General features: G+C 43.3%; 53 protein-coding genes and 2 pseudogenes. 32 read left to right on the top strand and 23 right to left on the bottom strand.

Annotation, left to right across the window (positions count from 1 at the left end; translation table 11 throughout):
- Positions 1–130: 130 nt before the first annotated feature.
- Positions 131–1,312, top strand: a complete 1,182-nt coding sequence (locus tag FTU82_RS01330; RefSeq protein WP_180000827.1) for a trypsin-like peptidase domain-containing protein — start codon at positions 131–133, stop codon at positions 1,310–1,312.
- Positions 1,313–1,449: 137 nt separating this feature from the next.
- Positions 1,450–1,707, top strand: a complete 258-nt coding sequence (locus FTU82_RS01325) for a hypothetical protein (RefSeq protein WP_005096427.1) — start codon at positions 1,450–1,452, stop codon at positions 1,705–1,707.
- 339 nt (positions 1,708–2,046) lie between these two features.
- On the opposite strand, the gene FTU82_RS01320 is transcribed toward FTU82_RS01325, so the two are convergent.
- The 3 genes from FTU82_RS01320 to lipA all read right to left on the bottom strand — a co-directional run bounded on the left by FTU82_RS01320 (position 2,047) and on the right by lipA (position 6,841).
- Entirely contained in the window at positions 2,047–2,436 is a 390-nt protein-coding gene (locus FTU82_RS01320; protein ID WP_005096428.1) for a carboxymuconolactone decarboxylase family protein, read from the bottom strand.
- 169 nt (positions 2,437–2,605) lie between these two features.
- On the bottom strand, positions 2,606–5,110 hold the full coding sequence (locus FTU82_RS01315; protein ID WP_180085221.1) for an acyl-CoA dehydrogenase: 2,505 nt from the start codon (positions 5,108–5,110) through the stop codon (positions 2,606–2,608).
- Between the two features lie 717 nt (positions 5,111–5,827).
- Positions 5,828–6,841 (bottom strand): lipoyl synthase, encoded by a 1,014-nt coding sequence (gene lipA, locus FTU82_RS01310; protein WP_005096430.1) that lies wholly within the window; start codon positions 6,839–6,841, stop codon positions 5,828–5,830.
- A 213-nt stretch (positions 6,842–7,054) separates the two neighbouring features.
- Between lipA and sthA the strand changes: the two genes are divergently transcribed.
- The gene (gene sthA, locus FTU82_RS01305; RefSeq protein ID WP_005096431.1) at positions 7,055–8,470 is read left to right on the top strand and encodes a Si-specific NAD(P)(+) transhydrogenase; all 1,416 of its coding nucleotides are present in this window, start codon (positions 7,055–7,057) and stop codon (positions 8,468–8,470) included.
- A gap of 138 nt (positions 8,471–8,608) precedes the next feature.
- Here the strand turns inward: sthA and FTU82_RS01300 are convergent, their stop codons facing one another.
- The 5 genes and pseudogenes from FTU82_RS01300 to FTU82_RS01290 all read right to left on the bottom strand — a co-directional run bounded on the left by FTU82_RS01300 (position 8,609) and on the right by FTU82_RS01290 (position 12,064).
- Positions 8,609–8,938, bottom strand: a complete 330-nt coding sequence (locus FTU82_RS01300; RefSeq protein WP_100534368.1) for a four-helix bundle copper-binding protein — start codon at positions 8,936–8,938, stop codon at positions 8,609–8,611.
- 300 nt (positions 8,939–9,238) lie between these two features.
- Positions 9,239–9,334: pseudogene (locus tag FTU82_RS16085) on the bottom strand (TauD/TfdA family dioxygenase); the annotation flags it as partial.
- A gap of 163 nt (positions 9,335–9,497) precedes the next feature.
- Positions 9,498–9,632, bottom strand: coding sequence for a hypothetical protein (locus FTU82_RS16080; protein WP_005096435.1), 135 nt, complete (start codon positions 9,630–9,632; stop codon positions 9,498–9,500).
- On the bottom strand, positions 9,625–10,839 hold the full coding sequence (locus FTU82_RS01295) for an MFS transporter (RefSeq protein ID WP_180085223.1): 1,215 nt from the start codon (positions 10,837–10,839) through the stop codon (positions 9,625–9,627). Before FTU82_RS01295 ends, FTU82_RS16080 begins: the two co-directional genes overlap by 8 nt.
- 154 nt (positions 10,840–10,993) lie before the next feature.
- Positions 10,994–12,064 carry an OmpW family protein gene (locus FTU82_RS01290; RefSeq protein WP_074383021.1) on the bottom strand — a complete coding sequence of 357 codons (1,071 nt, stop codon included), beginning with the start codon at positions 12,062–12,064 and terminating at the stop codon, positions 10,994–10,996.
- 451 nt (positions 12,065–12,515) lie between these two features.
- Between FTU82_RS01290 and FTU82_RS01285 the strand changes: the two genes are divergently transcribed.
- On the top strand, positions 12,516–12,695 hold the full coding sequence (locus FTU82_RS01285) for a hypothetical protein (RefSeq protein ID WP_004646507.1): 180 nt from the start codon (positions 12,516–12,518) through the stop codon (positions 12,693–12,695).
- A 295-nt stretch (positions 12,696–12,990) separates the two neighbouring features.
- Here FTU82_RS01285 and FTU82_RS01280 read toward each other — a convergent pair whose 3' ends face one another.
- Positions 12,991–13,779: a hypothetical protein gene (locus FTU82_RS01280; protein ID WP_180100958.1), complete on the bottom strand. Its 789-nt coding sequence runs from the start codon at positions 13,777–13,779 to the stop codon at positions 12,991–12,993.
- Between the two features lie 233 nt (positions 13,780–14,012).
- On the opposite strand from FTU82_RS01280, the gene uvrB reads away from it, so the two are divergent.
- The 6 genes from uvrB (at position 14,013) to FTU82_RS16075 (ending at position 20,757) form a co-directional block, all read left to right on the top strand.
- Entirely contained in the window at positions 14,013–16,034 is a 2,022-nt protein-coding gene (gene uvrB / locus FTU82_RS01275; protein WP_005096439.1) for an excinuclease ABC subunit UvrB, read from the top strand.
- A gap of 145 nt (positions 16,035–16,179) precedes the next feature.
- Positions 16,180–16,767 (top strand): lipocalin family protein, encoded by a 588-nt coding sequence (locus FTU82_RS01270; protein ID WP_100328754.1) that lies wholly within the window; start codon positions 16,180–16,182, stop codon positions 16,765–16,767.
- A gap of 163 nt (positions 16,768–16,930) precedes the next feature.
- The gene (gene rarD, locus FTU82_RS01265; RefSeq protein ID WP_074383018.1) at positions 16,931–17,863 is read left to right on the top strand and encodes an EamA family transporter RarD; all 933 of its coding nucleotides are present in this window, start codon (positions 16,931–16,933) and stop codon (positions 17,861–17,863) included.
- 251 nt (positions 17,864–18,114) lie between these two features.
- Complete coding sequence (locus FTU82_RS01260; RefSeq protein WP_180100957.1) at positions 18,115–19,572, top strand: glyceraldehyde-3-phosphate dehydrogenase; 1,458 nt, start codon at positions 18,115–18,117, stop codon at positions 19,570–19,572.
- Between the two features lie 187 nt (positions 19,573–19,759).
- A complete protein-coding gene (locus tag FTU82_RS01255) occupies positions 19,760–20,134 on the top strand; it encodes a helix-turn-helix domain-containing protein (protein ID WP_180100956.1) in 375 nt (124 codons plus the stop codon).
- Between the two features lie 29 nt (positions 20,135–20,163).
- On the top strand, positions 20,164–20,757 hold the full coding sequence (locus FTU82_RS16075; RefSeq protein WP_005096445.1) for a hypothetical protein: 594 nt from the start codon (positions 20,164–20,166) through the stop codon (positions 20,755–20,757).
- 25 nt (positions 20,758–20,782) lie between these two features.
- Here the strand turns inward: FTU82_RS16075 and FTU82_RS01245 are convergent, their stop codons facing one another.
- A complete protein-coding gene (locus FTU82_RS01245; RefSeq protein ID WP_074383014.1) occupies positions 20,783–21,976 on the bottom strand; it encodes an MFS transporter in 1,194 nt (397 codons plus the stop codon).
- Between the two features lie 265 nt (positions 21,977–22,241).
- On the opposite strand from FTU82_RS01245, the gene cgtA reads away from it, so the two are divergent.
- Both cgtA and proB read left to right on the top strand, forming a co-directional pair.
- Positions 22,242–23,459, top strand: a complete 1,218-nt coding sequence (gene cgtA, locus FTU82_RS01240) for an Obg family GTPase CgtA (RefSeq protein WP_005096448.1) — start codon at positions 22,242–22,244, stop codon at positions 23,457–23,459.
- Positions 23,460–23,486: 27 nt separating this feature from the next.
- Positions 23,487–24,620 carry a glutamate 5-kinase gene (proB, locus tag FTU82_RS01235; RefSeq protein ID WP_005096449.1) on the top strand — a complete coding sequence of 378 codons (1,134 nt, stop codon included), beginning with the start codon at positions 23,487–23,489 and terminating at the stop codon, positions 24,618–24,620.
- A 74-nt stretch (positions 24,621–24,694) separates the two neighbouring features.
- Here proB and FTU82_RS01230 read toward each other — a convergent pair whose 3' ends face one another.
- Both FTU82_RS01230 and FTU82_RS01225 read right to left on the bottom strand, forming a co-directional pair.
- Positions 24,695–25,291, bottom strand: a complete 597-nt coding sequence (locus FTU82_RS01230; RefSeq protein WP_005096450.1) for a phosphatase PAP2 family protein — start codon at positions 25,289–25,291, stop codon at positions 24,695–24,697.
- A 164-nt stretch (positions 25,292–25,455) separates the two neighbouring features.
- Entirely contained in the window at positions 25,456–26,160 is a 705-nt protein-coding gene (locus tag FTU82_RS01225) for an SIMPL domain-containing protein (protein ID WP_180039422.1), read from the bottom strand.
- A gap of 476 nt (positions 26,161–26,636) precedes the next feature.
- Here FTU82_RS01225 and FTU82_RS01220 point away from each other — a divergent pair, with 476 nt between their 5' ends.
- The 10 genes from FTU82_RS01220 (at position 26,637) to FTU82_RS01175 (ending at position 37,418) form a co-directional block, all read left to right on the top strand.
- On the top strand, positions 26,637–28,010 hold the full coding sequence (locus FTU82_RS01220) for a diaminobutyrate--2-oxoglutarate transaminase (RefSeq protein WP_005096454.1): 1,374 nt from the start codon (positions 26,637–26,639) through the stop codon (positions 28,008–28,010).
- A gap of 3 nt (positions 28,011–28,013) precedes the next feature.
- A complete protein-coding gene (locus FTU82_RS01215) occupies positions 28,014–29,546 on the top strand; it encodes an aspartate aminotransferase family protein (protein WP_005096455.1) in 1,533 nt (510 codons plus the stop codon).
- Between the two features lie 431 nt (positions 29,547–29,977).
- Positions 29,978–31,009, top strand: a complete 1,032-nt coding sequence (locus tag FTU82_RS01210) for a substrate-binding domain-containing protein (protein WP_005171700.1) — start codon at positions 29,978–29,980, stop codon at positions 31,007–31,009.
- A gap of 104 nt (positions 31,010–31,113) precedes the next feature.
- Positions 31,114–32,493, top strand: a complete 1,380-nt coding sequence (gene pstC, locus FTU82_RS01205; RefSeq protein WP_074383000.1) for a phosphate ABC transporter permease subunit PstC — start codon at positions 31,114–31,116, stop codon at positions 32,491–32,493.
- On the top strand, positions 32,493–33,884 hold the full coding sequence (pstA, locus tag FTU82_RS01200) for a phosphate ABC transporter permease PstA (RefSeq protein WP_180086356.1): 1,392 nt from the start codon (positions 32,493–32,495) through the stop codon (positions 33,882–33,884). Before pstC ends, pstA begins: the two co-directional genes overlap by 1 nt.
- 13 nt (positions 33,885–33,897) lie before the next feature.
- Positions 33,898–34,812 carry a phosphate ABC transporter ATP-binding protein PstB gene (gene pstB, locus FTU82_RS01195; RefSeq protein ID WP_218947714.1) on the top strand — a complete coding sequence of 305 codons (915 nt, stop codon included), beginning with the start codon at positions 33,898–33,900 and terminating at the stop codon, positions 34,810–34,812.
- A gap of 89 nt (positions 34,813–34,901) precedes the next feature.
- On the top strand, positions 34,902–35,549 hold the full coding sequence (locus FTU82_RS01190) for a hypothetical protein (RefSeq protein ID WP_180000865.1): 648 nt from the start codon (positions 34,902–34,904) through the stop codon (positions 35,547–35,549).
- Positions 35,550–35,620: 71 nt separating this feature from the next.
- Positions 35,621–36,583, top strand: coding sequence for a protease SohB (gene sohB, locus FTU82_RS01185; RefSeq protein ID WP_180086358.1), 963 nt, complete (start codon positions 35,621–35,623; stop codon positions 36,581–36,583).
- Positions 36,584–36,689: 106 nt separating this feature from the next.
- Positions 36,690–37,121 carry a hypothetical protein gene (locus tag FTU82_RS01180; protein ID WP_180086360.1) on the top strand — a complete coding sequence of 144 codons (432 nt, stop codon included), beginning with the start codon at positions 36,690–36,692 and terminating at the stop codon, positions 37,119–37,121.
- 57 nt (positions 37,122–37,178) lie between these two features.
- Entirely contained in the window at positions 37,179–37,418 is a 240-nt protein-coding gene (locus FTU82_RS01175; RefSeq protein WP_180086362.1) for a hypothetical protein, read from the top strand.
- Between the two features lie 73 nt (positions 37,419–37,491).
- On the opposite strand, the gene FTU82_RS01170 is transcribed toward FTU82_RS01175, so the two are convergent.
- The 5 genes from FTU82_RS01170 to FTU82_RS01150 all read right to left on the bottom strand — a co-directional run bounded on the left by FTU82_RS01170 (position 37,492) and on the right by FTU82_RS01150 (position 42,034).
- On the bottom strand, positions 37,492–38,133 hold the full coding sequence (locus tag FTU82_RS01170; RefSeq protein ID WP_180086364.1) for a DUF2238 domain-containing protein: 642 nt from the start codon (positions 38,131–38,133) through the stop codon (positions 37,492–37,494).
- A gap of 89 nt (positions 38,134–38,222) precedes the next feature.
- Positions 38,223–39,611: an adenylosuccinate lyase gene (purB, locus tag FTU82_RS01165; RefSeq protein WP_004730090.1), complete on the bottom strand. Its 1,389-nt coding sequence runs from the start codon at positions 39,609–39,611 to the stop codon at positions 38,223–38,225.
- Between the two features lie 54 nt (positions 39,612–39,665).
- A complete protein-coding gene (gene hflD / locus FTU82_RS01160; RefSeq protein ID WP_100328735.1) occupies positions 39,666–40,397 on the bottom strand; it encodes a high frequency lysogenization protein HflD in 732 nt (243 codons plus the stop codon).
- 7 nt (positions 40,398–40,404) lie between these two features.
- Positions 40,405–41,544, bottom strand: coding sequence for a tRNA 2-thiouridine(34) synthase MnmA (mnmA, locus tag FTU82_RS01155; RefSeq protein ID WP_180077301.1), 1,140 nt, complete (start codon positions 41,542–41,544; stop codon positions 40,405–40,407).
- Positions 41,545–41,548: 4 nt separating this feature from the next.
- Positions 41,549–42,034, bottom strand: coding sequence for an NUDIX hydrolase (locus tag FTU82_RS01150; protein ID WP_180086366.1), 486 nt, complete (start codon positions 42,032–42,034; stop codon positions 41,549–41,551).
- A gap of 690 nt (positions 42,035–42,724) precedes the next feature.
- Here FTU82_RS01150 and FTU82_RS01145 point away from each other — a divergent pair.
- Positions 42,725–42,910: a hypothetical protein gene (locus FTU82_RS01145; RefSeq protein WP_180100955.1), complete on the top strand. Its 186-nt coding sequence runs from the start codon at positions 42,725–42,727 to the stop codon at positions 42,908–42,910.
- A gap of 91 nt (positions 42,911–43,001) precedes the next feature.
- Here the strand turns inward: FTU82_RS01145 and FTU82_RS01140 are convergent, their stop codons facing one another.
- The 4 genes from FTU82_RS01140 to FTU82_RS01125 all read right to left on the bottom strand — a co-directional run bounded on the left by FTU82_RS01140 (position 43,002) and on the right by FTU82_RS01125 (position 45,766).
- A complete protein-coding gene (locus FTU82_RS01140) occupies positions 43,002–43,532 on the bottom strand; it encodes a gamma carbonic anhydrase family protein (RefSeq protein WP_005096476.1) in 531 nt (176 codons plus the stop codon).
- Positions 43,533–43,643: 111 nt separating this feature from the next.
- Positions 43,644–44,792: a D-alanyl-D-alanine carboxypeptidase PBP5/6 gene (gene dacC, locus FTU82_RS01135; RefSeq protein WP_005096478.1), complete on the bottom strand. Its 1,149-nt coding sequence runs from the start codon at positions 44,790–44,792 to the stop codon at positions 43,644–43,646.
- A 128-nt stretch (positions 44,793–44,920) separates the two neighbouring features.
- Entirely contained in the window at positions 44,921–45,301 is a 381-nt protein-coding gene (locus FTU82_RS01130) for an MCR_0457 family protein (RefSeq protein ID WP_005096480.1), read from the bottom strand.
- Positions 45,302–45,463: 162 nt separating this feature from the next.
- The gene (locus tag FTU82_RS01125; protein ID WP_257221875.1) at positions 45,464–45,766 is read right to left on the bottom strand and encodes an MCR_0457 family protein; all 303 of its coding nucleotides are present in this window, start codon (positions 45,764–45,766) and stop codon (positions 45,464–45,466) included.
- A gap of 179 nt (positions 45,767–45,945) precedes the next feature.
- On the opposite strand from FTU82_RS01125, the gene surE reads away from it, so the two are divergent.
- The 3 genes from surE (at position 45,946) to FTU82_RS01110 (ending at position 48,681) form a co-directional block, all read left to right on the top strand.
- Positions 45,946–46,734 carry a 5'/3'-nucleotidase SurE gene (gene surE / locus FTU82_RS01120; RefSeq protein ID WP_180086368.1) on the top strand — a complete coding sequence of 263 codons (789 nt, stop codon included), beginning with the start codon at positions 45,946–45,948 and terminating at the stop codon, positions 46,732–46,734.
- A 95-nt stretch (positions 46,735–46,829) separates the two neighbouring features.
- Positions 46,830–47,660, top strand: a complete 831-nt coding sequence (locus FTU82_RS01115) for a peptidoglycan DD-metalloendopeptidase family protein (protein WP_005096485.1) — start codon at positions 46,830–46,832, stop codon at positions 47,658–47,660.
- A gap of 91 nt (positions 47,661–47,751) precedes the next feature.
- Complete coding sequence (locus tag FTU82_RS01110; RefSeq protein WP_005096486.1) at positions 47,752–48,681, top strand: LysR family transcriptional regulator; 930 nt, start codon at positions 47,752–47,754, stop codon at positions 48,679–48,681.
- Between the two features lie 57 nt (positions 48,682–48,738).
- Here FTU82_RS01110 and FTU82_RS01105 read toward each other — a convergent pair whose 3' ends face one another.
- On the bottom strand, positions 48,739–49,950 hold the full coding sequence (locus FTU82_RS01105; protein ID WP_180086370.1) for an aspartate aminotransferase family protein: 1,212 nt from the start codon (positions 49,948–49,950) through the stop codon (positions 48,739–48,741).
- A 160-nt stretch (positions 49,951–50,110) separates the two neighbouring features.
- Here FTU82_RS01105 and grxD point away from each other — a divergent pair, with 160 nt between their 5' ends.
- Positions 50,111–50,452, top strand: a complete 342-nt coding sequence (grxD, locus tag FTU82_RS01100; protein WP_004279738.1) for a Grx4 family monothiol glutaredoxin — start codon at positions 50,111–50,113, stop codon at positions 50,450–50,452.
- Between the two features lie 94 nt (positions 50,453–50,546).
- On the opposite strand, the gene FTU82_RS01095 is transcribed toward grxD, so the two are convergent.
- The gene (locus tag FTU82_RS01095) at positions 50,547–53,174 is read right to left on the bottom strand and encodes an ATP-binding protein (protein ID WP_180100954.1); all 2,628 of its coding nucleotides are present in this window, start codon (positions 53,172–53,174) and stop codon (positions 50,547–50,549) included.
- 197 nt (positions 53,175–53,371) lie between these two features.
- Here FTU82_RS01095 and FTU82_RS01090 point away from each other — a divergent pair, with 197 nt between their 5' ends.
- The 5 genes and pseudogenes from FTU82_RS01090 to FTU82_RS16015 form a co-directional block, all read left to right on the top strand.
- Positions 53,372–55,537 carry an MFS transporter gene (locus FTU82_RS01090; RefSeq protein ID WP_180086374.1) on the top strand — a complete coding sequence of 722 codons (2,166 nt, stop codon included), beginning with the start codon at positions 53,372–53,374 and terminating at the stop codon, positions 55,535–55,537.
- A gap of 1 nt (position 55,538) precedes the next feature.
- The gene (gene gloA, locus FTU82_RS01085; RefSeq protein ID WP_005096493.1) at positions 55,539–55,940 is read left to right on the top strand and encodes a lactoylglutathione lyase; all 402 of its coding nucleotides are present in this window, start codon (positions 55,539–55,541) and stop codon (positions 55,938–55,940) included.
- A 145-nt stretch (positions 55,941–56,085) separates the two neighbouring features.
- Positions 56,086–57,066, top strand: coding sequence for a bile acid:sodium symporter family protein (locus FTU82_RS01080; RefSeq protein WP_180086376.1), 981 nt, complete (start codon positions 56,086–56,088; stop codon positions 57,064–57,066).
- Between the two features lie 195 nt (positions 57,067–57,261).
- Complete coding sequence (gene rpmE / locus FTU82_RS01075) at positions 57,262–57,486, top strand: 50S ribosomal protein L31 (RefSeq protein WP_005096496.1); 225 nt, start codon at positions 57,262–57,264, stop codon at positions 57,484–57,486.
- Between the two features lie 95 nt (positions 57,487–57,581).
- Positions 57,582–57,671 (top strand): annotated as a pseudogene (locus tag FTU82_RS16015) (transposase); the annotation flags it as partial.

Genomic DNA, 57,671 nt, shown 5'->3' with positions numbered 1-57,671 from the left:
TATATTTAATTGTAACTAAAGCTGCACAAAACTCTGTGGAATTTTTTGTGTTTAGTTATGTATTTCGCATTACAATAGAACACAAATTACTTAGTCATCAACGAATTAAAATATTTTAGAGGATAACAACGTGCGCCGCACCTTTACATGGTTACCCTGGGTGTTACTGATTTTGGTCATTATCGGTTTTTTGGGGTGGCAACAACTACAAAAACCAAAAGCACCGGTTGCACCAGATGGTGTCAAGATGCCTGCTGAAAAAGTAGAGCCGTTGATTGATACGTCGCGCTCAGGAGGCGTGGTCTCCTATAGTGCTGCGGTGAGAGTAGCAGCGCCGGCTGTAGTCAATATCTTTACCACTCAAAAAGTCAAACAGCAGGCTCATCCTTTGCTGACCGATCCGGTCTTCCGTGAGTTTTTTGGCGATCAGTTGCCTGACCAGTATGGACAAAGTCCGAATGAGAACAGTTTAGGTTCCGGGGTGATTGTACGTCCTGATGGTTATATCCTGACCAATAACCACGTGATTGCGCAAGCCGATCAGATTGTAGTGGCTTTGCAGGATGGCCGTCGTGCTGAAGCCAAGGTGGTTGGAACTGATCCGGATACCGATCTGGCCGTGATCAAGATTGAACTGACACAATTGCCAGTTCTGCCATTTAAACTCAGTGACAATGAAGTCGGTGACGTCGTTTTGGCCATTGGTAACCCATTTGGTGTGGGTCAAACCGTAACGCAAGGGATTATTTCAGCAACAGGGCGTTCAGATCTGGGCATTAATACCTATGAAGACTTTGTGCAAACCGACGCTGCAATTAACCCGGGAAATTCAGGCGGAGCCTTGATCGATGTCGCAGGTAACCTGATTGGGGTGAATACGGCAATTTTCTCGCAAACTGGTGGTTCACTGGGGATTGGTTTCGCCATTCCAGCCAAAATCTGCCAGCAGGTGATGAATGCTATTCTGAAAGATGGCCGTGTCGTTCGTGGCTGGTTAGGAATCAGTTTATTACCGACAGAACGTGATGATGTACTGCAACCTAAAGAGAAAGGGGTAACTGTCGCAGAAGTGCTGGCAGATGGACCGGCAGCGAAAGCGGGCATTCAGCGTGGCGATAAAATTATGAAAGTGAATGAGGAAGAGATCAGTTCGGCTTCGCATTTGATTAATTTTGTTGCCCTGCAAAAGCCGAATAGTACCATTCAGATTGAAGTGGAGCGTGCTGGCAAAACCATGATGCTGGATGTAGTAGTGACTGAGCGTAAAGCACAAAACAGTTCTTCTCAATATATTCCACTGCCCGGTCAGTAAGTTTTTATTTAAAAAAATCCCTCTGCAGAGGGATTTTTTTGCTTGTTATTTTTTAGTTACCTGATACAAAAATGAAATACGGCTTTTGGTTTAAATCATTTAACTTGATGAAATTACATCAAAAGAGAAAATAAAAAATGACTTTTATGACGGCGGATCAGGCCAAGGTTTTATCAGATGTGGCCAATTTAAATATTGAGGTCTATAAGCCGCGTCTAGCCAAGTTAATTGAAGAAAATGCGAAACAGGGCAATACCGCAGTCATTACTGTATTTCCCAAACATTTGCCTTTGGAAGATATTCGGGCTTTATCAGCCGAGTTGACTGAACTGGGCTATAACGTACGTTTTGAAGTGCTGGAGTTTTATTATAGCTTTAATGTGTACTGGCTCTAGTGTGAATCTTCATTAACTAAGGCTTATTTTGAGCCACTATTTTACTGGATCGGTCTGATTTGATCTTATGAGTGATCGGGCTGTATGTGATCAAAGGCGCGAGTTTTTATAAGTAGGTGCTCAACTCTAAAAAATCCATCAGTTTTATTTTAGAATCATTATTGTAATGTACCGAGAATCTACAATTTCTCGGTACATATTCATTTGACGGATAGGCTGAGATCAGGGTAAGCAACTAAAATCAGCTGAGCTTTATTTAGCCTAAGTAACTTATGAATCATCTGCAAAATTAAATTGTGAGCTCATTTCTAAAACGGCTCAATTTCATCTGCAACCAAATTATTCCTCATTCACCTGATATTCCTGGATCACTTCAAGTGCCGCCCGAAATGCCTCCTGAGTTGCTGGTGCACCGCAATATGGCAGGCTATGGAGTAACACTTCCTGAATTTCCTCAACCGTCGCACCGTTGTTAAGAGCGCCCCGAACATGGCCTTTTAGTTCAGTGGGGCTTTTTTGAGCCGTAAGGAAAGCAATGGTAATTAAAGAACGATATTTACGTGGCAATACACCTTCACGTTGCCAGGTTGAACCCCAGGCATGTTCATTAATCCAGTCTTGTAGAGGCTGGGTAAAAGGCACGGTATTTTCCTGTGCACGTTTGACAAAGCTTTCGCCCATGACATCAGTACGCACTTTCAGGCCATTTTCATAATCTTGTTGTGACATGGTTTACCCTCAATTTTCTTATAGCTCTAGCTTAGTGCTTTTTATGCGAAATACCATCGTGCCATAGTCGTAAAAAAGTGGCTAAAAAGCCACTTGGAAAGGTTCTAAAGTGAAATATTCAACTACGATCCTACTTTGGAATTTATGACACCTTTGGTCAAAGTTTGATTTAAGGCGAAGTTGAGTGTAAAGGATCGGTTTGAACAGAAGTATCGGTTCCTGTCGCATCTGCTTTACGAATATGGGGGTTCTCCAGCTCCAATACTTCCTGTAAATGCAGATCAAAGACATCTGTGAGCATGCTGTCATAACGACGTGCATTATAGTGAAGCAGTTTTTCTGCTTCTCTATCATTAATAAAGCCATGTTGCTGTGCATCTGTCACATGCTCGGCAAAGCTTAAACCTTTAAACTGACCTTTGTTTTCAGCTTTTTTAAAGCGATCCCAAAGCTGTTCAATATCCAGTAGCAAAGCGAAAGTCGATTCCATGCGTCCAGTGACATCAGTTTCATGGGTATTGTAATAGACATGCTTTTTCAATACCTGACGGAATGCGTTATCTTCCATCATGCTATTTGCAACCTGCTGTTTAAGCTGGTCTGAGGGTTTGTGTACAGGACGGCCAAATGGGAAACATAACAGCTTGACCATGCCTGCTGCTGCACCGGCCGGGAAGTTAGCAAATAAATCATAAAATGCTTCCTGCGCTGTATAGAGTGACTTTTCTATTGCAAGCTGTGCATGCAAACGTTCAGCTTCAGTCTTTTTGCTATGCTCAAAATACTTCAGAATAGAGGAGGCAATAAACAGGTGAGCATGAATATCGGCGAGACGTCCGGACAGCATTTCTTTGCGTTTGATATCGCCTGCCAGTAAACCCAGACACATGTCTGCAGTTAAGGCAAAGTTGGCGCTCAGCCGGTTAATGACCTTGTAATAAGGTCGGGTAAACTCAACCGCACTTTGAGGTGCTGTACTTGAACCACCCGTAAATGCGTAGGCAAAGGAACGGGCGGTACGGTTAAAGGTATATCCCAGATGTTTAAACAGTAAATGATCAAAAGGGTTGAGTGCTGCTGCCGGGTCTTCAGCCTGTAAGAGTTGTAATTCTTCATAGAGATAAGGATGGCAACGCATTGAACCCTGACCGAAAATCATCAGGGAACGACTGAGAATATTTGCACCTTCAACGGTAATGGAGACTGGAATCGCTTGATAATAAGGTGCCAGAAAATTACGTGGCCCCATCTGAATGGCGCGGCCACCGACCACATCCATCCCGTGATTCACCACCTTACGCATTCCCTCCGTGGCATAGTATTTGGCAATCGCTGTCATTACAGCAGGCTTGCCGCCCTGATTAAGGCCACAAGTCACCAGATAACGGAAAGCTTCCAGCATATAGGTATCACTGGCAATTTCACTATTGGCTTCCTGAACACCTTCAAACTTGCCGACTGAAATTTTAAATTGTTGACGGATTCGGGAAAAAGCCCCGACATTTAAATAAGTCATTTCTGCCGCAGAAGTGGACAGTGCCGGTAGGGAAATGCCACGACCCACAGCCAGACATTCCATCAGCATGCGCCAGCCCTTACCGGCATTTTTTACACCACCAATAATCCAGTCCAGAGGAATAAATACATCTTTACCTTCAACTGTACCATTCATGAATGGTGGGCCGGGATTATGACGAGGACCTACTTGCACCCCTTCGTGACTGGCAGGTAGCAGGGCACAGGTAATACCATATTCAGTCTGTTCGCCCAAAAGATGATCCGGGTCATACATTTTAAAGGCTAGACCTACCACGGTTGCAATGGGTGCCAGCGTAATCCAGCGTTTGGAAAAATTCATTCGCAAGCCTAGGACTTCCTGACCTTCAAACTGGCCATAGCAGACCACGCCAGTATCGGGAATAGCGCCTGCATCAGAGCCGGCTTCAGGACTGGTCAGGCCGAAACAGGGAATTTCTTCACCTCGCGCCAGGCCCGGCAGGTAACGGTTTTTCTGTTCCTCAGTACCATAATGCAGCAATAGTTCACCCGGGCCGAGAGAGTTCGGTACCATGCAACTCACGGCCGTGGTGAGGGAGCGAGAGGAAATCTTGCTCATCACCCGGCTTTGAGCAAAAGAACTAAATGCGCGACCACCATATTCTTTGGGAATAATCAGGCCCAAAAAACCATGCTTCTTAATATATTGCCAGACATGATCAGGCAGCGCTTTCTGCTCGTGAATTTCCCATTCATCCAGCATGCTGCACAAGGTTTCAACTTCATTGTCCAGAAAGGCCTGTTCTTCTAGCGAGAGTTTTGGATAAGGATAGCTATTAAAGGTTTCCCAGTTCGGTGCACCCATAAACAGTTCTTTTTCCCACCAGCTGGTTCCAGAGTCGAGTGCTTCACGCTCTGTCGGACTGATGCTCGGCATGGCATTGGCCAGTGCTTTATAGGCCGGTCTGGAAATAAACGACATGCGCAAAGGGTCGATTATCACCACGAGGCTGATCAGGATGAGCGGGATACCAAGAATCAGTGACCACGGACTAAGAAAGGCACAGACCACTGACACGACCATCAGCACGATTGCACCTGCACTACGCGAGAGCTGAAAATAGAAAACTGCCCATAAACTCAGTAATAGCAGTAGCACAGCGAAAATAAATGACATTGTTATATTTCTCCAGATTTATACAACACTGGCTTTGTCTGGATTTCTCGGATATTTCACCACCGTTCATTCATTTTTAGTCGTTCGAGAATCAGACAGGTTTAGCATTGGATTTGTGAGAATGATCTTTTTAAGTATGGCAACGATATGTTTAAGTCTTGCATCTATTTTGAGGTTGTTGGAAAAATGATCAATCTTCAAGTGAGAACGCGCAAAGAAATGTGAAGATAAGTAATGACTTAATCTTTATCTAAAATAAAAAATGGGGTTTAACGCTCAGTAAAATTTTAATATGGATATTAAAAAGCCCTCTACTGGAGAGTAAAGCTGATCAGTTAAAGAATTTAGAAATAGACTCTTTAACTGCTTAGTCGTTCAAGGTCGTTCAAGATGGAGTCTTAACTTTTTAAATCAAATATTTGTAAATCATTTGTTACTTTGGTTTCGCCCAAATGAGAAGCGAAACTTCGCAAGGAAGGCATCTTGTGATCCCTCACCGCAAAACTCGTCAGCCACCATCCACTAGTAAATTTGTCATGGAAACCATCATTTTTTTAATCTTGCGGTGCAATACACCTGATGCCTCAAATAGTTGCGGATGACTTTGCTATCTATCAAATATAATACTGAATTTAAAAAAGAAAATGCCAGTCAATTGCTTAACTGACTGGCATTACTCTACTTGAGAGGGCTTTTATTTCATTGGTTTAAACAGGACTAAGCTTCAATGGCCTGAACAGCAATTTTCTTGGCAGGGTCAGTTTTACGACGCACTGCTGGAACCGGTTCGCCGTAGTATTGACGATCGGCAAAGTAGCTTGAACGAACCATGGGTGCTGCCCAGATATTGCGGAAGCCCAGTTTTTGGCCATGTTCGGTATAACGTTCGAATTCTTCAGGGGTCACAAAGCGATCAATCGCTGCATGTTCTTTAGAAGGCTGTAGATACTGACCAATCGTCACATAGTCCACGCCATGTGCATGCAAATCGTCAAGTAAGGCAAGCACTTCTTCTTCAGTCTCACCAATACCGACCATCAGGCCACATTTGGTTGGAATATCCGGGCAATATTCTTTAAACATTTTTAACAGGTTTAAAGAGTGCTGATAATCAGAACCTGGACGCATCGCCTTATATAAACGCGGTACTGTTTCAATATTATGATTAAACACATCGGGTGGACATTCGGTCATGATGCGCAGTGCAATATCCATACGGCCACGGAAGTCCGGTACCAGAATTTCAAGCAAAGTTTTTGGACTTAAAGCACGTGCTTCTTTAATACAATCGACAAAATGCTGCGCACCACCATCGAGTAAGTCATCACGGTCTACAGAGGTAATCACGGCATATTTCAACCCAAGATTAGCAATGGTTTCGGCCATGTGGCGCGGTTCATCTGCATCCAGGGCATTTGGCCGACCATGTGCTACATCGCAAAATGGACAGCGACGGGTACAGATATCACCCATAATCATAAAGGTTGCGGTACCGCCACCAAAACATTCAGGCAGGTTTGGACAGGCTGCTTCTTCACAGACAGTATGTAGTTTTTGCTCGCGAAGCGTTGTTTTAATCCGTTGTACTTCTTCCGGCGCTGCCATCTTTACGCGAATCCAGTCCGGCTTACGTGGTGTTTCAACCGTAGGGATCACTTTTACAGGAATACGAGCGACTTTCTCTGCGCCACGAAGTTTGACACCCTGTTCAGGTTTACGGTTTTCAGACATATTCAACTTTTCCACTGTTTTTGAAGGGGGAGATGATCAAAGATAGCGCGTTTATTATAACGAACTTAGCTATAAATAGGGCAAAAAGGGGTATTCATTTAAAAAATGTTCTCATCAACCAATATATGTGAGTTAAATACACAAAATCAACAGGATTTACGTCATAATAAGCAGGTAGATTAAAGTGAATTTTTTAATTTTGAGGAGCGTTGAATGCCACGTAAAAAAGAGGTCGTTAGTGGGACTTTCGTTAAATATGATGCGGTAGTTCTAGGTTCGGGCCCTGCGGGCGAAGGCGCGGCAATGAAACTTGCCAAATCTGGTAAGCGTGTTGCAATCGTTGAGATGCGTGAACAGCTAGGTGGTAACTGTACCCATGTAGGTACCATTCCAAGTAAAGCATTGCGTCAAACGGTATCCAGTATTATCCGTTATCAACGTGATCCACTGTTTCAGAAAGTTGGGGACTGGAAACAGTTCACCATGAAGCAAGTATTGCGTCATGCGCATAAAGTGATTCAACAACAAGTAGATACACATTCACGGTTCTATGACCGTAACAAGATCGATATCTATCATGGTCGAGCCTATGTTCAGGATCAAAATACTATTTTTGTATTTAGTCCAGATGGCATTAAAGAAACCTTGATGTTTAAGCAACTGGTCATTGCCAGCGGTTCGCGTCCGTATCGCCCAGAAATTCTTGATTTTAATCATCCACGTGTATTTGATTCAGATAAAATTCTGGATCTGGACTTTTCTATCCAGAAAATCATCATTTATGGCGCAGGTGTAATTGGCTGTGAATATGCATCGATTTTCATTGGTCTTGGGCATAAAGTTGATTTAATCAATACCCAGCACAAACTGTTAAGCTATCTGGATGATGAAATTTCCGATGCGCTGTCTTATCACTTGCGTGAGCAAGGTGTGCTGATTCGTCACAATGAACAGATCGACTTTTTAGAAACATTTGATGATCATGTGGTGATGCACACGCAAAGCGGCAAAAAAATTAAAGCCGATGCAATTTTGTGGTGTAACGGCCGTTCAGGTAATACCGATGGTTTAGGGCTGGAAAATGTTGGCCTGAAACCAAACAGCCGTGGTCAGTTGACGGTAAATGATCAATACCAGACTGAAGTTGAAAATATTTATGCTGCCGGTGATGTAATCGGTTGGCCGTCGCTTGCATCTGCTGCTTATGACCAAGGTCGTTGCGCGGGTGCCAATATGAGCGGTGAGCCAGACGTTGCCCCCGTTACTGATATTCCAACCGGAATTTATACCATTCCCGAGATTTCTTCGATTGGTAAAACTGAGCAGCAGTTGACTGAAGAAAAAATTCCGTATGAAGTCGGTCAGGCCTCGTTCCGTCATTTGGCGCGTGCGCAAATTACCGGTGACACTATGGGCGAATTAAAGATTTTGTTCCATCGTGAAACGCTGGAAGTTTTGGGTGTACATTGCTTCGGTAATAATGCATCTGAAATTATCCACATTGGTCAGGCGGTGATGAACAGTCCAAACAATACGATCAAGTATTTTGTGGAAACCACGTTTAACTATCCGACCATGGCGGAAGCCTACCGTGTAGCGACACTCAATGGTATGAATCGTTTATTCTAAGCGAGATGTTTGCCTTGGATTTAAAAAACCCGTAAGTGAAGGCTTGCGGGTTTTTTGTTTTAAATGCTTTAAATCAGCTAGAAGATAAAGCATTGACCAATTCAATTCGGATGAAGATAAAGTTGATTAACTTGGTTTTTAAGCAGCCATTTTTCGGCATTCTTCTGCACAACGGCGACAGGCTTCTGCACATTGCTGACAATGTTCATGTTGGTGCTGACTGCATTCCTCTGCGCAATAATCACAAGCCTTGGCACACAGCTCGCAGATTTCCTGCATAAAAGGCGATTGCTTCTGCTCCATACGCGCGCAGAGCTGACAAATATCGGCACAATCCAGACAACGCTGGATGCATTCACGCATCATTTCTACATGTTCTTCTTTTAAGCAGGCAGCTGCACAAGCAGTACAGGTGAGGGAGCAGCTCATACAGGTTTGAACACAATCTGACAAATGACTGGTATTCATCTTTTTCTCCTTAAGGCGATAAACATATTCATGACTGAATACGCTAAGCAGAAAAAGGAAAACACACTAGGTTAATTAGGTGAGAAAAAGTAAAGAATAACTTGGTTATGTAAAAGGATATACGAAAGAATCTTATATTCATCAAGCTTGAAAAATAAAATTCACTCGAGCAGAACTGGCAATATCCCAAAAATAAAACACCATTGAGGTGGTTAGTTCCTCAATGGTGAAAGTGTATACCTCGCTGATCTAATTATTCTGGAAGGCTGGATCGTCCTTTTTTTATTATGATGTTTCTCATTAATACAGGCGACTACCGGCAAGACTGATCCGTTTGAGTAAATGGTGCTGATCGGCTGGAAAAGGACGACTGGAATGTAAAGTCTCGGAATTTTCTTGTTCATGAGCATCTAAGAAAATTGCCGATTGAAACAAAATTAAAAAAGTAATGATCGAAAGTTTATAAATAACCTTGTATTTTTATTATTCTATTGATTATTAATCATTTAAGGTATTGTGCTGTGAATTGTGTTTATTTAGCTGAGTAAATTTCAGCAGTTTAATGCGCACAAAAGGCCTGATTAAAGTATTCAAACAGCTGCGGTGTCTGGATCCATAATGCCACCGACAGAGCAAATAAAAGCAAGAGCGCCACAGCAATCGAGATTTTGAGTATGAGCATAGAATCAGTCATGCACAATTTGCTCCTCATTGACCCAGAAATGTACCAATACGCCAAAAATGCTTAAGGCAATCGACAGCATCCAGACAGCATTATAATTACCACTCAAGTCATGATTGACTCCACCAAGATAACCACCGAAAAACGAGCCGACCTGATGGGTAAAAAACACGATACCGCTGAGCATGGTCAGGTATTTCACCCCGAACATATTCGCCACAATGCCGTTGGTGAGCGGAACGGTCGATAGCCAGAGTAATCCCATAATGACACCAAAGGCATAGACTGTCCATGTGCTCAGTGGCAGCATGAGAAAGGCAGTAATTGCGATCCCGCGTAAGCCATAGAGACCCATCAACAAATGCGGTTTGGAATATTTACCCCCGAGCCAGCCTGCAGTATAGGTGCCGACCACATTAAATAGACCCACCAATGCCAGAAAAATAGTCCCTGTGGTGGCATTAAAACCGTGATCAATCAGATAACCCGGCAGGTGAATGCCAATAAATACCACCTGGAAACCGCAGACAAAAAAGCCCATAGACAGAAACCAGAAGGGTTTATGATTTTTCACTACCAGCAGAATCTGTTTAAAACTGAGGGACACTTTATTGGGTGTAGATGCTGCATTTGGATGAATATACATTGGTGCTTTCAGCATCCAGGCCAGTGGTACAATCAGGGCAATCAAAATCGCACTGACCACCAGCGCCGCTGACCAGCCGACATTCTGTAATAGCAGAAGAGTTGAAGGTAGCATGATAAACTGACCAAAAGACCCGGCCGCACTGGCAATACCCATCGCCAAACTGCGCTTTTCTGGTGGGGCAGCACGCCCGACCGCAGACAATAAGACCGGAAATGAGGTGGCAGACAGGGCTAGACCCAGAATCAGACCCACACTCAGATTAAGCAATAATCCGGTCGAGCTAACTGCCATCAAGAGTAGACCGATTGCATATAAGGCTCCGCCTACAGCTACCACAATCTTGCTGCCATATTTATCGGCAAATGCCCCGGTAATCGGTTGAACTGCACCCCAGATCAGGTTTTGCATGGCAATCGCCAAGCTAAAAACATTATGTCCCCAACCAAATTCATCACTCATCGGCACCAGATAAAGACCAAATGCATGACGTACGCCCAATGACAATGCCAGAATGATAGCGGAGCCAATCAGCATAAAAATAAGCGCTTTGGAAAATGGAGTATCGGACATAGGGTGAGCATGCAGATGAAATAAGCGCTTATGGTATTCGATTCAAGCTATGGAGGCGATAAAATAAAAATTAATCAAAAGATAAATTTTTTTTATCAATATTTTAAGCTTAAAAAAACGGCCGAAGCCGTTTTCCTAAAACCTGATCTTGAAATTAGAAACGCATCCCGAATCCTGCATAGGCCAGAATAGGATTGATTTCCACATCAGCTTTTGAGCTAATCAGGGTTTGTCCGGTATTTTCATTAATTACTGTAATTTTAGATTCATTTTTCAAATGGGCATAAGATACTGAACCAACTGCAAACCATTTCTCATTGAAATCATAAGTGAAGCCCACAGTCGCTACGGGAGCAAAGGCATCGGTAGCCTCAAGATCCACTTTCATTCTGCCAGTACTGTCCTTCATTTCCAAGGAAGCACCAGCATTCTGATTAATAATATTCTGGATCATATGACCTGCAGCAACGAGATCAGATTCAATGCCTTTATCCATTTCAAGCTCATTGAAATAAGCGTACATTAAGCCTACCCCTACATAAGGTCTGAATTTATTGACCCCGGTTTTACCAAAATGATACTGGAATTCAAAAGCAGGGGTCCAGGCACGTGCTTCTGCTGCTTTGCTAGACTGGGCTAGATCTGTAATTCTAATGTCATTAGCAAGATTCAAATTACCTGCAATCCCGCCTAATGGCGTTGCCACAGCGGCAAATGGCGCATAGATTGTGCCTTTGCCCTTGATATCGACCTTGGGAGGAATGCCGGCTTTCATTTCAAACGAAATATTATCGGTAAAATAGTAGTTGGACATAATGCCTAAGGTAGTGACATCATCGGCTTCCAGACCTGTTCCTGGATTATCCCATTCTGAAAGACCATATACGTAGGAATCTCCAGAAAGGCCACTAGATACTTTACCCCCAAATGCACCAATTAGTCTGACTAATCCTTCAACCACACGGTTTGGTTTGCGGTCGGGGTCAAGGTTGTCTATGACGGTTTGCGCCTGAATATCTCCAACTTTAGATTGATAGCCTTCATTAATCGCAGTATTGACACGAACAGGCTGTGCTTTACCTTGCGGCATGACATGCAAGGCACCGACTGATACAGAAAAGCGCTTAAAGCCATCTCCATCCTGCAGACTAAAATAAGGTGAATCTGCATGTGCAACCATAGGTAAAGTGGCTAGGCCTGCCATACATGCCAGCATTGTTTTCATTGATTTGGAACTCCATGTCCACTGTGTTTATTCGTTTTTCTAGTAAATTTATTATGTGAATTTCATTAAAAAATTCAGTTATAGAACAACAGGTCAAAAGTTAAGCGATGGTTAATATTGGTAACTGCTGTATATTTTTTGTATATATCTCTTGAGTTTTAAGGAATGGATAGGGTGTAAAAATCACTACTTTTACCCTATTAACTTAATTATAAAAATGAAGAAGATTTGCTCTTGAGGGAGTTAAAATTTCAATCCTATGAATTTTTATCATTGAAGATATAAATGAGAGTTTAGGTGAATTTTAGGCTATGTTGCTTTAGGTATTTACCATTATGGGATGATTTTTTTATATTTCCAAAACAAGAGCATATGAATTTATCCAAGATCCTGCTACCCAGTTGACTGAGTTTTTTTGTACAATAGCTGCATATATTATTGAGTGAATCACATGAGCACCCAAACTCCTCCCAAAAAAAAGCCCCTGGTTAATTTACCTTTCCCGATCAAACAGGCAGAGCAAAATGCTGCAGAAGAAGTTCTGGAAGATTTAAGACCAAGACCACAGCGTTATGCTGACCGTACCTGGATGCCACCACGCGGTACGCGTCGTTCAATGGGTAAACGTTAATTGGTCGAACTCAAAAAGCTATGATGAGTCATGGCTTTTTTTGTGTAAATTTTTAGATATTCAGCAATTAATATTTCATCTATTTCCTTATTTCTCGAGCAGATAAAACCCTGGCCAGATTTTTCTCATTTCTCATTTCTCATTTCTCATTTGCATGATCTTGATCGAATACATGCAGCATCTCAAAAAGCTCATCGCTAAGCAGAATAAAATAATTAGTTGATCTATTGACCTTGCACATCTTATACCCATAAAAAAAGCCAATTCAGAAATTGGCTTTTAGAGAGATAAGTTATTAGCGAATGCTTTTACGTGCTTTATTTTCCGGTTTTGGTGGGGCAATTTCTCGCTGTTCTTGCCAGACATCAATAAAGTCTTTTTCATTAATATTGTACAGCTCAAGTAGCGCTAAAATCACACCCCCAAACAGCATGGCACCTTCGGAATGACTCTGAAAATCGACCAGTTTGGTATTTAGATTATGCAGGATATCTTCAATTTCGAAGACCCGTTCCCGCCCATTGCTGTCGGTCGGATAGATCTGGGTATTTAAAATAATCCTCGCCAGACTTTTTTCATTTTCGGTCAATGGCAATTCTTCAATCAGCTCATCAGTCGCAGGATTTAAAATGACTGAATCGCGAAAAATCGTATGTAGGAAGTTTGCGCTTAATTTGGGTAGAGGCTTTTCCACAAAAGGGCGGAAAGATTGCGGGAAAATGACATTGCGTGAAATGCCTTTAAACATCGGTGCAATTTCTTCGACTTTATAACCTGCGATCCCGCATCCTAAAGACGTAATAAAATATTTATTTTTAGAATGGTTTTTGGTGTAAATCTTGAAGTCATCGATATAGTGCTGGATTTGTGACAGCGGCATTTGCTGCAAATGCTCGTTCATGGTTGGAATGGCATAGCTTTGACCCGACCAGCCACGACCGACGCCCATGACTGCACCAAAATGCTCAAGCGCTGTTCTTGCTGCGCCTGCGCTATGCTGACCCGCCAGATTGCTGCCAAAAACAAACACGGTATTTTCCGGAAGGGATTTAACAATATTTTCATCGTAATAGTGGTAAGTCATAATTGTCTATTCGAGGCCATCCTGATCTTCATGTTGCCTTTGATCGGGGTTGGGGTCAAGTAAAAAGCAGGGATGGCCTGAATGTTGAAAGACTGACTAAATATGAGAATTCTCAACATATTTCTCGACTGTCATCATCTGTTGGATTTCGGTATTTTGGCTATGGAATCTGCTCCGGCAAGTCTGAAATCTGCTAAAATTCCTGATCCGCATTCGAGTTGAGACATGTAGCTGTGACTGATAAGCAACCCTTTGAATTAGTAACCAGTTATCAACCCGCAGGTGATCAGCCACAGGCCATTGAAAAGCTGGTCAAGGGTATTGAACAGGGCTTTCATGATCAGCTTTTACTGGGCGTTACCGGGTCGGGTAAGACTTATACCATGGCCAATGTAATTGCACAGACCCAGCGTCCGACCATTGTCATGGCACATAACAAAACGCTGGCTGCACAGCTTTATGGCGAATTTAAAGCATTTTTCCCGAATAACGCCGTCGAGTATTTTGTCAGTTATTATGATTATTATCAGCCGGAAGCTTATGTGCCATCTTCAGATACTTTTATCGAGAAAGATGCCGCAATTAATGACCATATTGACCAGATGCGTCTTTCCGCGACCCGATCATTATTAGAACGTCGTGATGCAATTATTGTCGCATCAGTTTCTGCAATTTATGGTTTGGGTGATCCGAATGCCTACATGAGCATGTTGCTGCATGTGGTGGAAGGCGACCGCATTGGTCGTGATGACATTATCCGCCGTCTGGTCGAAATGCAGTATTCGCGTAATGAACTGGAATTCCTGCGCGGTACTTATCGTATTCGTGGGGAAATTATCGATATTTTTCCGGCAGAATCGGATCAGGATGCCATCCGGATTGAACTGTTTGATGATGAAGTCGACTCCATCCGCTGGTTTGATCCACTGACCGGAAAAATGGTGCGCAAAGTCCCGCGGGTGACGATTTATCCCAAAAGTCACTATGTCACGCCAAAAGACAATTTATCCCGCGCGATTGAAACCATTCGGGAAGAACTCAAAGAACGACTGGTGTTCTTTCGTGAAAATGACAAATTGCTGGAAGCGCAGCGGATTGAACAGCGTACCCGTTATGATCTGGAAATGATGCAGCAGTTGGGCTATACCAATGGCATCGAAAACTACTCGCGTCATTTGTCTGGACGTCCTTCAGGCGAGGCGCCGCCAACCTTGTTCGATTATATTCCCGATGATGCCTTGCTGATTATTGATGAATCGCATGTGACTGTGCCACAAATTGGTGCCATGTATAAAGGCGACCGTTCGCGCAAAGAAAATCTGGTGAATTACGGCTTCCGTTTGCCAAGCGCGCTAGATAACCGCCCGATGAAATTTGAAGAATGGGAACGCATTGTCCCGACCACCGTTTATGTCAGCGCAACGCCAGCACGTTATGAACTGGAAAAATCGCAGCAGATTGTCGAGCAGGTGGTACGTCCGACCGGTCTGATCGATCCTGAAATTGAAATTCGTCCGGTACTGACGCAAGTCGATGATGTACTTTCAGAAATTAATCTGCGCAAAGATATCAATGAGCGGGTACTGGTCACCACCTTGACCAAGCGCATGGCAGAAGACCTGACCTCTTATTTAAAAGAGTACGGGATTAAGGTCGCTTATTTACACTCGGATATCGACACCGTTGAGCGCGTCAAGATTATTCATGAGCTGCGTACTGGCGTACACGATGTGCTGGTCGGGATTAACCTGCTGCGTGAAGGTCTGGATATGCCGGAAGTGTCACTGGTTGCGATTCTGGATGCCGATAAAGAAGGTTTCCTGCGTTCTGAGCGTTCTCTCATTCAGACTATCGGGCGTGCTGCGCGTAACCTGAAAGGGAGGGCGATTTTGTATGCAGATCGAATAACTGACTCAATGCAAAAAGCCATTGATGAGACAGATCGACGTCGTGCCAAGCAGATTCAGTTTAATGAAGAGCATGGTATTACTCCGCGTAGCGCAGTCCGTCAGGTAATCAAGGAAATCGATACCGGTGAAATATTGGATGATGATTCAATTGAATTGAAAGCTTCTGATCAGGCGCGCGCGATCAGTGCAGATGAACGACATATCATGGCAGACCCGAAAATGTTTGCGAAGCATATTAACAAGCTTGAAAAGGAAATGCTGAAAGCCTCTAAAGAGTTACAGTTTGAGCAGGCTGCACGTCTGCGTGATGAAATTTTGCGCTTAAAAGCCCAGATGTTTGATTGATTTTTTTTACATGAAGTTTTATTTCGATGACCTAAAGTCAATCATAAACCAAACATAATGTAACAAATCAAGTGCTTGGATAAGGCTATTGTAAGAACAGAAAATTTTTAAATAAATATTTTGTGAACATATAATAGGTATTTTTATGACAACTCAAAATTCTTCAGGTAATGGATTGAAGCTGGCAAAAATTGCTGTGGGTAGTGCGGTTCTTCTTGGTTTTGGCGCGGCGACGATGGCCTATGCGCAAAATGAGCCATTAGCCACTGTTGAAAAAGTAGAACTGGACCGTTATTTGGGGACTTGGTATGAAGTGGCGCGCAAGCCTTTGTCTTTTCAAAATAAATGCGATCGTGATGTCACTGCAACCTATACCTTAAATGAAAATGGCAATATTGTGGTCGATAACCGCTGTATGAAAAAAGATGGTCAGCCCACCCAATCCTTGGGTGAGGCATTTGTGCAAGATCCACCGCAAAATACCAAATTAAAAGTCAGTTTCCTGCCCGAATTTATTCGCTGGATTCCGGTCGGGCGTGGCGATTATTGGGTCTTAAAACTGGATGAGAATTATCAAACCGTTCTGGTCGGTGAGCCTAAACGTAAATACATGTGGATACTGTCACGTAATCCGCAATTAGATAAAAATGTTGTAAACGAATATTTGCAATATGCACAGTCTGTGGGTTATGACCTGAGTGATGTGATTCATACCAAACAAACGCAAAGATAGAAATATCTTCTTAATCGAAACCATGCTTAGGCATGGTTTTTTATTTTTATGAGCAAAAATATATTTCAAAGTAGGGTAGTGATTTCACTTTAAATAGATGAAGCATCAAGCTTTCTAGTGTACTAATCGTTATAATGCCGGCGAATGAAAGTAGAGTTTGACTATGTATAAAGGCATTGCGTTATCTGTATTGGCCTCGGTGGTTTTCGGGGTGCTCTATGTATTTACGCCTTTCTTGCAGCCTTTAGATAGTGAACAGACCTTTGCCTGGCGCATGCTGGCCACAATTCCGTTTTTAACTGCCTTTATGTGGTGGTCGGGTGATCTGCAACATATCAGCAGTATCTTTAAGCGGGTTTTGCAGCAACCTGCCTTGTTGATCTGGCTGCTGATCAGCTCCCTGTTATGTACCACACAATTATGGCTGTTCTTGTGGGGCCCTATCAATGGTCGTGGCCTAGAAGTCTCACTCGGCTATTTTTTGTTGCCTCTGGTGATGGTGCTGGTCGGCTGTATGCTCTATAAAGAGAAATTATCATCATTCCAGATGGTCGCTGTCGCTTTGGCGGTATTGGGTGTGGGGCATGAGATCTGGCGAATTGGTTCAATTGCATGGGAAACGGTCTATGTGGCTTTGGCCTATCCTTTGTATTTCTTCATGCGGCGTAAATTTGCTACGGATCATCTGGGGGGCTTCTGGTGGGATCTATTTCTGATTTTGCCCGCTGCATTTTATCTGGGTTTTATTTATAGCGACTCGATGCAGCTCATGTTAAATCATTCTCATTTAATCTGGGCAGTATTGGTATTGGGTTTTTTGAGCGCACTGGGACTCGGTAGCTATATTCTCGCCAGCCGATATTTACCCTTTGTGATCTTTGGATTGTTGAGTTATCTGGAACCTGTGCTGTTGGCCTTTGCCTCGATGGCTTTGGGGGAGCGTGTGGAAGCTGGCGAGTGGCTGACTTATATTCCAATTTGGCTTGCCGTATTGGTGCTGGTGATTGAAGGAATTCTGCATCTATTTAAGCAGCGTAAACAGCAATTAGCACTTAAGAAAAATCTGGCAAACTATCAGGATCGACTAGACTCTTAAAATTAAAAAGAGATCGAATGAATAAACAACATTTAACAAATTTCTGCTCCGTACGGGAAAACGCATGCTTTTAAAATTTTTGAATGCAAAATCATTTAGCTAATTGCAACTATTTCCCAGATTTATAGTGAATATACGTTAAAAACCACTCGTCTCGGTGAGCTTTTGATTCAAAGTTGCCTCCAATTCCATTACAATTATGGGGTTTTGAAATTTATGCCTAGATTTACAATTAATTAGAGGACGTATCTGTGAGCAAAGACACTATCGTTGCCCTACATGCAGAGCACCAAGGTCGCTGGAAAAACCGTGAAGAACTTGCGGAACGCATGATTGCCCTTGTTGGTCAGTTATATCGTGAAAAAAATATTGTAGCTACAGTTTATGGTCGCTCTTTAATTAACCGTTCTGTGATTCAGATCTTGAAAGCACACCGCCGTACTCGCGTACTCGATGTTGAACTTTCGGTTGTAAATACATTCCCAATTCTTGAAGCGTTGGCGAAAATTGAGAACATCGGTTCTGCTGAAGTTGATCTAGGTAAACTTGCTGTTGAATTTAAAGAAAAAGGCGGCGACATCGATGCATTTGTTGCAGACGCTGTTAAATCTCTAGAAGGTAATGCTGCTGCTGTAGAACATAAAGACGTAGTTCTTTATGGTTTCGGTCGTATCGGTCGTATCCTGGCACGTTTGATGATTGGTCAATCAGGTCTGGGTCGCGGTCTTAGCCTGAAAGCAATCGTGGTTCGTAAATCATCTGATGGTGATTTGGAAAAACGTGCATCTCTACTGCGTCGTGACTCGATTCATGGCCCATTTGCAGGCACGATTTCTGTAGATGAAGAAAACGAAGCAATTATTGCAAACGGTAACTTCATTAAAGTGATCTATGCGTCTAATCCTTCTGAAGTGGATTACACAGCATATGGTATTAACAATGCACTTGTGATCGACAACACTGGTAAATGGCGTGATGCTGAAGGTCTTGCTCAACACCTCAAATGCCCGGGCGCTGCTCGTGTTATTTTGACTGCACCTGGTAAAGGTGACATGAAGAATGTGGTTTACGGTGTGAACCAGGCGGACATCCTTGCTGAAGATAGCATCATCTCTGCTGCAAGCTGTACGACTAACGCAATTACTCCAACACTGAAAGTATTGCATGATAAATACACCGTGTTAAATGGTCATGTTGAAACAGTTCACTCGTTCACAAACGACCAGAACTTGATCGATAACTACCATAAAGCGGACCGTCGTGGCCGTGCTGCAACATTGAACATGGTTATTACTGAAACTGGCGCAGCGAAAGCAGTTGCTAAAGCGCTGCCAGCACTTCAAGGTAAATTGACAGGTAATTCTGTACGTGTTCCTACGCCAAATGTATCACTTGCAATTCTTAACCTGACTTTAGGTCAAGACGTTGATCGTGATGAAGTAAACGAATATATTCGTCAGATTTCAATCGGTTCGATCCTTCAAGGTCAAATCGGTTATACCAACTCGACTGAAGTGGTCTCTTCTGACTTTATTGGTTCACGCACTGCAGGTGTATTTGACGCGCAAGCAACAATCACTTCAGGCAACCGTTTAACTGCTTATGTTTGGTACGATAACGAAGTGGGTTATAGCTGCCAGGTATTACGTATTGCTGAACAAATGGGCGGCGTAAGCTATCCTAAAGTTCCTGCAGAAACAAATGCATAATTTGTTGATGTAGTTTAAAAAAGAGTCTCTATGGAGGCTCTTTTTTTATACTTATTTTTTATTGAAGTCGGGTGGATTCGATTCAATCACGAAATGTAAATCAGCTTGCTGACGAAATATTAATCTGTTAGCTTACAAAGAGTAAGTATATTAAAATCAGTAAGTAATAAAATCCCGAGATAGATTTATGACAAATTATGCAATTAGTCCGTTACTAGGGCAGGTTTTATCAACTGAATGTCCATCACGTGAAATATTGGAACATCTTGCCAATAAATGGTCGGTCTTGGTGTTGCGTTGCCTGAGTGAAGGTGTGCATCGTTTTAGTGAACTGAAACAACGGATTGAAGGGGTGAGTGAAAAGATGCTCTCCCAGACTTTAAAAGTGCTGGAACAAGATGGTTTTGTGCTCAGAACGGTTTATCCGGTTGTGCCACCAAAAGTGGAATATCAGTTGACCATTATCGGTTCACAAGCTGCAGATAAAGTGATGCAAATGATTCACTGGATTGAACATGGTTTACCAGAAATTTTAGAAAATAAACAACGTGTTGCCAAATAGAAGCTAAATTGCTTTTGGGGTAGCAAGAGATGAAAAAGTCAGAAAATCTGTTGGCTACTTTACTGGCAGTGTATGCAATCATTTTAGTTTTATGCATTGCGATTTATGCAATCTTCAAACTTTTAGATGTTGATATTGCTTTAGCGACCAATCTCTTGCTTTGGTCAGCAACGATCTTTGCACCGCTTGCAATATTAATGACCTATACCAGTTGGCGAGAGCAGAAAGGGGTAGAAGTAATTGCTAATTATTGTAAAGGACTAGTTATTCAACTTGTTGAGCTTGAGCATCTTAGTAATCAAATATGTAATTATTTAATTTATAAACCTGATCGAAATGAAAGTATAAAAATATTGAATAAAAAATTTATATCTATATTTAATGAGCAAGAAGATGCTTTTAAATTTTTAGGTAAAGCAATATCTGATGGAGAATTAAAAGACCAAATTAGGAGATTTCAAAATCAATGTTTGCTTAACTATGTAAGATATAACGCACTGGTTGGTAGTGAAAATTTGGAACATATCGCGAATATTACACCTCAATTAGGTAGTATTCATCGAGAACAAAATTCTAATCTTAGAACAGAGTTAATGAAGTATGTACTTTACCAAAAGGAATAAACTGATCGATTTATTCCTTTGTGAATCAAGCATTTTGCATTTTCTTAAAATCCAAGCGATCAATCAGTAAAATTCCAATCGAGAAAATAAAGCCAAGGATCACGCAACCGATCCATTCAAACTGCTCCCAGGCATAGACTGCACCAAGCGAACCTAAAGCGGCACCACTAAAGTAAATCGTCATATAGACTGCATTAATACGTGAACGCGATTTAAGATCAATCCGATAAACCAGATTCTGATTCAAAACATGGAAGGCTGTCAGACCAAAGTAGGCCATCAGCACACCAATCGCATAGATTACAATATTGTGCTGGGCAAAATATAAGGGCAGTGTAGAGCCGAACATCAGGACAATGCATAGCTTGGCGACCAGATTTTCTCTACCTTGTCCTACGGTTTTGCCTGACCAGCTTGATGAATAAATCCCGATCACGCCCAGTAAGCCAAATAACCCAATTTCGAAATCGGTGAAATAATAAGGTGCATTGCCTAATACAAAAGTCATCGAGGTAAAGATCATCGATAAAATTCCAAAACCCAAGGCACCCGCACAGGCACGCCGGATTAAATGTGGATTCTGACCTGCAAGGCTAAACAAAGAGCGGTAAATGTCACCAATAGTTAAGCCTGCCTGAGCTTGAGTATCGGGTAGTTTTTTCCACATGAGTGCTGCAAAGAGCAAGGTGATCACACCGCTGGATAAATACACACCTTCCCAAGACCAGTAAGTGGAAACAAAGCCGGCAAAGGTACGTGACAGAATAATTCCCATCACCAACCCACTCATCAGCTTACCCACTGTAGCAGCGCTGGATTCAGGTGGGCTAATGGTCGATGCAAAAGGAATTAAGATCTGCGCCGAGATTGCGCCAAAGGTGGCACACAAGGTAAACAGATATAACATTGATAAAGTCGTACTGAATGAAAGCAATATCTGCGAAATGGCTGCAAAGACCATCAGGTTAACGATCAGTTTGCGTTTATTCAGAAAGTCTCCCAAAGGAACCAAAAGCATTAAGCCGAGGACATAACCAATCTGTGCAATCACCACGGCAAAACCGGCCTGACTGGTACTAATGCCCAGACTTTTCTCGATTGAATAGATCAGAGGCTGGTTAAAATAGGCAGAGCCTGCACATAAGCCACATGCCATTGCCATCAATAATACAAATTGTGATGACAATGGACTGACAGATTTCCTTTCTGAATTGCTCATAGGCCCGACTCTTTTAACATTGCCTGCACTATAGGCAGTTGCACGACAAAGCAGAAATAATTAAAAACAATCAAGTGATCATTAAAAAGTATATTAAAACAAAAGCATAGAGCTTAGTTTTGAAACTTATCAAAAATTAATGGCTGTTCAATAACATGACAGGATTAAATAAGCGATCTTCATGGAATAGCATATAAATATAGTCGAGAAATTCTTTAAAATATGGCAGAATATGGGGTTTTAAAGTTTTTAGAGGATTGGCAATATGCGCTTTGTTGATGAAGCAGTCATTACCGTAGAGGCTGGCGACGGTGGCAATGGCGTAGCCAGTTTTCGCCGTGAAAAATTCGTGCCATTTGGTGGTCCAGATGGTGGTGATGGTGGTCGTGGTGGCAGTATTTATATACAGGCTGACGACAACACCAGTACGCTAGTTGATTATCGTTATACACGTAAATTCCGTGCAGAACGAGCAAAAAATGGCCGTGGGGCGAACTGTGCTGGTCGTGGCGGTGAAGACACCGTATTAAAAGTTCCAGTCGGAACAACAATTGTAGATGTTGAGTCTGGCGACATTATTGGCGATTTGATCGAAGATGGTCAACGCGTGAAAGTGGCAGCAGGCGGTGACGGTGGTTTAGGAAATACGCACTTTAAATCATCGACCAACCGTTCACCACGTAAGTGTACGCATGGTCAAAAAGGCGAATTCCGTGAAATCCGTCTGGAGCTTAAAGTTCTGGCAGATGTGGGCTTGCTGGGTATGCCAAATGCGGGTAAATCAACCTTCATTCGTGCAGTATCGGCGGCAAAACCAAAAGTGGCAGATTATCCATTTACCACCATGGTGCCAAACCTGGGTGTGGTCGATGCCGATAGTCACCGTTCATTCGTGATGGCCGATATTCCGGGTCTGATTGAAGGTGCATCTGAAGGTGCAGGTCTGGGGATTCGCTTCCTGAAGCATCTGGCACGTACCCGTATCTTGTTACACATCGTTGATGTACAACCGATTGATGGCTCAGATCCGGCACATAATGCTAAAGCAATTATGAAAGAGTTAGAAAATTTCTCCCCAACACTTTCAAAACTGCCGATCGTATTGGTGCTGAATAAAGTCGACCAATTGGCTGAAGAAACACGTGAAGAATGGTGTACTCATATTCTTGAAGAATTGCAGTGGGAAGGCCCGGTTTTTGAAACTTCTGGCTTAACCGCTGAAGGTACCAAAGACGTGGTTTACTACCTGATGGATCAGATCGAAGAGCAGCGTGAACGCGAAGCTGAAGATCAAGAATATGCAGCAGAAATGAAAGCATTCCGTGATCAGCTTGAAGCTGAAACACGTGAACAAACCATCGCTGCAAAAGAAGCGTATCGTGAGATGCGTCGTCAGCAACGTCTTGCCGGTATTCTGGGCGACGATGAAGATGATGAAGATGGCGATGATGATAGTGATGTGGAAGTGTACTACGTACGCTAATCTCTGAGAGAAGAGTCTGAGGACAAGATGATAGAAGTGGTAGATGGGCAGCGTCAGCTCAAGGGTTGTAAACGAATCGTTGTTAAAATCGGATCATCTTTACTCACAGCAAACGGACAAGGTTTAGATTTAGATGCCATCTCGCACTGGGCGGGACAAATCGCAGATCTACACAATGCAGGACACGAGATTATTCTGGTGTCTTCCGGTGCTGTGGCTGAAGGTATGGTGCGAATGAAACTTGAGAATCGACCCACCGATCTACCCAGTCTTCAGGCTTGTGCTGCCATTGGTCAGATGGGCCTGATTCATACCTGGTCAAGCGTACTGGAGAAACACCAGATTCGAACGGCGCAGGTATTATTGACCCATGATGATCTGGCAGATCGCCGCCGCTATCTCAATTCATGTGATGCTTTGCAGAACCTGATTGACTGGCGCGTGATTCCGGTGATTAATGAAAATGATACCGTTTCTACCGATGAAATCCGCTTTGGTGATAACGACACGCTGGCTGCCATGGTGGCAGGTCAGGTGCATGCCGATCTTCTGATTATCTTAACCGATCAGGAAGGTATGTTTGACTCAGATCCACGCTCGAATCCAGATGCCAAACTGTTCCATACGGTACGTGCGATGGATGAGAGCCTGTTTGAGATGGCCGGTGGTGGTGGTAAATTTGGTCGCGGCGGCATGCTGACCAAAGTTCGTGCTGCACGACTGGCGGCAAAGTCCGGTTGTCCGACCTTAATTGCAAGCGGTGATAGTGATGCTGTGCTATCTCGTCTGATGTCTGGTGAATTGTTAGGAACCTTGTTTGTGACTGACAAAGATCGGATGACCGCGCATCAGCAATGGTTGGCAGCACACCTGCAAACGGCAGGTCGTTTGGTAATTGATGATGGTGCGGTAAAGGCCATTAAAGACAATCATCGTAGCTTGTTGCCTGTCGGCGTCAAAGCGGTTGAAGGACATTTTGAGCGCGGTGATGTGGTGGAATGTGTGGATACACAAGGTCACCGAATTGCAGTCGGTCGTGTTAACTTTAGTTCGCGTTCGGCAGATATTGTACGTGGTCTGGCTTCTGATAAAGTGCATCAGGTTCTAGGTGAAGCACGTTCACTCGAGATGATTCACCGCAATCATATGGCGATTTACTAAGTCATTCAGATTTAAATTTCAATCATAAAAAATCCCGCTTTCGAGCGGGATTTTTTATGACATCTTAATGCGATTTATTTAATCCAGCCCATCCGGATTAATGGCGCAAACAGTGACTGATGAATAGTTAAAATAAACTGCATGAGTTTATCCTGATATTTCCACCACAATGGTAATCCAGCTAAATTTACTGTTATTGCAATCAGGAATGCACCCAGCATATCCATCGGAAAATGCACACCGACATAAACACGTGACCAAGCTACTAGCCAAGCTGTCCAGATTAGAATTCTTCCCAAATCACGTTGTGATGAAAAATAACAAGATAGGGCAATCCCACTAAAAATACTCATATGATTGCTGGGAAAAGAACCTGTAGGTGCATGTTCGATCAGGGTGCGACCAATATCTATTACAAACGGACGTGGGGTATTCAGGATCGCGGACAATACCTCGCTGATCGACAAGGTAATTGCTGTAAAAATAAATGCCTTGATAATGCCAGTTTTTACTTCATAACTGCCACGGAACCAGGCAATAGCAAAAATCAGCAGAAAGAGATAAACCAGATCATGCGCAATCAGGGAGGCATATTGGATCATCCAGATCGAGGCGTGTTCAGGTACATTTAGGATATGAAACAGGTAAAGATTCAGTTGGTCAAGAGACATGAGCAGAGAGGATTGGTACAAATGTCCGTTACTCTAAACCGGTCAAACCTCAATTCCTACCTGAGTTTGTATGAATTTGTAGCCTTGATTATTAAAGAATATTCAAATGATAGAAAACCACCCAAAAGGGTGGTTCTTAAAAATCCGAATAATATGATGAAATCTTATTTAAACTGAATCGCACCATTGGCACTCACCGTCATTTGCGATTCACCCGCAGCAACTTCCTGCTCTGGAACAGCCATATCCGCCGATGCAGCTTTCATCATGGCCATACGCGGTACAGGTTGTGGTGAATAGTTATTGGTATTCAGATTTAAGTTTACCAGTTGATAACTCGGTTTGTTCCAGGCTTGAGTCAGTGCCTGTGCGCGTTGCTGGAAGTTTTTAGAGGCTTCAATCATCAGCTCATTTTCGACTTTTTTGCGCTTTTCGTCTGAAACTTTGAAGTTAATCGACTGGGTCTGGAAGTGCTGTTGTAATTCAGCAATCAGTTGAGACGCTGCTTTAAAATTTTTCGATTCCAGACGAATCTGGGCACGTCCACGCCATTCTTTCAATTTGCGGTTATCATTGTCATAAATAGGGTAAGTGCTTTGTGCGCCCGTCTCGATTTTCACAGTTGGATATTTGCGCGCTGTGGCAATGGCCTGATTCATTAGCTGGTTAATTTGTGTAGCCAATTCAGCTGGCTGTTTGTTGGATTTTTCAATATAAAGCACGGCATGCATTTCATCATTCGAGATTTCACGACTGGCCTCTGCTGAAAGATTCACAACATTGTAATTCAGCGATTCGGCCGGAGCTGCAAATGCGCCTGTGGCCAAGGTAGATGCAAGGATAAAACTGGTAAGTGCTAAGAGACGCATGAAATTGTCCTGTTTTTCTTAAAATTGGCCATCTAAGCCGTTGTTAAAATATTAAATCTCAATTGTGATCTTTTTACGAAATATTTGTGGTAAGAGTGTTAAATTTTCTTTCATTTTACACTCTTACTTGATTTATGTTTATCGTTAATAATTAAGTACTTAATGGTGGATTTTAAGCTTTTTTGCCTGAATGTTAGCTGTGCTACAAAAAAGCATAAAAGAACCCGCTTTTCTTTCTGCTGTCACACTGTAAGATGATCATTCAGGCTATAGGTTGGTGTGATGTTTTTTTTCGATAAAGATTAGGACAAAATGCGACTGAAAGTTGTTTATTTTCCTGAAAAATTCGGTATCATCCGCCTCCTAGTTATTTAAATACAAACTGCTAGCTAGAACCTCTTTATAAAGCGCCGAGTCAAAGGACCAAACGTCACCAGACTTATTTCTTTCACCCATATCAGAGATGGTAATTCGATATGAGCGTTACTTCTGTAAACCCTGCCACCAATTCCACAAACGAATACTACTTGACTCGCCAAAGTCAGATGGAATCGAATGTGCGTAGTTATCCACGTAAATTACCGTTAGCGATAGCAAAAGCACAAGGTTGCTGGGTTACCGATGTTGAAGGTACTGAGTACCTTGATTGTTTAGCTGGGGCAGGGACGTTGGCATTGGGCCATAATCATCCTGCAGTCATTCAAAGTATCCAGGATACAATTGCAAGCGGCTTGCCATTGCATACACTGGATTTAACTACGCCTTTAAAAGATGCTTTTACTGAAGCACTTCTTTCTTATCTTCCAGGTGGTCAAGAAGAATACTGCTTGCAGTTCTGTGGCCCATCCGGTGCAGATGCAACAGAAGCAGCCATCAAACTTGCGAAAACCTTTACCGGTCGTAGCTCGGTGATCAGCTTCTCTGGTGGCTATCACGGTATGACGCATGGTGCATTGGCCATGACCGGTAACCTGTCTGCGAAAAACGCAGTTAACGGTTTGATGCCAGGCGTTCAATTCATGCCGTATCCGCATGAATACCGTTGCCCATTGGGTCTTGGTGGTGAAGCGGGTGTTGACGCTTTAACGTATTTCTTTGAAAACTTCATTGAAGATGTAGAAAGCGGCGTGACTAAACCGGCAGCTGTGATTCTTGAAGCAATTCAAGGGGAAGGCGGTGTGGTAACTGCACCTGTGAAATGGTTGAAGAAAATCCGTGAAGTGACTGAAAAGCACAACATCGTGTTGATTCTTGATGAAGTTCAAGCGGGCTTTGCACGTTCAGGTAAAATGTTTGCCTTTGAACATGCGGGCATCGAACCTGATGTGGTGGTGATGTCTAAAGCTGTTGGTGGTAGCTTGCCGCTCGCAGTACTCGGTATTAAACGTAAGTTTGATGCTTGGCAGCCAGCAGGTCATACCGGTACGTTCCGTGGTAACCAGTTGGCAATGGGTACAGGTCTTGCAACGATCAATACCATTAAAGAACAAAACCTAGCGCAAAATGCCCAAGAACGCGGTGATTTCCTGCAAGCTGAGATTAAAAAATTAGCTGCCGAATTCCCATGTATTGGTAACGTGCGCGGTCGCGGTTTGATGATTGGTGTTGAAATTGTGGACGAGCGCCAAAAGGCAGATCACATGGGTTCTTTACCTGCTGATGGTCAATTGGCAGCAGCGATCCAGACGGCATGTTTCAACAATAAATTATTGCTTGAGAAAGGTGGTCGTAACGGTACGGTAATTCGTTTACTTTGCCCATTGATCATCACGCATGACGAATGTGTTGAAGTGATTGCTCGCTTTAAGAAAGCAGTTGCTGAAGCTCTTGTTGCAGTTCGAGGCGCATAATTCATGGTAGATTTTGCAGAACATCGTAAAGCTTTACTTTGTAATGATGCTGCATCCATCGCTGACTACCAGTCAGCCATGGATCAAGCGACCAAAGCGGTTGCAGCATGGTTGCAAAATGACAAAATGTACACGGGTGGCAGCATTAACGAGCTGCGCAGCGCGATTGCGTTTAATCCTTCTAAACAGGGGTTGGGTGTAGAGAAATCTTTAGAGCGTATGGTTGAACTTTTTCTGAATAAAAGTTTAAAAGTTCATCATCCGCATTCGCTTGCGCATTTGCATTGTCCAACCATGGTGACCAGCCAGATTGCGGAAGTACTGATTAACGCAACCAACCAGTCAATGGACTCATGGGATCAAAGCCCGGCCGGTTCATTGATGGAAGTTCAGTTAATCGATTGGTTACGTCAAAAAGTAGGCTATGGCGCAGGTCAGGCAGGCGTATTCACCTCTGGTGGTACACAGTCTAACCTGATGGGCGTACTGCTGGCACGTGATGCTTGCATCGCGAAAAACTGGAAAGACGAAAACGGTAAGCCGTGGTCGGTTCAACGTGATGGTATTCCTGCGGATGCGATGCGTAATGTCAAAGTCATCTGTTCTGAAAATGCACATTTCTCTGTGCAAAAGAACATGGCGATGATGGGCATGGGTTTCCAGTCAGTGGTGACTGTTCCTGTCGATGAAAATGCGCGCATGGACATGGACGCACTGGAAAAAACCATGGCACACCTTCAAAACGAAGGCAAAATCGTGGCATGTGTGGTGGCAACTGCGGGTACTACCGATGCAGGTGCAATCGATCCACTGAAGAAAGTCCGTGAAATCACCAACCAATATGGCGCGTGGATGCACATCGATGCAGCTTGGGGTGGTGCTTTAATTCTGTCTAACGATCATCGCGATATGTTAGATGGTATCGAGCTGTCTGATTCGATTACGCTCGATTTCCATAAGCATTATTTCCAGACCATTTCGTGTGGCGCGTTCTTGCTGAAAGACGAAGCAAACTATCGTTTCATGCATTATGAAGCGGAGTACTTGAACTCTGCCTATGATGAAGAACATGGTGTGCCGAACCTGGTATCGAAGTCACTACAAACCACGCGTCGTTTTGATGCGTTGAAATTGTGGATGACGGTTGAAGCATTAGGCGAAGAGCTTTATGGTTCAATGATCGATCACGGTGTTGGTTTGACGCGTGATGTGGCAGATTATATTAAAGTGACTGATGGTCTGGAGCTTCTGCTTGAGCCGCAATTTGCCTCGGTACTGTTCCGTGTGGTTCCAGCGGGCTATCCGGTTGAACTTTTAGATACACTGAACCAGAACGTGGCAGATGAGCTGTTTGCACGTGGTGAAGCGAATATTGGTGTGACGAAAGTCGCTCAGGTTCAATCCTTGAAAATGACGACTTTAAGCCCGGTTGCAACGCTGGATAACGTGAAGAACTTGCTGGCACTGGTGCTTGCAGAAGCGGATCGTATCAAAGATTCAATTGCTGATGGTACTTATACGCCACCCATTGCATAAGTGATGGTGGTGTGAAAAAAGGAGATCGAAATGATCTCCTTTTTTTTATTTTTGAGTCATAGAATGATCAATTCTATAGGTAGATTCATCAGAAAAATACCGAATATCTGTACTTATTTTAAGCTGTTATAAAATCGTCATCTAATTATGTAATGCTAGGGAGCAGGATTTATCCTGAGTTCAGGTTTATAAAAATTGTTACATGTCATTGGTCTAAAATTTTTTATTGAAGTGAATGACAAAAAGAACTTAATCATTGAAATCCATAAAAATTTAATCAAGAAAAAACTGCTAGATTAAAAATCACTAAATCGTAATAAAGCTGTAACTTATCTGTCATATTCTAAAATCAAAATGTAGGTATCGAAAGAAGTACAAAACTGAATAAAAAGTGGCGTACTCCAAATTGTATAAATGAGAGAGATACTAGAATGCGCTTTACAAATATAGCTTTAGCATTGGCATTAACAGGGGCAGCTGCTGTAACGACTGCACATGCAGCTCGTGACACGATTCAAATTGCAGGTTCTTCAACTGTACTTCCATATGCCAGTATCGTGGCGGAAGAATTCGGTAATACTTTTCCACAGTTTAAAACACCAGTTGTCGGTTCTGGCGGTTCGTCAGGCGGTTTGAAGCAGTTCTGTAATGGCGTGGGTGATAACACCATTGATATCGCGAATTCTTCGCGTCAAATCAAATCTACCGAGCTGGCTGAATGTAAAAAGAACGGCGTTAACCAAGTATTAGAAATCAAAATCGGTTATGACGGTATCGTATTTGCTTCAAATGCCAATAAAGCGGCTTATAAGTTGCGTCCACAGCATGTCTTTGCTGCACTTGCTGCACAACTTCCATCAAATGGCAAAATGGTCGCCAATCCGTATACACGCTGGAACCAAATTGACAAAGCACTTCCGAATGAGCCGATCACGCTGGTGATTCCTGCTTCGAATCATGGCACGCGCGAAGTGTTCCAGGAGAAAATGGTGGATGCAGGTTGTGAATCGTATGCTGCAATTAAGTCTCTAGACAAAGATGCCAAGAAAAAAGCCTGTACCACATTCCGTAAAGATGGCCGTGTAGTTGAAATTGCAGGCGACTATACCGAAACACTGGCACGTTTGAAAACTTCTCCAAGTGCAGTCGGGGTGTTTGGTCTGGGCTTCTATGACCAGAACCGTGACCGCTTACGTGTTGCAACTGTGAACAATGTAGCACCTTCTGAAAAAACGATTTTGAATGGTGCTTATCCGGTATCACGTCCATTGTTCTTCTACGTGAAAGGCGAACACTTGAAATCGATCAAAGGCTTACCACAGTTCACTGAATACTTCCTGAACAAGAAGGTATCAGGTAAGGGCTCTAAGCTGGAAAAAGCAGGTCTGATTTCAATGTCTGATAAAGAACGCGCAGCAGTCCTTGCAAATTTCAAGGCTGGTAAAGCGGTCATTGTAAAATAATCGATGATTTTGAAATCGCTGGTGGTAGGGTCAACCTACCATCGGCTTTTTGCGATAAACAAGTTTTTTCAAACCATGAAAATTGAGAAAACAGTGGAGAATACATGAATCTGCTACTTATAGGTGTGTTATTGGCGATTATGGCCATAGCCTATCAAATCGGATTAAGTAAAAGCCGTAATTTAGCAGGTAAGGGAAGCAATTCTGCAAACTTACACTCGCGTCCCGGATATTATGGTGCACTGGTTGCACTGTGGTGTGGTATCCCTGCGTTTTTAATTTTGATTGTTTGGAATATGGTTGAGCCAAGTTTTCTGGAGCAAGTGGTACTCAACCATTTGCCGCAGGATATTTCGGCCAATCTGGATCCGGCAAGTCTGGGCGTTGTTGTTGATCGCGTTCAGGCACTTGCCTCAGGTTTCGGTGTCAGTGATACACCTGCAGCCTATGAACTGGCCGCAGCAGAACAGTTAGCTAAATTTTCGACCATTGGGACTTTTGCCAAATTGGCAGTGGTGATTTCGGCTGCACTGGCAGGTCTGGTCTGGGCCAAAAAACGTATTAGCCAGGAATTCCGCGCACGTAACCAAGTCGAGAAAATGATGAATATCGGCTTGGCATTGTGTTCGGGCGTGGCAATTCTGACCACGCTCGGGATTGTCATGTCGATGTTTGGTGAGGCGATGCGCTTCTTCAGCTTCGTCAGTCCACTGGATTTCTTCTTTGGTACCGAATGGAACCCGGGGTTTAGCACTTCTGGCAGTGCCGAGGGCAGTTACGGTTTATTGCCACTGCTGTGGGGTACGCTCATGGTCAGTGCGATCGCACTTTTGGTCGCGGTACCGGTCGGTCTGATGATTGCGATCTATCTGGCAGAATATGCATCACCGCGCTTCCGCTCTTGGGCAAAACCGACCATTGAAGTGTTGGCGGGTATTCCTACGATTGTTTATGGTGTCTTTGCCTTGATGATCATCGGTCCATTTCTTAAAGCCATGGGTGCCATGGTCGGACTCGAAATTAATGCCACCAGTGCGCTGACCGCGGGTCTGGTGATGGGTATCATGATTATTCCATTCGTATCTTCTCTATCCGATGACATTATTACCCAGGTGCCACGTGCCTTACGTGATGGTTCTCTGGGGCTAGGTGCAACCAAATCTGAAACGATCCGTCAGGTGGTTTTACCTGCAGCTTTGCCGGGTATTATTGGTGCTTTCCTGTTGGCAGCATCCCGTGCGATTGGTGAAACCATGATCGTGGTACTTGCAGCGGGGAACAGTCCGCAGCTGCATGCCAATCCACTTGAAGCCGTATCTACGGTCACCATTACCATCGTCAATCAATTAACAGGTGATACCGACTTTGCCAGTCCGCAAGCACTGGTGGCCTTTGCCCTGGGACTGACCTTATTTGTGATTACCCTAGGTTTGAACATTGTTGCACTGATCATCGTGCGTAAATATCGTGAGCAATACGACTAATGAGTACTTCAAATACAACGCCTGTGGATCAGCGTGTTGATCCATCCGTCGCTGCCGAGCTGCGTGAAAAGCGTAAGAAGACCATTCAAAGCTCTTTGGGGCGACGTCATCGTAAAGAAAAAACATTCCGTCTATTTGGTTTCTCTGCGGTATTGGCCGGTCTGTTCTTTGTGGTATTGCTCTTCGGCAGTATTTTATCCAAAGGTTTGCCTGCCTTCTGGCAAAGCAGCATGAGTTTGCCGATTCATTTCGATCCGGCCATTGTAGAGATTGGTCCAAAACCCAAGCCAGCTGCGGGAGAGTCTCCGGCGCAGTTTGAAGAGCGTATGATTGCCTGGCAAATGGATGTCGGCATGGTGGACTGGGATGCACTGATCATCAACGGCATGATCGCCAGAGACAGCAAGCTGGAAAGTCAGCGTGATGAACTGGGTTATTTATATACCAGTTCTGAGGCTTATCGCTTACGTGACATGGTCATGAATGATCCAAGTCTGGTCGGTCAAAGCACAGAGGTTAAAATTCTGGCAGATGCCAATGTCGATGTCTGGCTGGCGGGTAATATTGATCGTTCGTTACCAGCAGAACAGCAACAACTCAGTCCTGAAGTACGCCAGGTGGCGGACGAGATGAAAGCCTCAGGTGTAATCGAAAACAGTTTCAATACGAATATTTTTACCAGCCCTGACTCGCGTAGTTCACCGGCAACGTCAGGTCTGGCAGGCGCTTTCATGGGCTCACTGTTCATGATGATGATCGTGATCTTTATCTCGATTCCAATTGGGGTGGCATCTGCGATCTATCTGGAAGAGTTTGCGCCGAAAAACTGGATTACCGATATTGTCGAAGTCAACATCAACAACCTGGCAGCAGTGCCATCGATTGTGTTTGGTTTGCTGGGTGCCGCGATCTTTATTGGCTGGATGCATATGCCACTATCGGCACCTTTGGTGGGTGGTTTAGTTCTGAGTCTGATGACTTTGCCGACTGTGATCATCACCACACGTGCATCACTTAAAGCGGTTCCACCTTCGATTCGTCAGGCAGCGTTGGGCTTGGGTGCTTCCCGCATCCAGACAGTATTCCATCATGTCTTGCCTTTGGCTTTACCGGGTATTTTGACGGGTGCAATTATCGGGGTTGCACAGGCTTTGGGTGAAACTGCACCATTGTTATTAATCGGGATGAGTGCTTTTGTTGCCAGCGTTCCAGCCACACCATTTGACCAATCAACGGCTTTACCTGTACAGATTTTCTTATGGCAAGGCAATGAATTGCGTAACTTCTTTGAAGGGCGTACCGCAGCAGCAATTATTGTACTTCTGGCCATGATGATCAGCTTGAACAGCTTGGCCATCTGGTTACGTAAGAAATTTGAAGTCCGTTGGTAATAGGGGCAGAATCATGAACACAACTGTTATTCAAAATTCCTTAAAAAAGGATCAAATCGTGAATCCACAACAGACACAATTCACCTCGGATGAGGCGACTCAAAAGCCAGCAACTCCGTTTGTTTCCCAGTTCGATACGCAAAGCAGCAGCAAAAAAGATGCGAAGTCGACGAATGTGAAACTTAGTACTTCTGATGTGCATGTGTACTATGGTGAAGCGGAAGCGATTAAAGGCATTGACCTGAACATTTATGAAAATGAAGTGATTGCTTTTATTGGGCCATCAGGCTGTGGTAAATCGACCTTTTTGCGTACCTTAAACCGCATGAACGATACCATTGATAGCTGCCGTGTGACCGGTAAAGTGATGCTGGACAATCAGGATATTTATGATCCAAACCTGGATGTGGTCTTGCTACGTGCTCAAGTCGGGATGGTGTTCCAGAAGCCGAACCCATTTCCGAAATCAATCTTCGATAATGTCTCCTATGGTCCGAAGCTGCATGGTTTGGCGCGTGACAAGTACGATCTTGAAGAAATTGTCGAAGGTAGCTTGCGCAAAGCCGGTTTGTGGGAAGAAGTGAAAGATCGTTTGAATCAACCAGGAACAGGTTTGTCAGGTGGTCAGCAGCAACGTCTGTGTATCGCGCGTACAATTGCAGTCAGCCCGGAAGTGATCCTAATGGATGAACCGTGTTCAGCCCTTGATCCGATTGCAACTGCCAAAGTGGAAGAGCTGATTTCGGAGCTTTCGACTCAATATACCATTGCGATTGTAACCCACTCCATGCAACAGGCAGCGCGTGTATCTGACCGTACTGCGTATTTCCATCTGGGTGATTTAATTGAGGTGAATGCGACCGAGAAAGTCTTTACCCAACCAGACCATCAATTGACTGAAGCTTATATTACAGGGCGTTTTGGTTAATGCGATTTTAAAAATAAATCTTTTAAAACAGAATCTTAGGGTTCTGTTTTTTGTTATGTTCTATAAGTTTTTTAAGATTTATAATGATAATGCAACAGACACCTGAATTTAAAGAAAAAGCTAAACTGACGCAAATCGCGATGAAAGATATGTTTCGAAGCCTATTCGGCACAGTATATACTCATCAATATTTTGGTTTAGTGATGGTGCTGTTTAGTATCATATTAGCCTTGATTGTCCCTTATGAAGGCTTGTTCATTACTTCACAAAGTCAGGGAATGACCAACTATCATCGTTGGCTCTATGACGTGTTTGTGATCGTGAATACTTTCTTGGGCTTTGTGATTTTTTATATGTTAAAGCATCAAAAATATAATATTGAAGTTAAACAAAAATGGCGTGTTTATATTACAGCACATGCTCAATTTAAATTTCATCGTTATCTAAAAGCACAAGAGAAGGGCAAGAAACCATTAATGCATACGCGTTTTGGTGAATACTTCTTTGTGCTTATTACGATCATTTTTTTTATTGCGGTATATTCATTGATGACCCCTTCGGGGACAAGTCATCGAGGTTTTATTATATTAACCTGGTGGCCAATGAATGCTTCGATTATAGCTGTAATCTATACACTTTTATTTATTTGGTATTTTCGTTTGTTCGCGATCAATGAAATTATGAATCAATATAAATTATTGATTCGTCGTGGACATGCTTGGCAACAAGATCAATAAATGCTGTTGAAAAAATCAGAATTGACCTAATCTAAGGATATAAGCCGAATTAAATAGAGAATAGATTTTTTATGTTATTTCATAGTCCGAAACTGCCCGCTGAAATCCGTGTCAGTCATTTAAATGCGCGTATCAATGAACAACGAAAAAAAATAGCGCAAACTACTGGCTCTAAACTGGAACTTTTACAGTTATCGCAACAACTGTCAAAAGAAGCGCGTGCGCGTAAGAAAACCAATCAAAAAATCTATGTACTCGATTTTAAGGGCGATATGGCGGCTTCTGCAGTAGAAGGCTTGCGTGAAGAAATCACTTTGATTCTGGCTACAGCTAAAGCCGGCCGTGACCGTGTTGTGGTGCGTCTGGAAAGTCCGGGCGGCATGGTTCATGGTTATGGACTTGCCGCAGCTCAACTGGTACGTTTACGTGAGGCGGGTTTTCATCTGACCATTTGTGTCGATAAAGTAGCCGCTAGTGGCGGTTATATGATGGCATGTATCGCCAATGAGATTATTTCTGCACCATTCGCGATTGTCGGTTCAATTGGTGTAGTTGCTCAAGTACCTAATTTTAACCGTCTGCTGAAAGACAATAAAATTGACTTTGAACTCTATACCGCAGGTCAGTACAAACGTACCGTGACCATGTTTGGTGAAAATACTGAAGAGGGTAAGGCTAAGTTTGAAGAAGAATTACAGCAAACCCATGCTTTATTCAAACATTTCGTTGAAAAGTATCGTCCGCAGCTGAATATAGAAAAAGTGGCCACCGGTGAGCATTGGTATGGTCGGGATGCGCTGGATCTAAATCTGGTGGATAAACTGCAAACCTCAGATGAATATCTGCTCAACTTGTTGCCCCAACATGATATCTATTCCATCCAGACCCGCAAGAAACCAACTTTGGGCGAAAAGCTGGGTCTGCAAGCCGCACAAATTGCTGATTCACTGGTACCTACTGTCATGAATAAAGTTATGGAAAGCTTAAGTAAAGCCAATGCAAATTTGGTGCAAATGCGTGATCCAAAACTTTAATTCAGTTGATCTTGAATGAATTTTAAAGCTCACTGCGGTGGGCTTTTTTTTTTGAAATCATACTATTATGATATAAGTGAAGCACTTTGATTGAGTCTAGGCTCATATGCTCACGTTTATTTTGTTGCTTGGGTTTTTTAGTATCGTATTTATTCCGATGTTATGTATGCTTTATTCTGAAGCAAAATTAACTCAGGATGATTCTAAGAAGGTTTTGTTTTGGCTGAGTTTTCTACCCGGCGTTTGTATCTTTCTGCTGTATAGCTTTCTAAAGCCCAATGATCCACCTGTTATTCCATCGAAGGAATGTGGTGTTGTGCAGTTTTATCAGATGCATAAAGTTCGAGGTGGTAACGAATTTGAACGTGTGAGTATTCGCTTTGATGGCGCTCAATATAGTCGGCATTTATTCTTCGATAAGCATCTGGATAAAATTCCTCAAGGCCAAAAGGCCTGCTTTGAATATCTAGATAAATTCAAATATCCACATTTTTCAGAATCTAAGTTTATTCAATGGGTTGAACCGAATGAAATGTAAACCATCACTGAAACTAATCAGATAAAATAAAGCATATTTTATTGTTAGAGCAGAAACATGGCTATAGCTGAAGCATATCTTGCAACGCAAAATTGTTACTTTAATTATGAATTTGAAGAACTTTATTTAGAGGATGATTTTCCTGAAGAGTTATCTGTATCACTACGTGGCATGATGTTCCGTCATGAGATTGAATATCCTGATACAACCTATTTCATTTATTACAGTGAGATGTTGACGGGTAATGAACTGCAAAAAATGAAAGATGATTGGATGCGATATTGCCCGCATTCATAATTGAAAAAAATGAATGTAATTAAATGCGTGATCCAAAACTTTAATTCAGCTATTAGTTTCTGATTTTAAAAGCTCACTTCGGTGAGTTTTTTTGATTTTTCGGTATCAACTGCAGACCGCCTGTTATCGCCGCGCCAATCGTAGCAAGCAAGATGTCTTTGTGCGCATCCCACATATCACCTTGTTGTCCATTATAGTTTTCAGCTTCCTCAGGAGATAAACCAATGGCAATCAGCCATTCCAGCCATTCATAGAGCATGCTACTGGCCACCACAAACTGAATCACCAGCAGGAAAATGACCACAGGTCTTTGCTGCGGCAACCAGACCTGAAACAGGCGATAGAAAATTGGATAAAGTAATAATCCGTAGGCCAGATGGACAAAACGGTCAAACATATTGCGTGACCAGTGCATCGCTTCATTCAGATTAAAGCCAAAAATCTGTTCGATCCATTGGTTATAAGGCACATAAGAATACAGATAATGCGCAGCAATCACATGAACAATCAGGAAAAGGATATATAAATTAAAACTTAAAAAATTCAGCCCAATTTTATACAGACAGACCAGCAGCATGATAAGCATGAAAGCTGTACCTGCCTGATGCAAGAGATACGCTTCCAGTTCTAAAGGACGAATACTGGCAAGCAGAATCGCCAGAATTAAAATACCCAGGCTCGCATAATGCTTGGCGGAAAGTCGCTGCTCAATCATGTCGTTATGATGAAATATCGTTTTTAGAATAAAACACATTATAAATAAAAAGGCGAAGCCTGAGCTTCGCCTTTTGGTCTTATTTTAAATTAGATTTTAGCAATCAGCTCAGCCACTTGTTTGGCCTGTTCAGCAGCATTACCTGTATAAGAAGCAGGTGTCATTTCAGCTAGACGCGCACGATCAGCAGCTGGAACAGCTTCTAACTCGTTACCGTTTACGAAATCAACCATCATGTCGCGAGTCATGGCCTGACCACGAGTCAGAGCTTTTAATTTTTCGTATGGTTTTTCAACGTTGTAACGACGCATTACAGTTTGAATCGGTTCAGCCAACACTTCTTGCGCATTGTCTAAGTCTTCGTTAATGCGCGCAGCATTGAGTTCAAGTTTGCCGATCCCTTTAGCACATGCTTCGAAAGCAATTAAGCTTTGTGCAAAACCAACACCCATGTTACGCAGCACAGTAGAGTCAGTCAGGTCACGCTGCCAGCGAGAAATTGGCAGTTTTTCCCCAAGGTGTGCAAGTACAGCATTGGCAAGACCCAAGTTACCTTCAGAGTTTTCGAAGTCAATCGGGTTTACTTTATGCGGCATGGTTGAAGAACCGACTTCGCCATCTTTTAGCTTTTGCTTGAAGAAACCAAGCGAGATATAACCCCAAACATCACGGTTAAAATCGATCAGAATAGTGTTGAAACGACGCAGGGCATCAAACAGTTCAGCCATGTAGTCATGTGGCTCGATTTGCGTGGTGTACGGGTTGAAATCTAGACCCAAAGATTCTACAAATGCTTGTGAATGTGCCGGCCAGTTGATGTCTGGGTAAGCAGAATAGTGCGCATTGTAGTTACCTACTGCACCATTGATTTTGCCTAGAAGTTCAACATTTTTGAACTGTTTGATTTGACGTGCAAGGCGGTAAGCCACGTTCGCCATTTCTTTACCCAACGTCGTTGGGCTTGCAGTTTGACCATGCGTACGAGACAACATTGGCTGGTCAGCATGCTTTTCAGAAAGTGCAACAACTGAATCAATGATTTGCTGCATAGATGCAACCAGTACATCACGACCGCTTTTCAGCATCAAGGCATGTGACAGGTTGTTAATATCTTCAGAAGTACATGCAAAGTGAATGAATTCACCGGCATTTTTCAATTCATCGATATTGGCAATTTTTTCTTTCAGGAAATATTCAACCGCTTTAACGTCGTGGTTGGTGGTGCGTTCGATCTCTTTGATGCGATTGGCATCATCTTCAGAGAAATTGCTTACAATCGCATCAAGCGCTGCATTAGTTTCGCCTGAAAACGCCGGAACTTCAGTAATTTCCGGGTGGTTCGCAAGCGCCTGTAACCAACGCACTTCAACAGTCACACGAGCATGGATTAAACCAAACTCAGAAAGAAAGGGACGTAGAGCATCACATTTGCTCGCGTAACGTCCATCTAGTGGAGAAAGTGCAGTTAAAGCGTTCATATCGATTCCTTAGATTTTGGAATTAAACGTAAAACGAAACACGTGCAGTATCAGTTAAACCACCTGAAACTGTAAACGCGCCAGATTCTGAATATCTTTTAGCAACTTGCGTTTGCCAAATACCATGCCCCAGGAGCTGCCACCAAGCTGACGCCACAGGTGCGCCATTTGCAAACCGGTAAAGAGGGAAGCACGGATGCGGTTGGTATGTCCGGCATCTTTAAAGGCTTCGGCATTGCCACGAACCATGATGCGCGGATTGATTGATCCCGCAGTATCGACATAGGTTTGAGCCAGATTGGCAATGATGCTGGGGTGCAGGTAATTGTTATCGAAAAAGGAAAGCTGTCTGAGAATTTTCTGTTGGGACTGTTCAATAATTTCAACAAATTGGGGATTGCTATAGACCTTCTTTTCTAATTGAAGAAGTGCCATGGCATAGCTCATTGGAAGTTTTGTACTGGAAAGTTTTGGAATTCTGGATTTTGGTGAAGTATTGAAGGGTTGAATAATGCTGCTTTCTAATGTTTTTAAGCCTAAGGAAATATCGGCCAGTTGATTAAAAAAGTCTAAGGTCTGGGCATTTTCGTTATTGCCGGGACGAATATTGAGACTGGCTTTAATCAACTGTTCAAAATAAAAGTTACCGTTTTCACCAATACTTTGCTGACCACTCAATGCGGTCATATGGGTCAGCTGGGTGGCCTGAAACACACCCGCTAACGCCAAAGCGCGATTTTGACGAGTATTCAACGTTGTGGCTGGTTGAAATGGTAACTCCGTCATGCCGAATTCATCCTTTTATAAAATCAGGTTTAGGTGCATTGGTATGATGAATCACACCACCGCCTAAACAAACTTCACCTGAATAAAACACCACACTTTGACCTGGGGTCACTGCACGTTGTGGTTCATCAAACTCCACACGTACACCATTGGGTGATTCTGAATCTTGGTACACCGTACATGCTTGATCAGTCTGACGGTAACGGGTTTTGGCCGTGCAACGGAAACCTGTTTCAGGAATATCCTGCTCGCCGGCCACCCAGTCAATCGCTTCACTCCAAAGCATGGTGCTTTGCATCAGTGGGTGCTCATGGCCTTGACCCACCACCAGACGATTGCCTTCGATATCTTTATGTAATACGAACCAGGCACCTTCCGCGACGCCTTTCATTCCGCCAATACCGATGCCGCCGCGTTGACCGAGCGTATAGTACATTAAGCCGTGATGATCACCAACCTCTTTACCGTCTTCCAGCACGATTTTTCCGGGTTGTGCCGGTAAATATTGCTTCAAGAAGTCATTAAATCGGCGCTCACCAATAAAGCAGATCCCGGTCGAGTCTTTTTTCTTCGCCGTAGCAAGATCTAATTCTTCAGCGATTTTGCGGACTTGCGGCTTTTCAATTTCACCGACAGGGAATAATGTCTTGTTAATTTCACGACCATGTACGGCATGCAGGAAATAGGTTTGATCCTTATTCTGATCAACACCACGTAAGAGTGGTGCGTATTCTTCACCGCGCGAATTGGTCATGGTTGCACCGCGACGACAGTAATGACCTGTGGCAATAAAGTCTGCACCCAAGTTCACCGCATGATCTAGAAAGGCACGGAATTTAATTTCTTTATTACATAAAATGTCTGGGTTTGGGGTACGGCCAGCCGCATATTCTGCTAAAAAATGCTCGAATACACGATCCCAATATTCCATGGCAAAGTTTGCGGTATGCAGTTTAATCCCGATTTTGTCGCAGACGGCCTGAGCATCGGCAAGGTCATCCATCGCCGTGCAATATTCTGTGCCGTCATCTTCTTCCCAGTTCTTCATGAAAAGACCTTCAACCTGATAACCCTGTTGAATTAAAAGCGCAGCAGAAACAGATGAATCTACACCACCCGACATACCGACGATGACACGTTGTTGCATAGGATTAGGCATCCAAATTTGAAATTAAGGGAGAGTTTTGGTGCTCGTAAATGAGCGATAAAGGGTATTTTTGACCTGACAGGGCATCTTGCACGGCTTTAATCACCAGGGGACTACGGGCACGCGCCGATTCTTTCAGTTCGTCCAATGTCATCCAGACTGCGCCGACAATATCCGTATCTAAAGCGGCATTTGGGTCGTAGTCAGTGGATTTGGCTAAAAAGCAGAAACGAAAATAAGTACGATCCGGAAACATGGGCGGGGTATAGGTATACATCCCTAAAAGATGGGTCACTTCAACCGTATATCCGGTCTCTTCCATGGTTTCACGAATTGCGGCTTCGATAATGGTTTCACCGCATTCCACATGACCTGCTGGCTGATTAAATACTGGGTGTGTCACAGCTTCTGTATGTTCTTCGACAAACAGGAATTTTCCGTCTTTTTCGATGACGGTTGCGACAGTGACGTGAGCAGTCCAAGCGGTCATAGAACAGCACCATGGATAAAGATGCACTATTGTATAAAATTTTGGGGTGTGTGGCTATGAGGGGCGGGGATTTCTTTGATTGTTTAAATCATCGGGATTGGAGGTTTTAAGCTTAATCAAATCCTGCTATGTGAAAAAGTCCTATTGATAGGTTTTGATTTTCTTTTATCAAAAAGTGAATGAGCTTGAAAAGTGTACTATAAAGCAGAGAATTTAAAGCAAAAATTTATCAATAAAAAGCCTGTTTTCAGGGCAATATCTAGCTCAAAATCACTACATCAACGCATAAGATCAAGAGATGTAAAGAGGTTGCTCTTAACGGATTTAAGTAAAAAACAGGAAAAGCTTAACATCTTTATTGTTTTAGGGTATCTAATGATTGTTTTGATCAAGCATAATTTCAGACAATTCAACATAAAACAAATCCATGAAATTATAGAATATTTTTTAAGCGTTATGAATGTAAACTTAATAATATATTATTGAGTATAATATAAAAACAAAAACAACGACTAGGACACATTTTTTTTAAATTATACTTATTTTTCGGAGATTTTAATAAAAAATATTAATTAATTAATATTTATTGTATAATTTTTGTGATGTTGAGGTAATTTGTTTTCTCCTGATTTACATTGGGATTTGTGGCTACCTAATAAGCGGCTTTGAATATATTCATTCGAGACTTTTATGCTGTTAAATTTCTATCGCTTTTTAATTTGTTTACTTATACTTATAGGTGTTGGGCTTGTAGGTTTGGGGGTTAGTGTTCATGATAATTTTTTCTTGGGAGTGGCTTGTTTATTTTTTATAGCAGCAGCCCTTACTTTTCTTGAGTACAAGAATAAAAATATTGATCCATTTAGAAAGTTTTAAACAGACTATTTGATCAATTCTGTTCTGTTTAAGTCGATACATTGAATAAAAGCATCGGCTTAAACAGAAACTCTGTATCTGACTTTATATTTTATTTGTAATTCCCCGAAACCTTCACATAATTTTGTGCCGAATACGGTAAAAATGCTTTTTCTTTATCTGTCAGCGGACGCACTTTTTTCACAGGGCTGCCCACATACAAATAACCGCTTTCCAAAACCTTATTCGGTGGAACAAGCGAACCTGCACCAATCATTACATCATCTTCAACAATCACATCATCCAGAATAATCGTACCAATACCGACCAAAACACGATTGCCAATGGTACAACCATGTAGTTTGACATGATGGCCAATGGTGACATCTTCACCAATAATTAAAGGCGAACCTTCAGGCTTATCGGCTTTCTTATGGCTGACATGCAACATCGAGTGATCTTGTACATTTGAGTTTTTACCAATCCGAATATGATTCACATCACCCCGAATTACGGCAAAAGGCCATACCGAAACATTTTCAGCCAAAACCACATCGCCGACCACAATTCCCATCGGATCGACATAACAGGAAGCATCAATCTGTGGGGTCATATCTAAATAAGAACGAATATTTTGGCTCATAACGATCTGTCCGATAAATGATGAAGGATCATGTGCATAGTATAAAATAAAAAGCACCCATCTGAATGAGTGCTTTGGTCTTAGTCCAAGACTGAAATGGTCTATTTAGACTTAGAACAAGTTGCTAAAGAACTGTTTGATATGGTCGAGCATACGCGCGAAGAAACCCGCTTCTTCCACTGCATTCAAAGCCACAAGAGGTTTTTCTGAAATGACTTTACCATCCAGAGTCGCAACATATTTACCCACGACTTGACCCGGTTGTAATGGTGCAGTCAGTTTCGGTTGAACCACCAGCTGGGTTTTAATCGCATTGGCCTGACCTTTCGGCATGGTCACATTAAAGTTTTCAGCAAGTCCGATTTGAACTTCATCTTCCTTACCAAACCAGACTTTGGCTTTAGCAAGTACCTGTTTAGCTGGTTGAACATTTTTGGTTTCGAAGTTCGCATAACCCCAAGCCAGCAATTCACGTGTCTGCGTTGCACGTTCCTGCATGGTAGGTGCACCAAAAATAACTGAAATCAAGCGAGTAGGGCCACGTTTAGACGACGTGGTCAAGCAATACCCTGCTTCATTGGTATGACCTGTTTTTAAGCCATCTACACTTGGGTCGGTATACAGCAGGGCATTACGGTTACCTTGCTTGATGCCATTAAAGGTAAATTCTTTTTCAGCATAAATCGGATAATACTTGGAACTGTCTTTAATGATGTGCTGTGCCAGCGTTGCCATATCTTTGGCAGTCGAATAATGACCTTCAGCAGGCATACCGGTTGAATTGATAAAGCTGGTATTGGTCATGCCAATACGTTTGGCTTCCTGATTCATCATATGTGCAAAGGTACCCTCGTTCCCTGCAATATGTTCAGCCATGGCCTTAGATGCATCATTACCCGATTGAATAATAATTCCGCGCAGCATTTCAAGTGCAGTGGCCGTACCGTTTAAAGGCACATACATACATGATTCCGCGCTACTACCGCGACACCATGCTGACTCATTCATGCGAACCTGTTCATCTTCAGTGAGCTCACCGCTCAATAGTTTTTGTTCGATGATGTAGCTGGTCATCATCTTGGTCATTGAAGCAGGGGCTAATTTTTCATTTTCATTTTTTGAAGCGAGAAGTTGCCCTGTCTCATAGTCCATTAGCACGTAGGATTTATTATTCAATTCTGGTGGTGCAGATAGGACAGTTGCTGCAAAGCTAAAACTAGGAACTAATAATAATGCAGCAAGGGCAGTTTTTTGGGTCATTTCTAGTGGGTTCCTATATCTTGATGTAAGCACGAAGAGCCTAGCATTTTAGGATAAAGCTAGGCGGACTTCTATGGGAAACCCGGTCTTATTTCAAAAGTATTGTAAGTAATCGGCAGAAAAGCAGGTTAATTGTTATAGGTGGTTAATTCATTACAAATCACCTGATTTTTTTTCTTGCCAGCTTTCTTGGCATCAGATTGTGCTTCAGCCAGAATACTGCGGAAATCGTTCTGTTGAACCATCTGGTTTAAGCTTGCAACTGGATTGCGCTGACCTGGCATATATTCAGTCACCAGCTTGGTATAGCCCTGATTGAACTGTGACTTGTCTTTAACCATGCTCGGGCAGATTTCTGAAAGAACATAAATCGCAGCCAGTTCCTGCTTGGTCACTTGCTGGGTTGGTGTGACATTGATATTTTCATTGGCTGCAAATGCAGAGGTGCCTAAAAGAGTCGCGGCAGAAGCTGCACAAAGTGTCATGGCTTGAAGTAATGGATATTTCATTAAAAAACTCAAAAAATAGATTTAGAACAATAATTTGCCTAGCTTAAACTTATTTTTGAAATTGAAAAGTGGGAAAATGTAGCGAAGCTGTAGAATTATGAAGAAATCTGTAAGAGAAAATAAGACGATGTTTACACCGTCTTATTTGAAGATTTATCTAGCTTAGCCCTGGTAATCCAGAATCTCTTCGCATACGGTTTTTTGTTCGTCAGTACTGGTTTGTTTGGCACCCTGACGCGCTTCTTCCAGTAAAGATTTATATTCGCTATCTGCCTGTAGTTTTTGATAGCTCATGCCTTTATCTGAGTAGTCTGCAAGATAAGACTGGATGAGAGTCTGAATAATGCTGTCTAATTTTGCATTTTGGCCAATCATAGCCGGGCAAACCTCAGCCATGACTTGTGCCGATGCGATGTCTTCTTTCACAATGGTATTGTTTTCGTCAACAGTCAGCTCGCTCGCCATAACTGAAGGAGAGACAGATACTGCCAGGCTTAAAGCGAAAGCACTAATAAAGAGAATTTTTTAATCATCTTGAGCCACATATTTTAAAGATGGATGTCGAGCAGTAAATATATATAATTCCAGCACTAATACAATTAAATGTCCTAACCAGTCATTTTTTAGCGCGACGAGATTTTTCAGTGAATATTTTAGTTTCAAATGATGATGGTATGTTTGCACCGGGTATTCAGGCATTGGCACAGGCTCTAAAACCTTTAGGGAGAATTGTTATTGTAGCGCCAGAAAGTGAGCGCAGTGGTTACTCCAGTGCTTTGACTCTGGACCGACCTTTACGCCCGATTCAGATTTCTCCCGATGTCTGGGCTGTCAATGGTACTCCGGCAGATTGTGTTTATCTGGCTATGAACGGCCTGTTTGACTTTGAATTTGATCTGGTGGTCAGCGGTATTAATAGTGGTGCCAATCTGGGGGATGATGTCTTGTATTCCGGTACAGTCGGGGCAGCCTTTGAAGGTCGCTTAAGTAAACATCCTGCTATTGCGGTGTCATTGAGTGGGCCGAATGTACGCAGCTATCAACACCCTCAGGATTATCAGCTGGCTGCCAACTGGGTACATGATTTTATTGCACGCGGTTTGCCGGTTCTTCCTGAGCGTCATATTTTTAATATCAATATTCCGGATATGGCTGAATTACAGGGTGAAAAAGTGACTTATCAAGGCCGCCGCCGTCAGTCGAAGCCCATCACCAGTCATGTTGACCCACGTGGTCGTCAGGTGTACTGGATTGGACTGTCTGGAGAAGCAGTAGCAGAACCCAAGCAAGGGTTGAGCGAGATTGACTCGGACTTCTTTGCTGTGGCCAATGGCTATGTCAGCATTACTCCGATTCAGATGGATGCCACCAACTATGAGGTTTTGCGGAATCTTCAAACACAATTGGCAGAAAATGCGTTCTCAGTGTTATAACTTTGTGAAAAACTCGCGATTGCAAGTATATTGCAGTAAAACTTTGCTAATCTTAACGGGATTTTGCAACCGTATAGATCTTAGAGAGGAAGATAATGTTCTTGGTGTTACCGAAATGTGTTGTTGCTTCGCCTGCAGCCCTGATTAAAACCCTAGTTTTATCAACCGTTGTTATTTCTACAGGAGTAATCACCGGTTGTGCAACCAAACCTCAAGTAAATAATGCGACGCGTTATGCGACAGCTCCTGATTTCTATACGGTACGCTCAGGAGATACATTGAGTGGGATCGCAGCACGTTATGGACTGAACTATATCAGTGTTGCCGAGATGAATGATATTGCTGCACCTTACCGGATTTATGTGGGACAGTCGATCCGCCTGAAAAATAATACCGTACGTCGCAGTACCAGCACGCAGGCAGTGACTCAGGCAGCCCCTATCCAGCGTCAAACGATTGCAGTACCAACACCGGCACCAGTTACACCAGCGACCACCGTGCAGACTACACCGCGTGTGAGCACGCCGGCGCCAATGACACCCGTCTCTACTGCCGCGGGTTTAGGTTGGGTAAAACCGTCTAATGGCCCAGTTTTGCAGCAGTATAATCTGGCATCTAATATCAAGGGCACACGCTATAGCGGCAATGTCGGTGATCCGGTGTTTGCAGCAGCAGACGGGCAGGTTGTTTATGCTGCAGATGGCCTGAAAGAATATGGCAATCTGGTGTTGGTGAAGCATATTAATGGCTATATTACGGCTTATGCCCATAACAGCAAACTGGATGTAAAAAGCGGACAGAATGTAAAAGCGGGGCAAAAAATTGCAGAAATGGGTTCAACTGGTACAACGCGAACCATGCTTGAATTTCAGGTGCGCTTAGACGGCAAACCGATTAATCCAACTACAGTTTTACCAAACAATTAAATAAATAATGCAAAACGTGAATTTCGCCGTATAATACAATAAGTTGCTTTTATCAAATGATGAGGCATCTCATAAGTTTAGAGGGAAATTTATGTTAGATCAACTTCGAGCAATGGGTGTTTTTGCTTGTGTTGTAGAAAAAAACTCGTTTAGCGGTGCTGCCCGTGAATTAGGGATTACGACCAGCGCCGTGAGTCAACAAATTCGCTCATTAGAACATGATATGGAAGTGGTACTTTTAAATCGTTCAACGAGAAAGTTAAGTTTGACGGAAGCGGGACAAGCTTTTTTCTACAGTTGCCAGGAAATGCTATCTGCTGCAGAGCGCGGTAAAGTCCGAATCAATGAATTACGCGATGATCTTGTGGGTGAACTGCGCATTGTTGCTTTGCCAGAATTGTGCGCGAATCATGTGATTCCTGCACTTTCTCACTGGATGTCCGCACATCGTGGCCTGGCAGTACATCTGGAAACCAATAATCATGAGGTTGATTTGTTCGATGGGCGTATCGATATCGCCTTAAGATTTGAACAGAAAAATGATGAGCACAATCTTCAGGTGGTGCCATTGATGCAGATTGAGCAAATTCTGGTGGCGACACCGAGTTATATTAATCAGAGCACCATTATTTCACGTCCTGATGATCTTAAAAATCATGATGTGCTGCCTTTGACCCATATCAAAAATCATCAGTATTTCCAGTTTCAAAATGTCAATACTGCAGAAAAAGCCGATTTTGAATTGAAATCCCGTTTCAGTACCAATAATGGTCTGGTGGCAAAATCGATGTGCTTGCAGGGCAATGGGATTGCCAAGATTTTATATCTCGATGCGAAAAAAGACTTACTGAATGGCACTTTGGTTGAAGTTTTGCCTGAATGGCGACTTCCACCGATTACACTATATGCAGTCATGCCGAAACGTGAGCAACAACCGACAAAAATTCTTCGTTGCCTAGATACATTGAAACAATATTTTGACCAGATTTCTGGTGGGCGTATTTTACAAGCCGCATCATAAGATACAGAATATAAAAAAGCCGCTTTCAAGCGGCTTTTTTGTTTTTAAGCGCAGGGTTTAGGCCAAAAAAGCGTTGATCATTTTCACTAAACGCTCAATCAGCTGATCAGCCTGTTCCTGAGTAATGTTCAGGGTAGGCAACAGGCGAACCACATTACCGGCAGTCACATTGATGATGGTTTTGTATTCATCACGTGCAATTGCGACCAGCTCAGCACATTCTTTCGGTAATTCAATTCCGATCATCAGACCGAAACCACGCACGCTCACATTTTGATCGGCCAGTTTGTTGCGTAGCTGATCCACGATATAAGCGCCTTTTTCCGCAGCATTGGCGACGATATTTTCTTTTTGCATAATATCGAGAATGGTGTAGACCACACGTGAACCCAAAGCTGTACCACTATAAGTCGAACCATGATTACCGGCAGTTAATACACCTACACCACGACCTTGAGTCATGACGGCACCAATCGGGAAACCATTACCCAAGCCTTTGGCTGTGGTCAGTACATCAGGAATAATGCTGGTGTGCTGATAAGCAAAATATTTGCCCGTACGGCCATTCCCGGTTTGCACTTCATCTAGCATCATCAACCAGTTGTGCTGGTTACAGATTTGACGAATCTCTTCGAGATAGCTGAAACCTTGAGGTGCGGTATTTACACCACCTTCACCCTGAATGGGCTCAACTAAAATGGCTACGATATCCGGATGATGAAGCGCTGCCTCTTCAATCGCTTCGAGATCACCAAAAGGTACACGAATAAAACCTTCGACCAGCGGGCCAAAGCCTTCCTGAACTTTTTTATTGCCTGTTGCAGAAAGGGTGGCCATGGTACGGCCATGGAAAGAACGATCCGCCACAATAATTTTGGGTGAAGAAATGCCTTGCATATGACCGAATTTACGTGCAATTTTGATTGCACCTTCATTTGATTCTGCGCCACTGTTGGAGAAGAATACTTCTTCCATACCCGCGACTTCGGCCAGTTTTTGTGCTGCCGCAGTTTGCCAAGGCACTTCAAACAGGTTGCTGGTATGAATCAAGGTCGCAGCCTGATCAGCAATTGCTTCGGCAATGACTGGATGCGCATGACCCAGACCACATACTGCAATTCCGGTTAATGCATCTAAATACTCTGTACCATCTTCGGTATAAAGATATGCACCTCGTCCTCGGACAAAGCTGATCGGTTGACGGCCAAATACAGGCATCAAGTGAGAAGGTTGATCAGTTTGTACCGGTGCGAGGGTAATATTATTCATGACTAACTCTTAACTGTTAGGTGGAAAGAAAAACTTATATAAGCAAAAACCCGCTCAGATTTAAAGGGTAATTGTAAATAAAATTGGAATTATTGCTTTAGACATACTGTTTTGTCTGGATTTGGGTATAATGCCAGACAGATGAGTTGAGGATTTATCAATGACTGAACAAGCACGCGATACCGAAGCGTTAATTCGTGACCAAATTGCTAAACATGCAGTACTTCTTTATATGAAAGGCACACCGCAATTTCCACAATGTGGTTTTTCTGCACGTGCAGTAGAAGCACTCAGTCAGATTGGTCGTCCGTTTGCTTATGTAAACATTCTGGAAAATCAGGACATTCGTGCGATGTTACCACAAATCGCCAATTGGCCGACATTTCCACAGCTTTGGATCAATGGTGAATTGATCGGTGGTAGCGATATCATGCTCGACATGTTCCAAAAAGGCGAATTAAAGCCTTTGGTTGAACAGTACAGCCCGGCAGCTGATGCTTAATTAAATTAAGATTTAAATCAAGCCAGATGTTAAAAAAGCGCTTCATTGAGAAGCGCTTTTTTATTGCTATTTTAAAGATAGAGCAACGACCGGATTAATCTTCTGTTGCTGCATTTGGCTTTTGGGCTATTGCATGACCTGCTTCAAGTTCAGTGTGTGGCTCAACAATTTGCTTCTTGTCTTTTTTCTTCTTCTTTTTTTTCTTTTTCTTCGGTAATTCGACCAGCTCACCACCATCTTCAATCGCTTGCCAGTAATCCAGCTGTGTCATCACCGCGGCATAGATTGAATTTTTGCTATAGCGACCTTTTTTATCCAAGGTGCCGACCGGACGCGCCATCAGGATTTCCAGCGCCTGATCAATGGTATCAATCGCATGAATATGGAACTGACCTTCTTCGACAGCAATGGTGACATCTTTACGCAGCATCAGATGCTGCATATTCTGACGTGGAATAATCACGCCTTGTTTGCCGGTCAGACCTTGCAGCTTGCAGGCATCAAAGAAACCTTCAATTTTGGCATTGACACCGCCCACTGGCTGTACTTGTCCCAACTGGTTCATGGAGCCGGTAATGGCCCAGGATTGATCAATCGGTAACTGGCTAATCGCCGAGAGCAGGGCAGACAGTTCCGCGACTGTGGCACTGTCACCATCGACCTGACCATAGCTTTGTTCAAAGGCCAGCGCCGCAGAGAAGTGCAGGGTCTGTTCACGACCAAAATGTGCTTTCAGGAAAGACGACATCAATAACACGCCTTTGGCATGCAAGGAGCCACCGAGTTCCACACTGCGCTCAATGTCGAGAATGTCACCACCCCCTTGATACACCGAAGCAGTCAGACGTGAAGGAAGGCCAAATTCGACATCGGCATAATGAATTACCGACAAAGCATTAATCTGTCCCAGACGATGGCCACGGGTTTCGATTAGCTGTGTACCACGGGTCAGATCCTGCCAGTACAACTCACGTAAATAGCCTAAGCGATATTTGCGATGATCGAGTGCGGTATTGATATGTTTTTCCGAGACCATCTTGTCACCGGCCTGAAAGGCATGATGATGCGCTTCACGAATCAGGTCACCCAAGGTCAGGGCATGTAATGATAATGAACTTTGGTCTTCGGCCTGACGGCTGGAATCTGTGAGCAGTGCAGCCAAAGCAGAACGGTCAAAAGGCAATAATTTATCCGATTGCACATAGTCGGCAATCAGCTGCATATAGGCCTGCTCGTTGTCGTCATTACGTTGTAATGTATCGGTAAAATCAGCACGGATTTTAAAGATGCTGCCCAGCTCCGGTTCAAGCTCTAGAATTTCATAATAAATTTCAGGCTCGGCCAGCAAGATCACTTTAATGTTCAATGGAATCGATGCCGGTTCAATTGAAATACTGCCGGTTAGCGTGATCATATGCTCAAGTGAAGACAGTTTTAAATGCCCGGATTTAAGCGCACGCTTCAAACCTTGCCATGCATAAGGCTGTTCCAGTAATTGTTCCGCTTCCAGCATCAGAAAGCCGCCATTGGCTTTATGCAACGTTCCGGGACGAATCAGGGTGAAGTCCGTGGTGATCGTGCCATTTTGGGTTAGCTGTTCCACATGACCAAGTAAATTGTAATGTGTTGGAAAATCTTCAAAGATGACTGGCGCACCGCTATTCGGCTTGTGGGTAATAATCACGTTGGCCTGATAACGTGCCGGTACGCGGCTGAATAGTGCCGGGGTGAAATCATCCTCTTCCTGTTCCAGCACGATTTCGACATTATTGATAATATCTTCGGCATAATATTTTAGATAATGTTCCAAGCCTTGCACATGTTTGAACTTGGAGAGAATCTGTTCTACACGTGGCACCACCACCTGTTTGGCAATATCACGATTCAGAATCTGAACACGGTCGCGTGCATCATCTTCCAGATCACCCAGATGCAAACCCAGACGCTCCAGTTTTTTGTCCATATAGCGCATATTGGTTGCCAATTCGGCCCGATCCTGATTGCTCAGCGCATTCAGATCTTCCTGAGTCATTTCCTGTAATTTGTCATCAATCAGATGTACGGGAACAAAGCAGTGTTCATCGTGTCGCGAGATCAGTTTCAGATCGAGTTCTGCACCTTCTTTGGTGAGTTCGATCAGCGCCTGTTGCTGTTCATCGCCAGTTTCCTGGCGAATCATTTCAATGCGGTTGTGATAGGTTTCCGCGGTAAAACGGCGTTCAAGCTGTTTCAGAATGGTTTGCCAGCTTTGGTTTAACATGGCCTGAAATTTTGGACCCTGACCGGCAGGCAGCTCCAAAGCTATTGGTTGGCGCTGGTTTTGAAAGTTGTTGACATAAACCCAATCATTGGGTGTTTCCATGGTTTTGGCATGCTGTTGCAGCAGGCGCTTCACCATGGTGCGCTTGCCCAGGCCAGCCGTACCCACGGCAAAAATATTATAGCCTGAATAAGGTAAGGCAATCCCGGCCTCTACCGAAGCCCGTGCGCGGTCTTGCCCCAAGAAATTATTCAGGGGCTTGATCCGTTTGGTCGACACCGGAATTTTTTCTAGGTTTGGAATGTGCGTCAGTTGGGTGGATTTTAAGCGGGTATGCTCAAGGGTGTTATGAATTTCGCTTTGTTCAAATGCCGAGATAAGTAAATCTGAGCGGATATTTTCTGGTGTTGTCGTATTGTTGCTGGCGATAGAAGAATTAATTTGATCGAGTCTCTGGGTCACTGTTGAAATCCAAAACGAAATATTACGTTGATAAGCGTTAAGGTATACAGATTTGCTTGGAAAATTCAAGCGAACATGTGGCTTTTGCCAGAAAATAAAAAATCGGAAATGTGATAAATATATAAATCTTGTTGAAAGATGCGCTATTACAGGATTGAATAGCAGCAATTGGTTTTTCCGCGGAAAATAATAAAGCAATGACAACACAAACGACGGGTTGGAAATCCGCATTTACAGCATTTTTAGATCGACGTGCCTTGATCATGCTGTTCTTGGGATTTTCGGCCGGTGTCCCGATTCTTCTGATTTTTTCCAGTCTGTCTTTATGGTTAGGTGAGGCCGGAATCAGCAAAAGTGCAGTCACTTTTTTTAGCTGGGCAGCATTGGGCTACTCGTTTAAATTCGTCTGGGCGCCGCTCATTGATGAACTGCCAGTGCCTTTTCTGACCAAGGCTCTGGGACGCCGTCGAGCCTGGTTGCTGATTGCACAGATTCTGATTGTCTGCGCCATTTCCATTATGGCTTTTTCTGATCCGGCTTTGGGCGTAACTCATTTACAGCAAATGGCGCTGGGTGCAGTCCTGCTTGGCTTTTCTGCTGCAACGCAGGATATTGTGATTGATGCCTACCGGATTGAACTGGCGGAAACCCAGATGCAGACCGTCTTGGCCGCGACCTATAATGCCGGTTACCGGATCGGAATGATCGTGGCGGGTGCTGGCGCCTTGTTTCTGGCCGCTTATTTGGGCACAGCCAAAGGCAACTATATCTACGATGCCTGGAAATGGACCTATCTGGCCATGGCCGGGGTAATGCTGGTCGGAATTGTCACCACGCTTTGCATTCGGGAACCGCAGGTTGACCGTGTGCCTAAACATTATCTGCGCAGTGATTATTTCCGTTTAGTCGCAGTGTTTTTTGTCGCAGTGATCAGCTTTGTACTGAGCTATATCTATTCAGGCAATCTGGTCGCCAGTATTACCGAACAGTTCACCATTCAAGATACTTTTGCCTTGTTCTGCTTTGAAGCCTTACGCTTTATTGGTTCTGGTGCGATTGCCTTTGCCATTGGTGCAAGCTTGGTGAAAATGGGTGCAGTCAACAAGCAGATGGCCTATGAAACCTGGGTTAATCCGGTTGCAGACTTCTTTAGGCGCTATGGCCTAAAACTGGCATTGGTGCTGTTGTTATTGATCGGTTTTTATCGGGTTTCCGATATCATCGCCGGGGTCATTTCCAACGTCTTCTATCAAGACCTGAATTTCAGTAAAGAGCAGATTGCCGAAGCGGTCAAAGTCTATGGGGTGATTTTCTCTTTAATTGGTGGTTTTCTCGGTGGTTTACTGGCCCAGAAAATGAACATCATGAAACTGATGTTTGTCGGTGCCGTGCTGGCCTGTTCCACCAACCTGATTTTTATTGGGCTGGTCAAATCCGGTGAAAAACTGGCAGCTGTCGAAGTTAGGGTCGCTAATCAGGTTTATCAGGCCGATACCGATGAAGTCGGTTACTGGAAGCTGAATGTACCCAGTGATGTTTTAGCGCAGAGTAAGCAACTGCAAGTGACAGCCAGCTATCTAAATTCAGATCATGCTACTCAGCCTGTACAGGTCAGCATGCCGTATTTGACTGCACAACAGGGCAGCACCCAGTTACAGATTCTGCCGATCACCAGTGACAATACCCTCAATGTCGCTGAACAGGACAAGACCATTGTGGTACGTGGTCAATATGTCGGTGCAGCGCTGCAACCGAATCAAAAGATTGTTTTGCAAATCAATGATCAAAATCTTGAGGCAAAATTAGAAAGTGAAGGCGTATTTACTGCCGCGATTCCTGCGCAGCAACTGATTCAGTCACCCGCACATATTGTCAGTGCAGTCTTGATGCAAGATGGCCAGGCGCTTCAGCAAACCACACATGTTTATCAGGTCAATGATCAGCTCATCCCTGGCCAGAATCTGGATGTCGATATTCAGCCTTTGGCGGTGATAGATGGCAGTAGTTCCGACATGATCGAAGTCAGTGGTAAGGTCATCAAACCTTATAGCGACAAGTGGCTTTATTTTGCCATTATTGTCGATAATCTGGCTGCCGGACTTGCGGGTGCTGCATTTATTGCATTCTTGTCGAGCCTGACCAGTGTGTCATTTACCGCGGTTCAATATGCGATTTTTAGCTCACTCATGACCCTGACGCCTAAGATTTTAGGCGGATATTCGGGTACTATAGTCACCCATATCGGTTATCCGAAATTCTTCCTCATGACCACGTTAATTGGGATTCCGATCCTGATTCTGGTGGTTTGGGTCGCAAAACTGCTCGGTGAACACCAACAACAATCTGTACAGAAGGATGATTAATATGCGCATGCTGCATACCATGTTACGTGTAGGCAATTTAGAACAATCGCTCAAGTTCTATACTGAAGTACTTGGCATGACTTTGCTTCGTAAACGTGATTACGAAGAGGGCCGTTTTACCCTGGCTTTTGTCGGTTATGGCGATGAAGAAAATCACACCGTACTTGAATTGACGCATAACTGGGATACAGACAGCTATGAGCTGGGCAATGCCTATGGTCATATCGCGATTGCAGTCGATGATGCTTATAAGGCATGTGAAGAGATCAAGGCACGTGGTGGTAATGTCGTGCGTGAAGCTGGTCCAATGAAAGGCGGTGTGACTGTCATTGCATTTGTAGAAGACCCAGATGGCTATAAAATCGAGCTGATCCAGCAAGATCAGGATGCACGTAATAACTAAGTGGGATGTAGCGTGATAGATGAAATGTATTCACGTATAGATGAAAATATTACATCAACCTGAGTGCATAGCATGGGCCCGGCATCTGTTAAGATAGCCGGGCATTTTTTTATCGAACAATAAAACTTTAAGGGAAGAACAGCAGATGCTTAAATTGTTGGCATTGGACCGCTTTACGATATTGCTATTTGTCATGGTGCTGTTGGCCAGTGTAGTGCCTGTCTCCGGACAGGCCGCTGAAGTTTTTGGCTGGATCACGACAGGCGCGATTGCCATTCTATTTTTCCTGCACGGTGCCAAGCTGTCCCGCGAAGCGGTGGTGGAGGGGATCATGCACTGGAAATTACATACTTTGGTTTTTGCACTGACTTTTGCCTTGTTTCCTATTCTAGGTTTGCTGGCCAAGCCGATTTTATTGCCAATGCTCGGGCAGGAGCTGTACTGGGGCTTCCTATTTATGTGCTTCCTGCCATCTACCGTTCAGTCTTCGATTGCTTTTACTTCCGTCGCACATGGGAATGTGGCCGGTGCTGTCTGTAGTGCATCACTTTCTAATATTATCGGCATGTTTATCACCCCGGTATTGGTCGCATTTTTCATTTTAGGTCAATCTGAGCACGGGTTTGACCCAACCGCTTCGATTATCCAGATTACGCTGTTGTTATTGGTACCTTTTATCTTGGGGCAAATTTTACGTCCCTGGATTTATCCAAAAATGATGAAAATGCCAAAAATCGTCAAGGTCTTCGATCAAGGCTCAATTTTACTGGTGGTCTATGGTGCTTTTAGTAGCGCCGTAGTAGCGGGACTTTGGAATGAAGTCAGTCTCAGTACATTATTGCTGTTATTGCTAGCCTGTTCGGTGCTTTTGACCCTGGTGATGCTGTTGTCGCTGTATATCCCACGCTGGCTGGGTTTTAGTCGCGCTGACCAGAAAACGGTATTTTTCTGTGGTTCTAAAAAAACCCTGGCCAGTGGCGTACCGATGGCACAAATTCTATTTATTGGCCAGCCACTGGGCATGATTGTCTTGCCGATCATGATTTTTCATCAGATTCAATTGATGGTTTGCGGGATTATTGCCAATGTGTGGGCCAAAGAGGCTGAGTCAGAAGCAGAAGAATAATTCGCATATTGAATTTGTTTCACGTATAATAATGCCCACTTGTTGTGCTTAGCTCTGACGGTATCCGTCTCGGTGGGCCAAAAGAATGGTCTGTTGTGGTGTTGATCTGCATGAACTTTGTTCCTGCTTCCTCATTTGAGAGTGATCAATAGCGATGACAGCTAAACCTTCTTGAATCTAATGGAGTAATCGACCATGCGCGCCGATATTCACCCAAAATATGAAACTTTAGTTGCGACTTGTTCATGTGGTAACGTAATCGAAACTCGTTCAGCTGCTGGTAAAGAAACACTTTACCTAGACGTATGTTCAGCTTGCCACCCATTCTACACTGGTAAGCAAAAGAACGTTGACACTGGCGGTCGTATCGACAAGTTCAAACAACGTTTTGCTGGTATGTCACGTTCTGTTAAACGTTAATACCCAAAATGAAAAAACGGGCCTCAAGCCCGTTTTTTTGTGCCTGCCATTTGGAAAATATAGTCAAATCATTATAAAACTAATACAATGGTGCAATGAGTTATTCAGAACATTTTAGACGTAAAATTTTAGCTAAGCTTGAGGAAGGTTATTCTATTCGAGCGGTAGCTGCACAATTTGAAATT

This window comes from Acinetobacter sp. YH12151 (assembly GCF_013418355.1).
Classification (GTDB): domain Bacteria; phylum Pseudomonadota; class Gammaproteobacteria; order Pseudomonadales; family Moraxellaceae; genus Acinetobacter; species Acinetobacter pseudolwoffii.
The sequence above is the reverse complement of the archived record's forward strand: the minus strand, read 5'-3'. Positions and strand labels throughout refer to the sequence as shown.

Excerpts from the sequence above, each read along its gene's own strand:
- FTU82_RS01325 (WP_005096427.1), top strand. The coding sequence starts at position 1,450 with ATGACTTTTATGACGGCGGATCAGGCCAAGGTTTTATCAGATGTGGCC.
- FTU82_RS01320 (WP_005096428.1), bottom strand. The coding sequence starts at position 2,436 with ATGTCACAACAAGATTATGAAAATGGCCTGAAAGTGCGTACTGATGTC.
- FTU82_RS01315 (WP_180085221.1), bottom strand. The coding sequence starts at position 5,110 with ATGTCATTTATTTTCGCTGTGCTACTGCTATTACTGAGTTTATGGGCA.
- lipA (WP_005096430.1), bottom strand. The coding sequence starts at position 6,841 with ATGTCTGAAAACCGTAAACCTGAACAGGGTGTCAAACTTCGTGGCGCA.
- sthA (WP_005096431.1), top strand. The coding sequence starts at position 7,055 with ATGCCACGTAAAAAAGAGGTCGTTAGTGGGACTTTCGTTAAATATGAT.
- FTU82_RS01300 (WP_100534368.1), bottom strand. The coding sequence starts at position 8,938 with ATGAATACCAGTCATTTGTCAGATTGTGTTCAAACCTGTATGAGCTGC.
- FTU82_RS16080 (WP_005096435.1), bottom strand. The coding sequence starts at position 9,632 with ATGACTGATTCTATGCTCATACTCAAAATCTCGATTGCTGTGGCGCTC.
- FTU82_RS01295 (WP_180085223.1), bottom strand. The coding sequence starts at position 10,839 with ATGTCCGATACTCCATTTTCCAAAGCGCTTATTTTTATGCTGATTGGC.
- FTU82_RS01290 (WP_074383021.1), bottom strand. The coding sequence starts at position 12,064 with ATGAAAACAATGCTGGCATGTATGGCAGGCCTAGCCACTTTACCTATG.
- FTU82_RS01285 (WP_004646507.1), top strand. The coding sequence starts at position 12,516 with ATGAGCACCCAAACTCCTCCCAAAAAAAAGCCCCTGGTTAATTTACCT.
- FTU82_RS01280 (WP_180100958.1), bottom strand. The coding sequence starts at position 13,779 with ATGACTTACCACTATTACGATGAAAATATTGTTAAATCCCTTCCGGAA.
- FTU82_RS01270 (WP_100328754.1), top strand. The coding sequence starts at position 16,180 with ATGACAACTCAAAATTCTTCAGGTAATGGATTGAAGCTGGCAAAAATT.
- rarD (WP_074383018.1), top strand. The coding sequence starts at position 16,931 with ATGTATAAAGGCATTGCGTTATCTGTATTGGCCTCGGTGGTTTTCGGG.
- FTU82_RS01255 (WP_180100956.1), top strand. The coding sequence starts at position 19,760 with ATGACAAATTATGCAATTAGTCCGTTACTAGGGCAGGTTTTATCAACT.
- FTU82_RS16075 (WP_005096445.1), top strand. The coding sequence starts at position 20,164 with ATGAAAAAGTCAGAAAATCTGTTGGCTACTTTACTGGCAGTGTATGCA.
- FTU82_RS01245 (WP_074383014.1), bottom strand. The coding sequence starts at position 21,976 with ATGAGCAATTCAGAAAGGAAATCTGTCAGTCCATTGTCATCACAATTT.
- cgtA (WP_005096448.1), top strand. The coding sequence starts at position 22,242 with ATGCGCTTTGTTGATGAAGCAGTCATTACCGTAGAGGCTGGCGACGGT.
- proB (WP_005096449.1), top strand. The coding sequence starts at position 23,487 with ATGATAGAAGTGGTAGATGGGCAGCGTCAGCTCAAGGGTTGTAAACGA.
- FTU82_RS01230 (WP_005096450.1), bottom strand. The coding sequence starts at position 25,291 with ATGTCTCTTGACCAACTGAATCTTTACCTGTTTCATATCCTAAATGTA.
- FTU82_RS01225 (WP_180039422.1), bottom strand. The coding sequence starts at position 26,160 with ATGCGTCTCTTAGCACTTACCAGTTTTATCCTTGCATCTACCTTGGCC.
- FTU82_RS01220 (WP_005096454.1), top strand. The coding sequence starts at position 26,637 with ATGAGCGTTACTTCTGTAAACCCTGCCACCAATTCCACAAACGAATAC.
- FTU82_RS01215 (WP_005096455.1), top strand. The coding sequence starts at position 28,014 with ATGGTAGATTTTGCAGAACATCGTAAAGCTTTACTTTGTAATGATGCT.
- FTU82_RS01210 (WP_005171700.1), top strand. The coding sequence starts at position 29,978 with ATGCGCTTTACAAATATAGCTTTAGCATTGGCATTAACAGGGGCAGCT.
- pstC (WP_074383000.1), top strand. The coding sequence starts at position 31,114 with ATGAATCTGCTACTTATAGGTGTGTTATTGGCGATTATGGCCATAGCC.
- pstA (WP_180086356.1), top strand. The coding sequence starts at position 32,493 with ATGAGTACTTCAAATACAACGCCTGTGGATCAGCGTGTTGATCCATCC.
- pstB (WP_218947714.1), top strand. The coding sequence starts at position 33,898 with ATGAACACAACTGTTATTCAAAATTCCTTAAAAAAGGATCAAATCGTG.
- FTU82_RS01190 (WP_180000865.1), top strand. The coding sequence starts at position 34,902 with ATGCAACAGACACCTGAATTTAAAGAAAAAGCTAAACTGACGCAAATC.
- sohB (WP_180086358.1), top strand. The coding sequence starts at position 35,621 with ATGTTATTTCATAGTCCGAAACTGCCCGCTGAAATCCGTGTCAGTCAT.
- FTU82_RS01180 (WP_180086360.1), top strand. The coding sequence starts at position 36,690 with ATGCTCACGTTTATTTTGTTGCTTGGGTTTTTTAGTATCGTATTTATT.
- FTU82_RS01175 (WP_180086362.1), top strand. The coding sequence starts at position 37,179 with ATGGCTATAGCTGAAGCATATCTTGCAACGCAAAATTGTTACTTTAAT.
- FTU82_RS01170 (WP_180086364.1), bottom strand. The coding sequence starts at position 38,133 with ATGATTGAGCAGCGACTTTCCGCCAAGCATTATGCGAGCCTGGGTATT.
- purB (WP_004730090.1), bottom strand. The coding sequence starts at position 39,611 with ATGAACGCTTTAACTGCACTTTCTCCACTAGATGGACGTTACGCGAGC.
- hflD (WP_100328735.1), bottom strand. The coding sequence starts at position 40,397 with ATGACGGAGTTACCATTTCAACCAGCCACAACGTTGAATACTCGTCAA.
- mnmA (WP_180077301.1), bottom strand. The coding sequence starts at position 41,544 with ATGCAACAACGTGTCATCGTCGGTATGTCGGGTGGTGTAGATTCATCT.
- FTU82_RS01150 (WP_180086366.1), bottom strand. The coding sequence starts at position 42,034 with ATGACCGCTTGGACTGCTCACGTCACTGTCGCAACCGTCATCGAAAAA.
- FTU82_RS01145 (WP_180100955.1), top strand. The coding sequence starts at position 42,725 with ATGCTGTTAAATTTCTATCGCTTTTTAATTTGTTTACTTATACTTATA.
- FTU82_RS01140 (WP_005096476.1), bottom strand. The coding sequence starts at position 43,532 with ATGAGCCAAAATATTCGTTCTTATTTAGATATGACCCCACAGATTGAT.
- dacC (WP_005096478.1), bottom strand. The coding sequence starts at position 44,792 with ATGACCCAAAAAACTGCCCTTGCTGCATTATTATTAGTTCCTAGTTTT.
- FTU82_RS01130 (WP_005096480.1), bottom strand. The coding sequence starts at position 45,301 with ATGAAATATCCATTACTTCAAGCCATGACACTTTGTGCAGCTTCTGCC.
- FTU82_RS01125 (WP_257221875.1), bottom strand. The coding sequence starts at position 45,766 with ATGGCGAGCGAGCTGACTGTTGACGAAAACAATACCATTGTGAAAGAA.
- FTU82_RS01115 (WP_005096485.1), top strand. The coding sequence starts at position 46,830 with ATGTTCTTGGTGTTACCGAAATGTGTTGTTGCTTCGCCTGCAGCCCTG.
- FTU82_RS01110 (WP_005096486.1), top strand. The coding sequence starts at position 47,752 with ATGTTAGATCAACTTCGAGCAATGGGTGTTTTTGCTTGTGTTGTAGAA.
- FTU82_RS01105 (WP_180086370.1), bottom strand. The coding sequence starts at position 49,950 with ATGAATAATATTACCCTCGCACCGGTACAAACTGATCAACCTTCTCAC.
- grxD (WP_004279738.1), top strand. The coding sequence starts at position 50,111 with ATGACTGAACAAGCACGCGATACCGAAGCGTTAATTCGTGACCAAATT.
- FTU82_RS01090 (WP_180086374.1), top strand. The coding sequence starts at position 53,372 with ATGACAACACAAACGACGGGTTGGAAATCCGCATTTACAGCATTTTTA.
- gloA (WP_005096493.1), top strand. The coding sequence starts at position 55,539 with ATGCGCATGCTGCATACCATGTTACGTGTAGGCAATTTAGAACAATCG.
- FTU82_RS01080 (WP_180086376.1), top strand. The coding sequence starts at position 56,086 with ATGCTTAAATTGTTGGCATTGGACCGCTTTACGATATTGCTATTTGTC.
- rpmE (WP_005096496.1), top strand. The coding sequence starts at position 57,262 with ATGCGCGCCGATATTCACCCAAAATATGAAACTTTAGTTGCGACTTGT.